This is a genomic window from Streptomyces sp. NPDC002564 (assembly GCF_042889645.1).
In the GTDB taxonomy this organism is placed as follows: Bacteria; Actinomycetota; Actinomycetes; order Streptomycetales; family Streptomycetaceae; genus Streptomyces.
The window spans coordinates 450,898-508,568 of record NZ_JBIARE010000007.1; the positions used below are offsets into that span (position 1 = coordinate 450,898).

Consider the following 57,671-nt stretch of genomic DNA (forward strand, 5'->3'; position numbering starts at 1 on the left):
GACATGGGGCAGCTTCTTCGGCGTGGTCTGCGTGGCCTGGGCGGTCTGCGTGGCCTGGGCGGTCTGAGCGGGCTGGGCGGGCTGGGCGGGCTGGGCGGGCTGCGGGACCTGGGCAGTCCCCGCGGTCTGCGGGGACTGGGCGGTGGGGGTGACCTGAATGTTCTGGGGGGTCAGGGAGGTCTGCGAGGTATGCGCGGTCTGGGTGACGAGGGGGGCTGGCTGGGTGCGGTGGCGCGACCCTGCCGCGGGTACCGCCACTCAGGTGAACGGGTCGGCCCCGCTCCAAGTCACGCCCCGGGGGCCGGAAGACAGCCGTCCGGCCCTCAGGCGCCGGGTGGCCGACGACTGGGCCTTAGGCCTGCCGCGTCCCCGGCCCACCAGTCGGCCCCTCCCGGGAACCGTGTGCTCAACGGTCGCCTCGGGTGCCGCGACGCAGGGTGCGGCGGCGGTTCGCCGGGCCCCCGCCTTGGCCTGCCCGACCGCCCCGGCCGCTCCGCCCGCCCGGGACGCGCGGACCGCCTGCGGGACGCGGGGCGCCCGACGAGCGTGGGCCGCCGCCGGACGCCTTCGTGACTCCGAAGGGACGGGGGCCGTCGGCGGATGCCCGGGGTGTACCGGCTGCCGTCGACCGGTGCGGGGGACGGCGGCGCGGGAGGGGAAGGCGCGGGAGGGGCTTCGGTCCCTCACTCGTCCCTTCTTCCCTGGGGTCGGTGTCGTGCGGCGCCCGCCGCTTTTCCTTCTCTCCTGAGGGCTTCTCTCCTAGCGACTGCTCTCCTGACGACACCGGCAGTTCAGGCGACCCCGGCAGTCCTGGCGTCCCCGGCTCTTCCGCTTCCCCTCCCCGCTCGCGTTCCCCTCCCTGCTCGCGCTCGTCGCGTGCGCGCCGGAGGCAGCGGCGGATCGCCTCGGGGTCCATGCCCTCATTGCAGGCCTGGTGGAGGAGACGGGCGAAGGCGTAGCGGGGGTCGACCGACAGGGCCATGTCCAGGGCCTCTTGGCCTTCCGCGACGGCGCCGAGCGACCAGGCGACCCAGCCCGCCAAGGACAGCGTCGCCGCCGCGTGTTCCGCGTACGCGCCGACGCAGCGGCGGCACAGGGCTCGCCACAGGCGCAGCGCGGGCAGTGCCGCTTCGCCCTCCATCCACTCCGCCGCATGGTCACGGGTGATGCGGACCTGGAGGCCCAGGATCAGAGCGGCCGCCTCGTCGTGCGCGAGCAGTTCGTCGTCCTGGATGTCCGCGTCGAGCGGGTCGGAGATCAGGGGTGCGGCAGCCAGCCGCGCCATGACCCTGCGGGCGAGGTCGATCGTCTCGGCGGCGACGCTCCCTTCTGGCGGGAACTGCCTTTCGTCCTCCTTCCCGCTGCCCCCACACCCGTCCGCAGCCTCGCGCGCGGACGCCTCCTCGTATTCCTGACTTTCGCTCAGCATCCTGGGGATGAGGGCGAGGGCCGCCGCGTCGAGCGCCCGCTCCTGATCCGTCGCCGCCGCGGTCGCCCACGGCGTGAGCCGTCCCCTGATCTCGCTCTGGGTGGCCGTCGCCCGGACGCCCATGTACGTCGCCGCGGCCGCCAGGACCGAAGTGCCCGGCCTGAGCAGGGGGCTGCCCTCGGGCGGGCAGCACCGGTCATCCGGGCAGCAGTAGGTCCAGAAGCGGCCGTCGGAGATGCATACGGCCTCCAGCACCGGGACGTCGAGGCGGCCGCATGCCGTGCGCAGCACTTGGGCCAGGGGACGCAGCCGCTCCATGACCTGTCGACCCGACTCCCCATCGGCGGGCTCCTGGCAGAGGAAGGCGATGACGCCCTCCGGGCGCGCTCCCCTCCTCTCGCACCCGCCGACCAGGCACTGGGCCAACTGGTCCGCGATGCACGGCCAGTCCTCCGCGCGCTCGGGGACGCCCAGGCGCACCCGGCCGCCGAACCTCCCTCGATCGCCGTGCAGGGCGACGAGCACGATGCTCTCCTCGGGCTTGAACCCGAGCAAGTACGGCAAGGCATCCGCCAGTTCGGCCGGAGTGCGCAGGGTGACCATCGGCTCGCCGATCGCTCCGGCTGCTTCGCTGTAGTTCGTCATGCGCCGACTCTCCCGCGGATCACGGGAGTCCGGTTGAGCCTGTGGATAACCCCGGTCAGGGCCACGCCAAGACTTATCCACAGCCCCAGCGGGCCGAGCCCTTCAGCCCGCAGAATCGACACGACGACCTCGGCGCGGCACACCCCGCGCCACCCACGCCCACGCCCACACCGAGACTCACACCAAGACTCAGCGTTAATTAGGTTAGGCTAAGCTAAGGTCAACTTGGCAGCCGAGAGACGGGGACCATGAGAGTACGGGCCGCGGTGGCCGGAGCCAGTGGCTATGCGGGTGGGGAGATCCTCCGCCTGCTGGCGGCACATCCGGAGATCGAGATCGGCGCGGTGACCGCGCACAGCAGCGCGGGGTGCAGGCTCGGCGAGGTGCAGCCGCATCTGGCGGCCGTCGCCGACCGGGTCCTGACGGAGACGACTCCGGAGCGGCTGGCCGGACACGACGTGGTGTTCCTCGCGCTGCCGCACGGCCAGTCCGCCGCGCTCGCACGGCAGTTGGAGCCCGGCACCCTGGTCGTGGACTGCGGTGCCGACTTCCGGCTGCGCGACCCGCAGGCCTGGGAACGCTTCTACGGCTCCCCGCACGCCGGGACCTGGCCGTACGGCCTGCCCGAACTTCCGGGCGCGCGGGAGGTGTTGAAGGGCACCGACCGCATCGCCGTCCCCGGCTGCTATCCGACCGCCGTGACGCTGGCGCTCTACCCCGCCTTCCTGGCCCGGCTCGTGGAGCCGGAGGCCGTCGTCGTCGCCGCGAGCGGCACCTCGGGGGCGGGCCGGGTGGCCAAGCCGCACTTGGTCGGCGCCGAAGTGATGGGGTCGATGACGCCGTACGGAGTCGGCGGCGGCCACCGGCACACGCCGGAGCTGACGCAGAACCTGTCCCAGGTCGCCGGCGAGCGCGTGAGCGTCTCGTTCACGCCGACCCTGGCCCCCATGCCCCGCGGCATCCTCGCCACGTGTTCGGCCCGCCTGCGCCCCGGCCTGACGCCCCGCGCCGCCGAGGAGGACGTCCGAGCCGCGTACGAGAGGGCCTACAACGACGAGCCGTTCGTACGCCTGCTGCCGCCGGGGACCTGGCCGTCCACGGCCGCGGTGCTCGGTTCCAACACCGCGCAGGTGCAGGTGGCGGTGGACCCCGACGCCCGCCGGGTCGTCAGTGTCGCCGCGATCGACAACCTGACCAAGGGCACCGCGGGCGGGGCCGTGCAGAGCATGAACATCGCCCTCGGGCTGCCCGAAGGGGCGGGCCTGCCCACGAACGGAGTGGCTCCGTGAGCGTGACCGCTGCCCGCAAATTCCTCGCGAGCGGGGTGTCCGTCGGGATCAGGGATGCGGTGGACCTGTCGGTACGTCAAGTGTCGGTCGGCGTGGACCTGCTTTCCGGCCAAGCCTCGGCGACGACCTGGACCGACGACCTCACCGCCGCGTCCGTCCACGAGAACAGCGCGTACAGCTCGTGAGCGGAGTCATGGACCAATGCAACGACCAACTCGTGGACGAACGACCGAATGGAGCCGGGGCGGACATGGACAGGGTCGTCGACGAGCGCACGGAGGCGGACCCGTCCGCCGGGCAGCGCCTGAGGGCACAGGATCCGCCGGGCAGCGTGGTCGTCGTCAAGTTCGGCGGCAACGCCATGGTGGACGACAGCCTGCAACGGACCTTCGCCCGGGACGTCGTCGAGCTCTGGCGTGCGGGGCTGCGCCCGGTCGTCGTGCACGGGGGCGGACCGCAGATCAGCGCGATGCTCGACCGGCTGGCCCTGGAGACCCGCTTCGAGGCGGGCCTGCGGGTGACCACGCCGGAGACCATGGAGGTCGTCCGCATGGTCCTGACCGGCCGTGTCCAGCGGGAGTTGGTCGGCCACATCAACACCCACGGCCCCTTCGCCGTGGGGATGACGGGCGAGGACGCGCACACGATGACGGCGGTGCGGCGGCCCGCCTGGGTGGACGGGAAGCCGGTGGACATCGGCCTCGTCGGCGATGTCGTGGACGTGAACCCGGACATGGTGCGCACGCTTCTGGAGCAGGGCCACATCCCGGTGGTCTCGCCCGTGGCGCGCGGTGCGAACGGCGAGGTCTACAACGTCAACGCCGACCTCGCGGCGTCTGCCCTCGCCGTGGCGCTCGACGCCCGGCGCCTGGTGGTGCTGACCGACGTGGAGGGGCTGTACGCGAACTGGCCGCACAGCACCGAGGTGATCGAGCGTCTGACGGCCGACGCGCTGGACGAACTCCTCCCGGGGCTGGCGAGCGGGATGCTGCCGAAGATGGAGGGCTGCCTGCGGGCCGTCCGGGGCGGCGTACGCAGGGCGCACGTGCTCGACGGGCGGGTGCCGCACGCGGTGCTGAACGGCGTGCTCGGCGAGACGAGTCCCGGTACGACGGTGGTCCCCGACAACGAACCCGAACCCGAGCCCATAGCCGTGGCCGTGCCCGCCTCCACCGCCACCGCCATCAGCACCGGCACCAGCACCAGCACTGCCACCGTCGCCGCAACCAACAGCACCGCCACTGCCGCTGCCACCACCCCCACCGTCCAGAACACTGGCCAGAACGACGGCCAGGGCGAGTACGCGGCCTGACTGCTCAAGGGCCGCACGGCCCACAGCCGCCTCCACGCGCGGGCGCCCGACCTCCCCGAAGCGCCCGTCCCGTCGGCCCCACCGCCACGCCACACACGGCTGCTCCCGTCCCGGATCAAGGTCCGGGACGGGAGCAGCCGACGACAGGAGGACGGGGCCCGCTCAGAGGCTCAGCGACAGGATCCGCGCGTTGCGTCGGGGGTCCAGGGAGTCCGCCCAGGCGGGCGGCGCCTGACGCGCGCTCGCGGGGACGAACCCGTACCGCAGGAAGAGGTCCCCGCCGCCGGTCGTCGCGGTGAACAGCGCGCCGAGCGACCGTGCGCGCGCCGCGACCAGGACGGCGCGCATCAGACCGCCGCCCACGCCCCGGCCCTGTTGGTGCCCGGCCACGCAGAAGTTGTAGAGCACGCCCGTGGCCGCACGACCCTGTTCGGGGTCCGCGGGGTCCGCGGGGTCCTCGGGGTCGGCCGGGTGCACGCGCAGGCCGACACAGCCCTCCAGGGGGCCGCCGGGGACGTCCGCCACGAGGAAGTCGCTGGCCTGCGCCGCGTACAGCGCGGCGGGCCGTTCCCGCAGGGCGCCCGAGCGCACGAAGGGCTCGGACAGGCAGACCAGCGCGGGCGCGTCCTCCTCGCGGGCGGCGCGCACGGACGGCAGCCGGACGGACGGTGGCCGTACGGCGGGGGGTCGAACAGCGGGGGGTCGCACGGCCGGCAGGTGTGCGGCGGGCGTCCGTACGGAGGGCACGTGCGGCAGCGGGGCAGGGCGCGGCGTAGCCGTGATCAAGGCTGGACCTTCCTCGGTTCCACGATGGAAGAACGGCTCGCCGCCGTCACACGCCGACGAGCAAGGTAAGGCTAGCCTTACCTAAGTGGCGAGTCCAGTTGAGGCGATCACGCCCCGCCGTGACCAACGTGACCGGATGGGCAGGCGAAGCGGCAAACAAAAAGGCAAGAGGGAATGCACTCCTCTTGCCACTCTCAACTTATAGCGCACCGGGGGGCTTGCGGCAAGGCCCCGGTCGTACCGCACAATCACTGGCCTGAGCCAGTACCGGCGGAAATCGGAGATTCACGAAGTGCATGAGCTTTTGTCGGTTCACCAGGACTCTCAGAACTCCCAGCAGTTCCAGGAGTCCCAGGATTCCCGAGACTCCCAGGACTCCCAGGACTCCCAGGACTCCCAGGACTCCCAGGACTCCCAGGACTCCCAGGACTCCCAGGACTCACTGTCCGTCAGCGCGTTCGCCCTTCCCGACAACCTCTCGCACAAGGCCGAACCCGCGCTGATCGGCCGCGACGAGCGGCACTTCGCGGCCGTCGCGCAGTGCCTCGACGAGACGGTCGCCGACCTCTCGGGCCGCCTCGACACGCTGCGCAGGGCACCCGGCGGCATCGGCCGTGAGGCGATGGACCGGGACGCGGAGATCCACCGCCTCAGCGGCCGGCTGCGGGCGCTGCGCCGCTTCGGCCTCGACCTGTGCCTCGGCCGCGTCGTCACCCAGGACGGTGCGGACGGCGGCGAGACCCTGTACATCGGGCGGCTCGGCCTCACCGACAGCGAGGGCCGCCGGCTGCTCGTCGACTGGCGCTCCCCCGCGGCCGAGCCGTTCTTCGCGGCCACCCACGCCAACCCGATGGGCCTGGCGAGCCGGCGCAGGTACCGCTGGGCCAGCGGCCGGATCAGCGACTACTGGGACGAGGTGTTCACCGCCGACGGCCTGGAGCACCACGCCGCGCTCGACGACCAGTCCGCCTTCATCGCCAGCCTCGGCACCAATCGGTCGGCCCGGATGCGGGACGTCCTCGGCACCATCCAGACCGACCAGGACGCCATCATCCGGGCGGGCTCCCGCGGCGCGCTCGTCGTCGACGGCGGCCCGGGCACGGGCAAGACCGTCGTCGCCCTGCACCGTTCCGCCTACCTCCTCTACTCCGACCCGCGGCTGAGCCGGCACCGGCGCGGCGGCGTCCTCTTCGTCGGCCCGCACGAGCCGTACCTCGGCTACGTCGCGGACGTCCTGCCCAGCCTGGGCGAGGACGGCGTGCAGACGTGCACCCTGCGCGATCTCGTCGCCGAGGGCGCCACGGCGCTGCCCGAGGCCGACGCCGACGTGGCAGGGCTGAAGGCGTCGGCCGACATGGTGCGGGCGATCGAGAAGGCCGTCCGGTTCTACGAGGAGCCGCCCACCGAGGGCCTGTCGGCCTCCACGGCCTGGTCCGACGTGTGGGTCGGCGCCGACGACTGGGCCGAGGCCTTCCGCGCACCGGAACCGGGCACCCCGCACAACGAGGCGCGCGAGCAGATCTGGGCGGAGCTCGCCGCGATCCTCATGGACAAGCAGGGCATGAACGACATGAACGAGGAGGAGGACGGCATATCCCCGCAGCTGTTCCTGCGGTCGCTGCGCCAGGACCGGGAGCTCACCGCCGCCCTGCACCGCGCCTGGCCGCTGATCGAGGCCGCCGACCTCGTCTCCGACCTGTGGACGGTCCCCGCGTACCTGCGGATGTGCGCGCCCTGGCTGGACCGCGACGACGTGGCGAAGCTGCAGCGCAAGGACGCCCCGCAGGCCTGGACGGTGTCCGACCTGCCGCTCCTGGACGCGGCCCGGCAGCGGCTCGGCGATCCGGAGACGGCGCGGCTGAAGCGTCGCCAGGCCGCCGCCGTCGCGGCGGAGCGCGAGCGGATGTCCCACGTCATCGAAGACATCCTCGCGGCCGCCGATTTCTCCTCGGCCGGTGACGACAGCGAGGGCGCGGTGCGGATGCTGCGCGGCAAGGACCTGCAGGACAGCCTGGTCGACGAGAGCGCGCTGCCGACCGCCGACCCGGACCGGCTCGCGGGACCGTTCGTGCACGTCGTCGTGGACGAGGCCCAGGAGCTGACCGACGCGGAGTGGCAGATGCTGCTGCTGCGCTGTCCGTCGCGGAGCTTCACCATCGTCGGCGACCGGGCGCAGGCGCGGCACGGGTTCACCGAATCGTGGGAGGAGCGGCTGGCGCGGGCCGGGATCGACCGGATCACGCCGGCCTCGCTGAGCATCAACTACCGCACGCCGCAGGAGGTCATGGCCGAGGCCGAGCCGGTCATCCGCGCCGCGATCCCCGACGCGAACGTGCCGACGTCCATCCGGAGCAGCGGCATCCCCGTCGCCCACGGGCCGGTCGCGGACCTGGACCGGGTCCTCGCCGACTGGCTCGCCGCGCACGACGAAGGGGTCGCCTGCGTCATCGGGAACGCCGCGTTCCTGGCCGCGGCCGAGGGGGTGCGTGCGGAGCCCGGCACGCGGCGCGGGGAGCGGCCGACGGACTCGGCCCGCGTACGGGTCCTGACGCCGGAGCTGTCGAAGGGGCTGGAGTTCGACCTGGTCGTCCTCATCGAACCCGGGACGTTCGGGGCGGGTGTCGAAGGCGCGGTGGACCGCTACGTCGCGATGACCCGCGCGACCCAGCGGCTGGTGGTCCTGGCCGACTAGAGCGGTCGGCCGCGCACGGTTTTGACCGGCTCACGCGACCCACACCGGCTCACGTGGCCTGCGCCGCCTCACGCGACCCACACCGCCTCACGCGACCCGCACCGCCTCCGCCTATGCGCCCCTGCCCGGCTCACGCAATCCCTCACCCGCTCACGCAAAATCCCCCACCCGCTCGCGCAAGCCCGTACCGGCTCACGCGGCCCTCCCCGTCTCCAGGCCGTCCACGTACGTCGTCACCACCTCGATCTCCGCGATGCGCGCGGGGTCGACGCGGTGGGGGTCATCGCCGAGCACGACGAGGTCGGCGCGCTTGCCCGGGGTGAGGCTGCCCACCGTGTCCTCCCAGTGGCAGGCGCGGGCGCCGGCGACCGTGTAGGCGTGCAGCGCCTCGGCGACGGTGACGGCCTCGTCCGGTCCGATCGGCCGGCCGGAGCGGGAGGCGCGCTCGACCATGAACTGGACGGCGCGCAGCGGGGATCCGTCGGTGACGGGCCGGTCGGAGCTGCCGACCAGGGGGATGCCGTGGTCGAGGAAGCCGCGGCCGCGGTAGAGCCAGGGGGCACGCTTCTCGCCCATGATCGTGGCGTAGTCGTCGCCGAAGGAGTGCAGGAAGGTGGGCTGGACGACCGCGGTGACGCCGAGGCGGGCGAAGCGCGGGAGCTGGTCGGGGCGGATCAGGCCCGCGTGCTCGATGCGGTGCCGGGCGGCGGGGCGCGGCCGCAGGCGCTGGGCGCGTTCCAGGGCGTCCAGGGCGAGATCGGCGGCGCGGTCGCCGATCGCGTGCACGGCGAGCTGCCATCCGGCGAGGTGACCGGCCACGATGGTGTCCGCGAGGGCGTCGGGGTCGTCCTGCAACTGGCCCGCGTGGTCGAGGCCTTCGTACGGTTCGCCGAGGGCCGCGGTGCGGGCCATCATGCCGCCGTCGGTGTAGATCTTCAGCGCGCCCACGGAGAGCCGGTCATCGCCGAACCCGGTGCGCAGGCCGAGGTCGAGGGCGCGCGGAATGTCGTCGCTCGCGTGCGCGGCGACCGGGTTCAGCCGGTCGGCGGAGACCATGAGCTGCACGCGCAGCGGCAGCAGGCCTTCCTCGCGGGCGCGTTGGTAGGCGCCCAGTTCGACCGGGCTGTGGCCGAAGAGCGTGCCGCCGATGCCCGCCTCGGCGCAGGCGGTGACGCCCTCCGACAGGCAGGTGCGGGCGGCGCGTCCGATCGCCTCGGCCAGCTCCTGCTGGGAGTAGGGCAGGCGCAGCGCGCGGGCGGCGCCCATGGCACCCTCGGCCAGGAAGCCGTTCTCGTGCGGGACGTGGGCGGGAAGCCGGTCCAGGACGGCGGAGTTGACGACGCAGCCGTGCCCCGAGTCGTGCAGCAGGTAGATCTTGCGTCCCCGGGCGACCCGGTCCAGCTCGGCGGCGGTCAGATGGCGGCCGAGTGCGCGCTGGTCGTAGCCCGCGAGGCTCACCCAGGCGCCGGGCGGGCTCGCGGCGACGGCTTCGGCCACGACGGCGAGCACGTCGTCGATCCGGGTGCGGCCCGCGATGCTCGGGGTGTTCTCCTGCAACCCCGTCCAGGCCAGGTGCACATGGGCGTCGATGAAGCCGGGCAGCACGGTGGCGCCCTGGAGGTCGATCACCTCGCGCGCGGGCAGCGAGGTCACCGCCTCGTCGAGCCCCACGATCCGGCCCCGCCAGATGCCCAGGTCATGGGCGACGGGGTGGTCCGGATCCATGGTGAGGAAACGCGCGTTCGTCAGTCTGGTGCAGAGCATCGGCGGTGTCCTCGCGTCGACGGTGTCCACGAACCGACGGTGTCAGGTGTCCACGTACCGGCGGTGCCAGATGTACTCCTACGTGTCCCTACGTGTCCCGTACGTGTCCCGCGGCAGGTCAGCCGTCGACGGACGCCGCGAGGGACCGGGGGCGCAGGTCGGTCCAGTTGGTCTCGATGTACTCCAGGCACGCGTCCCGGGTGTTCTCCTCGAAGGCGACGGTCCAGCCGCCGGGCACCTCGGCGAAGGACGGCCAGAGCGAGTGCTGCCCCTCGTCGTTCACCAGGACCTGGAAGCGGCCTTCGGGGTCGTCGAAGGGGTTGGTGCTCATGTGTCGGTGCCTCCTTGGGCGCGACGGGCGCTGAAGACGGGCCGGTGCGGGGTCCGTTCGGCCAGCGGGTCGGGACGGCGGATCGGGATGGAAGGGAAGGACACGATTAGGTTAGGCTCCCCTAATTAGTCGTGAGCTTAGCCTCTCCCCCTTCCCTCTCACAAGGAGACGTTCATGCGCCCGGTGACCGACCCCCGCGACCTCACCAGCCGGTCATGACGCAGCCCGCCTCCGACCGCACGGCCGACCCGGAGAACCGCACGGCCCACCCCGAGAAGCACACGGCCGACCCGAAGAACGTCTTCGCCGCCTACGGGCTGCCCTGCGAACCGGGTACCGACGCATTCTGGGCGACGGCCCGCACCCCTGTCACGGTGTCCGCCGACGACGGCGGCTGGACGACCCTGTTCCTGTGGCGCGGGTCCGAGGCCCGGATCGGCTTCGAGAGCTGGTCGGAGCAGGTCCCGCTGCGCCGCTGGCGCGACACGGACTGCTGGTACGCCGAGGTGGCCATGCCCGAGCGGCTGCGGGTGACCTACCAGATCCTGGTGGGCGAGGACGCGTACGCCGACCCGCTCAACCCGGCCGGCGCCGGCGGCGACCGCTCCGTCGCCGCGACCCCCGACGCCCCGGCCCAGCCGCACTGGCCGCTCGTCGGCGCCGACGACGTGCTGCCCCTGCCGCGCACCCGGATCCGCTGGGCGAGCGAGCGGCTCGGCGGACGGCGCACCGTGCGCGTGCACCCGGTGGCCGGCGGCGGGCCCGTGGTCCTGCTGCTCGACGGCGACGACTGGCTGTACCTGCACCCGGCGGCGACCGCGTTCGACGCGGCTGCGGCCGCGGGCGAGATGCCCCCGGCCACCCTGGTGTTCCTGCCCGCCAAGGACCGGGAGGCCGAGTTCGCCTGCCGCCCCGAGCTGTGGGAGGCCGTCCGCGACGAACTGCTGCCGCTGGTCGCCGAGAGCGGTGTCCCCGCGGACACGGACCGCCTGGTGGTGGCCGGACAGAGCCTCGGCGGGCTCAGCGCGGTGTACGCGGCACTGGAGTTCCCCGGCCTGGTCTCCCGCGTCGCCTGCCAGTCCCCGTCGTTCTGGTGGACGCCCGAGGCCATGGGCTCGGCGGACCCGTTGGGCGGCCCGGTCGGCGGCTCCCTCGGCGCGCGCCTGCGGGACCGCCCCGACCTGTCCGGCCTGCGGATCGCCTTCGACACCGGGGAGCACGAGACGCGGATGCTGCCGCACTGCGAGGCGGCGGAGTCGCTGGTGCGCGAGGCCGGGGCGACGGTACGCGTCGCGCGCTCGGCGTCGGACCACGACCGTGCGGGCTGGCGCGGGGCGCTGCTCCGGGACGTCGCGTGGGCGCTCGCCTGACGCGAACGCCCCCCGGAACACTCGAACACACCTCATCCACGCACGCGTGCGCCGAGCGGTCCGGTCGGATCGCTCGGCGCACGCGTGCGTACGGGTGGGTCCGCGGCCGCCTCAGCGCGCCACGGCCAGGCAGTAGTCCTGGTCCGTGGCCAGGAGGTTGCGGTGGCTGTCCTCGGCGGCGATGACGCCGTCGTCCAGGACCAGGACCCGGTCCGCCGCGTCGAGCAGCGCCGGGCTGCTGGTGATCACGACGGTGGTGCGGCCCCTGCGCAGCTTCGCCACGTTGCGCGCGATGAGCTGTTCGGTGACCGCGTCGACGGCCGTCGTCGGGTTGTGCAGCACGAGGACGTCGGTGTCGGCGGCCAGCGCGCGGGCCAGCGACAGGCGTTGGCGCTGCCCGCCGGAGAGGTTCGCGCCGCGGTCGCGCACGCCGTAGTCGAGTCCCTCGCGGTGCAGCGCGACGACATCGGTCAGCATCGAGGCCTCGACGGCCTCGGGGACCATCGCGCTGGTGCCCGCCGGGTCGATGTTCGTGCGCAGGGTGCCCGCGAAGATCTCGCCGTCGTACGGGTTCACCAGCATGTGCTCGCGGACCGACTCGGCCGACAGGTCGGCGAGGTCCTGCCCGCTGACCCGCACCACACCCTCGTACTCCTCGGGCGGCACGTTCACCGCGAGGATCGCGGCGAGGTCGGCGACCGCGCGCGGCTGGTAGCCGGCGATCGCCACGAACTCCCCGGCGGCCACCGTGAACTTCAGCTTGCGCAGCGACCCGTACCGCACGCAGTCGATCTCCAGGTCACCGCCGGGGGCCGGCCGGCCGGGGCCGGGGCTCGTCACCGGCGGGGCGGCGAGGACCAGTGCCATCCGCTCGGCCGACGCCCGCGCGATCATCACGTACTTGGGCATCTCCGAGAACAGCTTGAGCGGTTCCATGATGAACTGCGCGAGGCCCACGGCCATCACGAGCTCGCCGATGGTGATCTGCCCCTCGAAGGCCAGCCAGCCCGCGGTCAGGGTCACCGCGGCCGCGAGGACCGCGTTGAGGGCCTGGGCGGTGCCCGCGTAGACGCCGTTCACCTTGGCGACGGTGATCGACTGGTGCTTGGCCTCCGAGCTGACCGCGCGGTAGGAGCGGAACGCCGCGTGGTTGCCGCCGAAGCCGTGCAGCGGGCGCAGCCCGGAGATCAGGTCGGCGACCTTCGCGCCGGCCCGCGCCACCCGGGCCTGCTGCTCGCGGGTGCTGGACCCGATCCGCTTGGACATCACGCTCAGGACCGACAGGATCGCGACGGTTCCCACGATCACGAGCAGGCCGAGCCGGAGGTCGGCGAGGCCGAGGGCGACCGCGGCGACCACCACCGCGACGAGCGAGCTGACGAGCAGCGGCACCACCTCGATGATGTCGGCGGTCTGGTCGGCGTCCTCGGTGGCGATGGTCAGCACCTCGCCGGACTTGAGGTCGACGTCCCTGGCCACCGGCTGCAGGCCGCAGGCGGCGACCCGCACCCGCCAGCGGTGTGCCTCGGTCGTGTTGGCCTTCTGCAGGACGCGCATGCCGAACCGCCACGACAGCGAGACGGTCGTGATGATCACCGCGAGCGCGCCGATCGACAGGCCCAGCGAGCCGAGCGTCCGGTCGTCCTGCATCGTGTGCTCGACGATCATGCCGAGTGCGATGGGGAAGGCCGTCTCGCCGGCCTGGTACAGGCCCATGAGGGAGGTGCCCGCGGCCATGGCGCCGACGTTGCGGCGCAGGGCGGTGCGCAGGATGTCGGACCCCTTGCGGGGCCGCTGCGGGTCAGGAGTTGTCGGCATTGTCATCGAGATGGCGGGCAATCGCTTCCGGGGTTCGCAGGGTGAAGAGGTCACGGATGGTGACCACGGGACCGTACTCGCGGCGGAGCAGCCCGATCAGCCGCACCGCCAGCATCGAGTGTCCCCCGAGGGCCACGAAGTCACTCACCGCGCTCACCTCGTCGTCGTCGAGGTCCAGGGCTTCGGCGAAGAACTCGCAGACCACGGTCTCGGTCTCGGTCTCCGGGCCGCGCTCCCCCACCGTCGTCAGCGCGCCGAGCGGCTTGGCCTCCGGCAGCGCCTTGGTGTCAGCCTTCCCGTTCACGGTGAGCGGGATGCGGTCGACCTGCGCGTAGTGCGTGGGCCGCAGGAAGTCCGGCAGGCCGGTGCCCACGGCGGCGGCCACGTCCGCCAGGTCGGCGCCGTCGAGCACCAGGTAGGCGGCGAGCCGGTGGGCGCCGTCGACCTGCGGGTCGGGCTGGGCCACCGCCGCGGCGAAGCGCACCGCGGGGTGCGCGGCGAACGCGGCCTCGACCTCGCCCAGTTCGACCCGGTGGCCCCGGATCTTGACCTGCTGGTCGGTGCGGCCCAGGTACGTCAGGTTCCCGTCGGGCCTGCGCACCACCAGGTCGCCGGTGCGGTACATGCGCTCGCCGGGCCCGCCGAACGGGCAGGCGACGAAGCGGTGCGCGGTTTGGGCGCTCTGCCCGAGGTAGCCGCGCGCGATGCCGACGCCCGCCACGTACAGCTCGCCGGGGACGCCGTCCGGCAGCGGCCGCAGCCACGGGTCGAGGACGTACACGTCGGTGTTGTCGATCGCGACGCCCACCACCGGGTCCTGGCACTCGAAGGTGCCCACGCCCAGGGTGTTGATCGTGTACTCGGTCGGGCCGTACAGGTTGTAGCCGACCGTCCCCTCGGTGCGGGCGAGCCGCTGCCACAGCGTCGGCGTGACGGCCTCGCCGCCGAGCAGGACGAGCGCCGGGCGCCGCTCCGGGTTGTCGAGCAGGCCCTCGGCCACCAGCTGCTGGGCGTACGTCGGCGTCACGTTGATGACGTCGATGCCGTGCTCCAGGCAGTACTCGACGAGTCCGGGCGCGTCCCGCCGCAGTTCCTCGTCGCAGATGTGCACCTCGTGGCCGTCGGCGAGCCAGAGCAGCTCCTCCCACGACATGTCGAAGGCGAACGACACGGTGTGGGCGATCCGGAAGGTCCGGTGCCCGTGCTCGGCGAGGACCGGCTCGAAGATCCGGCGCTGGTGGTTGACCAGCATGTTGGTGAGTCCGGCGTACTCGGTCACCACGCCCTTGGGCCGGCCGGTCGAACCGGAGGTGTAGATCGTGTACGCGGGGTGGCGCAGCCGGTCCGGGTCCCCGGGCGCGAACGTGACGAACGGCTCGGCGGCCGGCAGCGGGCGGTCGAGCTCGATCAGCTCGTCGGCGCCGACGCCGACCACGTCCCCGGTCAGCCGGGGCGCCACGGCGCTCACCGTGAGGATCACGTCCGGGCGGGCGTCCGCGACGATCGCGGCGATCCGCTCGTCCGGGTGGTCGAGCTCCAGGGGTACGTACGCGGCGCCCGCGCGCAGCACGGCGAACAGCGCCACGATCGAGTCGAGGGAGCGCGGGATCGCGAGCCCGACGTTCGTCTCCGGGCCGATGCCGCGTGCGGCGAGCACGCCCGCCACCGCGCGGCTGCGGTCCCGCAGTTCGGCGAAGGTCATGGCGGCGCCGTGGGCGACGAGGGCGACCCGCTCGGGCTCGCGGTCGGCCGCCCGGTCGAACCGGTCGACGACGGTGTCCGTGCCGACGTCCGTGCGGTCGGCGGGCACGGGCGGCTCGCCGAGGCCCGGCAGCGCGCCGACCCGACCGGTCGCCCCGGCCAGGTCCGTCAGGACCCGCACGTAGGCGTCGAGGAGCCCGCGGGCGTCCCCGGAGTCGCCGTGGCGGTGCTCCAGCTTGACCGTGAGGCGCTCGCCGGGGGTGACGACCCAGGTGTACGGGTAGTGCGTGGAGTCGTCGGCCCGCACCGAGGTGATGCCGTGGCGGGCGTTCATCTCGGCGAACGCGTCCATGTCCAGGAAGTTCTGGAGCACGAAGAGGTTGTCGAACAGCGTGTCGTGGCCGCTGGCGCGCTGGATCTCGCCGAGCCCGAGGTGCTCGTGCTCCATCGCGTCGACCCGGTCGGCCTGCACGGCGGACAGGTAGGCGCCGACGGTGTCGTGCGGGCGGGCCTTCGTCCACATGGGCACGGTGTTGAGCAGCACGCCGACGATGTCGGACAGGCCCTCGCCGTCCCGTCCGGAGACGGTGACGCCGAACACCGCGTCACTGCGGCCGGTGCGGGCCCCGAGGAGCAGGCCGAAGGCGCCGGTCAGCAGGGAGTTGAGCGTGACGCCGTGGGCCTTGGCCGCCTCGCGCAGCAGGTCCGACTGCTCGGCGGTGAGGGTGTGCACGAGGGCGGGCGGCAGCTCGTCGGAGAGGACCGGACGCGGTCCTGCCAGCAGGGTCGGGCCGGGCAGCGCGGCCAGGTGCTCCGCCCAGAAGCGCTCCGAGACGGCCGGGTCCTTGGCGTCGAGCGCCCGGGCGTACTCCTCGAAGCCCGGCGTGGCCGGGGTCGGGTCGAGGGGCTCGCCCGCGACGACGGCCGCGTAGGCGTCGAAGAGGTCGCGCAGCACGATCTCGCGGGACCAGCCGTCCCACAGCAGCAGGTGGTAGCTGAGCAGCAGGCCGTCGCGGCCGCCCGGCAGGCGGACCACGGTCAGCCGGATCAGCGGCGGCTCGGCCGGGTCGAAGCCGGTGTCGCGGTCGCGGGTGCGCAGCGCCTCGACGTCCGCCTCGTCGTCGAGCTCGACGGTGTGGACGGCGACGCGGCGGCCGGCCTTGAGGACCTGGACGGGGTTGCCGTCGTCGTCGGTGGTGAAGCCCGCGCCGACGACCGGGTGCCGGGCGATGACGTGGGCCATGGCCTCGGCCAGCGCGTCGGTGTCCAGGCGCCGGTCGAAGGCGAACCAGCTCTGCGCCACGTAGTGCCCGGCCGTACCGGCCAGCTGCGCCTGGAAGAACAGGCCGCGCTGGAGCGGGGTGACCGGCGCGGTGCGCTCGGCCGTCGCGGAGGCGTCGGCGAGGTGCCGCAGCGCGCCGAGCCAGTGCTCGGTGAGCGCGTCGGGGATGCCGTCGGCGAGGGTGAAGGCCGCGTGCAGGCTGCCGGTGGCGTCGTCGACCCAGGCGTTGACCTCGACGGCGTACGGGCTGGCCTGGTCGCCGCCGGTGACGTGCACGGCCTGCGACTCGCTGCCCCGGCCCAGGTAGTTGAAGAGGACCTGGGGGCGTCCGGTGAGCAGCGGCGCGGTCTGCGGGTCGAGGTACTTCAGGCGGCCGTACGCGACGTGGCCGTGCTCGTCGGGCTGGCGCTCGGCGACCTCGCGCGCCGCGGCGACGGGGTCGGTGTGGGCGCTCAGGCGGACCGGCGCGATGGAGGTGAACCAGCCCACGGTGCGGGTGTAGTCGTGGTCCTCGCGGGCCGGGACCCGGCCGTGCCGCTCCAGCTCGACCGCGAGGTCGGACGGCGCGTCCTGGATGTGGGTCAGGGCGCTGCGCAGCGCGCCGCACAGCAACTCGGTGAGGCCGACGCCGAGCGCGGCGGGCGCGGTGCGCGTGACGCGGTCGCTGGCCTCGGGCGGGAGGACGACGGTGGTCTCGCGCAGCCCGTCGACCGTGGCCGCGCCCTCGGCCGCGGGCAGCAGCGCGGGGGCCCGGAGCGTGTCGATCCAGTGGCCGAGGTCGTCGTCCGCCGCGGCCGACGCGAGCGTGAGCGCCTCGGCGTACTCGGCGTAGGAGGTGGTCGGCGGCGCCAGGTCGGCGCCCTTCATGGCGGTGGCCAGGTCGTCGAGGAGCACCAGCCAGGAGACCGCGTCGACGGCGAGGTGGTGCACGGTGACGACCAGGGCGCGGCGGGACTCCAGCCAGGAGAACGCGACGAGGTCGCCGGTCCGGGGGTCGAGCCGTCCCGCGGCCTCGTCGGCCGCGGCGCCCGGGTCGGCGGCGTCCGTGCGGACGACGGCGGGCTCCCCGGCGGGTTCGGTGCGCAGGGACCACACGCCGTGCTCGGTGCGCAGCCGCAGCCGCAGCGCCGGGTGGGCGGCGACGACGGCGCGCGCGGCACGCTCGGCGTCGGCGAACCCGGTGCCCTCGGGCGCCTGGAGGACCCTGGCCTGCACGAACCGGTCGAGGGAGCCGCCCAGTTCGCGTTGGCGCAGGATGATCGGCGTCGGTGCCACCGGTCCGTCCGCGGGCCGCGCGGGGGCGGCCGCAGCGGGCCGCGGGGCGTTCGCCGCGAGCTGTCCGGCGAGCGCGCGGGGCGTACGGAACAGGAAGACGTCCCGGGGCGCGATCGGCAGGCCGAGGGCGCGGGCGCGGTTGATCACGGTGATGGCGACGATGCTGTCGCCGCCCGCGGCGAAGAAGTCGGTGTCGGCGTCCGCGGCGGAGCCGGGCAGCGTGTCGGCGAAGATGCCGACCAGCGCGGCCAGCGCGGAGTCGCCCGCGTCCGCCGGGGAGCCGGCCGCGGCGGCGGACGCGTCCTCCTGGGCGGCCCGTGCGGCCAGTGCCGTGCGGTCCAGCTTGCCGTTGACGGTCAGCGGCAGCGCGTCGACGGTCAGGACCCGGCCCGGCACCATGTGCACGGGCAGCTTCGCGGAGAGCAGGCCCGCGAGGTCGCCGGGCGCGCTGCCCACGACGTGCGCGACCAGGTGGTCGCCGCTGTCCGCGACGGTGACGGCGACGTCGACGACGCCGGCGAGCTCGCGGAGCGCGGACTCCACCTCGCCGAGCTCGATGCGGAAGCCCTTGAGCTGCACCTGGTCGTCGGCGCGCCCGGCGAACTCCAGCTCGCCGTCGAGGGTGCGGCGGGCCAGGTCGCCCGTGTGGTACATCCGGGAGCCGTCGTCCGCGAAGGGGTTCGCGACGAACCGGCCCGCGGTCAGGCCGGGGCGGCCCAGGTAGCCGAGCGACACCTGGTCGCCCGCCACGTAGATGGCGCCCACCCGGCCCGGCGGCACCGGCCGGAGCCGGTCGTCCAGGAGGTGGGTGACCAGGCCGGGAAGGGGGCCGCCGATCGGGCTGACGTCGTCGCCGGGTCCGAAGTCGGCGTCGGTCAGCACCCGCTGGGTGACGTGGACGGTGGTCTCGGTGATGCCGTACATGTTCACCAGCTCGGGCGAGCCGGTGCCGTGCCGCTCGACCCAGCCGCGCAGCCGCCCGAGGTCGAGCGCCTCGCCGCCGAAGATGATCCGGCGCAGCGCGGGCAGCGCCCCACCGGCGTGCCGGTCGGCCTCGATGAACTGGTAGAAGGCGGACGGCGTCTGGTTGAGCACGGTCACTCCGCGCTCGCGCACCAGGCGGTGGAAGTCGACCGGGGAGCGGGTCAGGCCGTACTCCGGCACGAGCAGCTCGGCGCCGTGGGCGAGGGCGCCCCACAGCTCCCAGACGGCGAAGTCGAAGGAGAAGGAGTGGAACTGCACCCACACGTCGTGCGGGCCGAACTCCATGGCGGGCCGGGTCTGCGCGAGCAGCGTCACCACGCCGGAGTGCGGGACGACGACACCCTTGGGACGGCCGGTCGAGCCGGACGTGTAGATCACGTAGGCGGGGTCGTGCCAGCGGGCGGCGGGCGCCGCGGTGTCCGCGGACGGTTCGGCGGGCGCCGGTTCGTCGCCCTGGACGAGCACGCGGGCCGGGACGCCGGTCCGTTCCAGGAGCGCGGTGAAGCGCTCGCGCTCGTCGCGGTCGACGAGGACGACCTGCGGGGCGGCGTCCGTGAGGATGTACTCCAGGCGTTCGTCCGGGTAGGCGAGGTCCAGGGGTACGTAGGCGCCGCCGGCGGCGACGATCGCGACGAGGGCGACGACCTGTTCCACGGAGCGCGGCACGGCGACGGCGACCCGTCGGCCGGGGCCGACGCCCGCGGCGCGCAGCACGGCGGCCAGCTCGTCCTTGGCGGCGGCCAGTTCGCCGTACGTCAGGGAGCGGCTGGTGCCGTCGAGGGCGCACTGGGTGACGGCGGTGGCGGCCGGGTCGCGGTGGGCGGCGGCGTCGAACAGGCCGGCCAGGGTGGTGCGTTCGACGGGCGCGGGGCGGGTGGCCTCGGGGGCGAGCTCGGCGACCGGGGTGTCGGGGTGCGTAAGCAGGCCGGTGAGGGTGCGGGAGAAGGTCCGCAGGATCTCCTGGGCGGTCGGCTCGCCGAGCAGTTCGCCGTCGTAGATCAGGTTGAAGCGCGGGCTGCCGTCGAGGGCGCGCTCGACGACGAGGGTCAGCGGGTAGTGCGGGGCGCCCTCGTTCACGATCTCGCCGATGACGAGTTCGGCGTCGGGGGTGCGCAGGCTGTCCACGTCGGTCGCCACGTCGAACACCACCAGGGTGTCGAAGAGGGAGCCCGCGCCGGCCTGGCGGCCGATCCTGGCCAGCGAGACGTGCTGGTGCGGCAGGACGGCGCTCTGGTGCCGGCGCACGGCGGCGAGGAGGTCGCGGGACGGGGTCGTCGCGGTCCACCGGGCGCGCACGGGGACGGTGTTGATGAACAGGCCGACCATGTCGCCGATGCCGGGCACGTCGGCGTCGCGGCCGGACACCGTGGAGCCGAACACCACGTCGGTGTTGCCCAGGATGCCGCCGAGCGTCACCGCCCAGGCGCTGTGCACGGCCACGCTCAGGGGCACGCCGGCCGTGCGCACGGCCGCGTCGAGGTCGCCGTCGGCGGCGACGGCGGTGTCGGCGAACCGGTCGGAGGGGGTGTGGCCCTCGGCGACCAGGGAGGAGCCGGGCAGCCCGGCGAGCTCCTCGCCCCACACCCGGTCGCTCTCGTCGTCGTCCCGTCCGGCCAGCCAGTGCACGTAGTCGGCGAAGCCGCCGACGGGGTGGACGGTGCCCGGCGCGTGGTACTCGGTGAGGAGCGCGCGGAGCATCGGTGGCACCGACCAGCCGTCGGCGATGATGTGGTGCACGGTCTGCACCAGGACGGTGCGCCCGGCACCGGCGCGGACCAGCGTGAACCGCATCAGCGGCCCGGTGGCCAGGTCGAATCCGGCGCGGCGGTCCCGTTCCGCGAGCTCGCGGAGCCCGGCGTCGGTGATGCCGGGGCGGTCCAGGGTGGTGAACGGCGCACGGGCGCCGCTGTCCAGGACGGAGACGACGCGGCCGTCGGCGAGCGCGGTGAAGCGCGCGGCGAGGTTCGGGTAGAGCGTGAGCAGCCGGGTGGCGGCGGCGGCGAGCCGGTCGGCGTCCACCTCGCCCTCCAGCGTGAGGAGTTGCTGCTCGACGTAGGCGCCCGCCGAGTCGTCGTCGAAGACGGAGTGGAAGTAGAGGCCTTCCTGCAGCGGGGTGAGCGGCAGGACGTCGCGCAGGGCGGGCCCGTCCAGGGCGTCGACGTCGGCCTGGGTGAGCGGGACCAGGGGGAAGTCGCTGGGCGTGTGGCCGCCCTCGTCGAGCGCGGCGAGCCCGGCCAGGGCGACCCGGAAGTAGTCGCCGAGCGTCGCGATGTCCGCGTCGGTGAACATGCCCTCGGGCCAGGAGATGGTGGTGACCAGCTCGTACTCGCCGCCGGCCGAGGCGGGTTCGGCGATCGCGTTGAACTCCAGGGCGCGCGGCAGGCGCATGTCGGGGTCGCGCTTCTCGCCGAGCTGGCCGGTGGCGCCGGAGAGGTTCCAGTCGCCGGAGGCGCCCGCGTCGAAGCGGCCCAGGTAGTTGAAGAGCACCTGCGGGGCGGGGGCGTCGAAGCGGGTGTCGGCGAGGTAGCGCAGGGCGCCGTAGGAGATGCCGTTGCTCGGCACCCGGGCGAGGTCCTCCTTGACCGCCTTGAGGGCGGCGGCGAGGTAGCCGGGGTCGGTGAGGTCGGGCGCGCCGCCGGGGTCGACGGTGACCGGGAAGAGGGTGGTGAACCAGCCGACGGTGCGGGACAGTTCGGGCTCGAAGCCGGCGGCGTCGGCGACGTAGCCGCCCTCGCGGCCGTGGCCCTCCAGTTCGATGTGGGCGAACGTCTGGTCCTGGCCGAGGTCGCGGCGCCAGCGGGCGAGGGTGACGGCGAGCGCGGTCAGCAGGACGTCGTTGACGCCCGCGTGGAACTTCGCGGGTATCTCGCCCAGGAGCGCGGCGGTGATCTCGGGGCCGACGGAGACGGTCCGCAGCCGCTCGCGGGCGACGGTGTCGGCGGCGGTCGGGGCGCGGCGGCCCAGGGGCCGGTCGGGGCCGGGCAGGGCGCGCTCGTAGCAGGCGCGGTCCGCGTCGAAGTCCGCGCGGGCCAGGAGCTGGGTCCAGCGGCGGAACGAGGTGCCCACCGGGGGCAGTTCGACCGGTTCGCCGGCGGCGCTGCGGCGCCAGGCCGTGGCCAGGTCCTCCATCAGGACGCGCCAGGACACGCCGTCGATCACGACGTGGTGGACGACGACGACCAGCTGGCGTGCGGCGCGGCGCCATACGGCGCGCAGCATGGTGCCGCCGTCGGGGTCGAGGCCTTCGGTGGCGAGCGCGACGCAGTCGTCGAGCGGCAGGTCGCTCTCCTGCCAGGCCGGGGCGGTCCGGCCCGCCTCGGGGATGTCGAAGCTCCAGCGGTCGCCGCGCACCAGCCGCGCCCGCAGCATGGCGTGCCGGTCGAGCAGCGCGGCGAGGATCTCGTCGAGGGCCGGGGCGGTCAGGTCGGCGGGGGTGTTCAGGACGACGGACTGCACGAAGCCGTCGATCGCGCCGGTGGTCTCGCCGAGCCACTGCACGACGGGAGAGCCCACGACGGCGCCGGTCGCGACGTCGGCGTGGTCCACGGCGGAGACGTCCTCGCGGCTGGCCACGGCGGCCAGGGCGCCGACGGCGCTGTGCGTGAAGATCTGCCGGGCGGTCACATAGAGGCCGGCCTCGCGCAGCGCGCTCAGCAGCGAGATCGTCAGGATGCTGTCGCCGCCGAGCTGGAAGAAGTCCTGGTCGACGCCGACCTGCTCGAGCTGGAGCACCGAGGCGACCGCGGCGCAGACCGCGCGCTCGTTCTCGGTGGCGGGCGCGACGAGGGAGCCGGTGCGGGTGTCGGGTTCGGGCAGCGCCTTGCGGTCGAGCTTGCCGTTCGCGGTGAGCGGGAACTCCTTCATCACCACGACGTGCGTCGGCACCATGTACTCGACCATGTGCGCGACGGCCCAGGCCTTGACGTCGTCGGCGCGCAGGTCGTCGGCCCCGGCGGCCGGGATGACGTAACCGACCAGGTAGGTGCCGCCCGCGGTGTTCTTCTTGGCGATCACGCAGGTGTGCCGTACGCGGGGGTGTTCGGCGAGGCCGACCTCGACGTCCTCGATCTCCAGGCGCATGCCGCGGATCTTGATCTGGTTGTCGGCGCGGCCCAGGAAGTCCAGGGAGCCGTCGGGGGCGAACCGGGCGAGGTCCCCGGTGCGGTAGAGGCGGGACCCGTCGGCGGCGAAGGGGTTCGCGACGAAGCGGGAGGCGGTCAGGCCGGGCGCGTTGACGTAGCCGCGGCCCAGGAGGAAGCCGCCGACGTACAGTTCGCCGCCGACGCCGACCGGGACCGGGCGCAGCTCGTCGTCCAGGACGTACAGCCGGGTGTTGGGGTTGGCCCGGCCGATGGACGTCGACAGGCGCTCGGCCGCGCCCCGGTAGATGACGTGCGAGACGCCGATGGTCGTCTCGGCGGGGCCGTAGCCGTGGTACATGGGGATGTCGAGGCGGGTGCGGAACCGCTCGTACAGCTCGGGGGTGAGCACCTCGCCGCCGCACCAGACGTGCCGCAGGCTGTCCAGGCGGCCGGAGTCGCCGGTCATCTCCAGGAGCACGTCCAGCATGGACGACACGAGGTACGTGAAGGTGACGCGCTGTTCGGCGATCACGCTCAGGAGGTGGTGCGGGTCGCGCTCGCCGCCGGTGCGCAGGACCACGAGACGGCCGCCGCAGACCAGCGGCAGGAAGATCTCGTTGATGGAGATGTCGAAGGAGAGCGGCGCCTTGAACAGCGAGGCGTCGTCGTGGCCGAAGCCCAGGATCTCGTCGACCTGCCACAGCAGGCGCTCGCTGATCGCCGCGTGGCGGATCATCGCGCCCTTGGGCCGGCCGGTCGAACCGGAGGTGAAGATCACGTACGCGAGGGAGTCGCCGTCGGCGGTGATCCCGGTCGGCGCGGTGGGCAGGTCGCCGAACCGCCAGTCGGCGAGGTCGACGGCGACGGCCTCCGGCTCGCCCTCGGCGTGCCCGCCCGAGGAGTTGAGCTGCAGGACGGCACGGGCGTCCTCGATGACGACGGCGCGGCGCGCGGCGGGCCACTGCGGGTCGAGCGGCACGAAGGCGCCGCCGGCCTGGAGGACGCCGAGCAGGCCGACGACCATGTCGGCGGAGCGGTCCAGGGAGATGCCGACGACCTGCTCGGCGGTGAGGCCGCGCTCGATCAGGTGGTGGGCCAGCTGGGCGGAGCGCTCGGCGGCTTCGCGGTAGGTCAGGGAGCGGTGCTCGTCGACGATCGCGATGGCGTCGGGGCGGGTGCGGGCCTGCTCGCGGAACAGCTCGACGATGGTGGGGCGGACCCGGTCGGCGTCGGTGTCGTTCCAGCGCGCCAGGGTGCGCAGCCGCTCGGCGGCGCCGCTGGCGACGATGGTGCCGAGCGGGCGGTCCGGGAAGTCGGCCAGGTCGTCCAGGGCGCGCTGCGCGTCGGCGGGTTCGACGCCGTCGGGGGCCTCGATGCCGCGGCCGTCCGCGCCCGCGTCCCGACTGCCGGGCCCGGTGCCGCCGTTGTCGACCCAGCCGAGCACGTCGGCGAAGAGCGTGCCCGCGGTGAGCTCGATGCCGTCGGGGCTGCGGCCCGTGGCCCAGTACGACAGGGCGATGGCGCACGCGTCGGCGATCGTCCGGTCGCCGTAGTCGCCGGCGCGGCGGCGCACGTCGGCCAGGCGGGTGGGGGAAAGCAGCACGAGGCGAGCGCTCGGTTCCATCATCGAAGACACAGCGTCCCTTCCAGGTAATCGCAGTAAGGCTAACCTAAATTAGGGTTGCCTAACTACCCTCTCGCCAGGCCCGCCACAGCCGCGCGTACCGGCCGCCCAGGGCGACCAACTCCTCGTGCGTGCCCTGCTCCACCACACGCCCCGCGTCCAGCACGGCGATCCGGTCCGCCGCCATCGCCTGCGTCAGCCGGTGCGCCACGAACAGCGTGGTGCGGCCCGCGCACGCGGCCAGCACGGCCCGCTCCAGTTCGGCCGCGCCCTCGCTGCCCGCCTCCGCGGTCGACTCGTCGAGGACCACCACGGGCGTACGGCTCAGCACGAGCCGGGCCAGGGCGATCTGCGCGATCTTGGTGACGTCGAGACGCTCGCCGCCCTCGCCGACCGGGGTGTCGAGCCCCTCGGGCAGGGCGTCGACCCAGCCCTGGGCGCCCACCGTGCGCAGCGCGTCGAGCAGTTCGGCGTCGGTCGCCGCGGGCGCGGCGAGCCGCAGGTCCTCGGCGAGCGGGCCGGAGAAGACGTGGGTCTCCTGCGTCAGGATGCTCACCAGGGCGCGGGCCGCGGCCTCGTCCAGCTCGGCGAGGTCCTGCGCGCCGACGCGCACCGAGCCCGCCTGCGGGTGCCCGATGCCCGCGATCAGCGCGGCCAGCGTGGACTTGCCCGCGCCGGTGGCACCCACCAGGGCCAGCGACCCGCCGGCCGGAATCGTCAGGTCGACGTCCCTGAGGACCGGTTCGTCGGTGTCGGGATAGCTGAACGTGAGGCCCCGCACCGTCACCGCGTGCTCCCCGGCACCGGCCGCCTCGACCGACGCGTCGCCGACCAGCCGCTCCTGCGCGGACTCCCCGAGGACACCGACGAGACGGGTCAGGCTCGCACCCGACTTCTGGGCCTCGTCGAAGGTGAACATGATGGCGCCCAGCGGCGTGAACAGCCGGTGGAACATCAGCGGGGCCGCGGAGACCTCGCCGAGGGTGGCCGCGTCGGCCTCCAGCAGGGCGTAGCCCACGACGAGGATGAGCACGAGACCGATGAACTCGGCGCGGTTCTCCCGGCCGACGAACCGGCCGAAGAACCGGAACACCTCGATGCCGAGGTCGCGCACCCGCCACGACTCGTCGTTGACCTTCGTGCGGACCGAGTCCTCCAGGCGGTACGCCCGGACGGTGTCGATCCCGTTCAGACCGCTGATCAGCGCCTGCGCACGGTCGGCCTGGGCCACCCGCTGCTTGCGGTAGAGCGGGGCGGAACGCGGCAGGTACCAGCGCAGGGCCAGCGCGTACGCGGGCAGCGCCGCGGCGCCCGCGAGGCCGAGCCGCCAGTCGAGGCCGAACATGCCGAAGGTGGCGATGAGGACGAGCACACCCGCCGAGAACACGGTGGGGATGGCCGTGCGGATGCCCTTGGAGAGCACCGCCACGTCGTCGCCGACCCGGGAGAGCACGTCTCCCCTGCCGACCTGCTCTATCCGCGCGCTCGGCATCCCGAGCACCGCACGGACGGCGCCTTCCCGCAGCGTCGCGAGCAGGTCCGCGCCGAGCCGGCCGATCAGGTAGGTCGACAGGGCGGTGGCCGCCGCGCCGAGCAGCGCGGCGGCCCCCATCAGGATGCCGACGGTGACGAGGACCGAGCGCGAGTCGCCCCCGACCACCCCGTCCACGACCCGGCCGAGCAGCAGCACGGGGAGCACCTGGAGTGCCGCCCCCGCCACCGTGCTCACCACCGTGGCGGTCGTCAGCCACGGCACGTCGCGGCAGTGCGCCGAGACCCACCGGGTGGCCTCGCGTCCGGTCGCCGTACGCAGGGTCGCCGGGGCGACGGGTGTGTCGGCGGTGGATGTCTCAGTGGTGCTCACGCGTAGACCAAGTCGGGCCGGGGACGGGACGGGTGGAACGGCATCTTCATGCGACCGGCTTCTCTACTCGACCGACTTGACGAGCTCGTCGATCGCGTACGGCAGGGAGAGCGCGGTGCCCTGGGACATCGCGGCACCCACGGCGGGACCCTCGCTGTCCAGCAGGTAGGACACCTTGCCCTTCTTCACGGCGTCCAGGTTGCTGAAGAGCTTGAACTTCTTCAACGCCTCGGTGTCCGCCTTGTCGTTGATGACGACGATGCGGTCGACGTCGACCAGGTCCGTGCGCTCCGGGGAGAGCTCGGTGGAGAACTTGCCGCCCGCGATCTTGTCGATCTTGGTCTGGTACTTGAAGCCCATGCCGGTCAGGAGCCGGCCGCGCACGTCGGTGGACGTGAACGGGTTGATGGAGTCCTTGTACCAGGACAGCGCGACGGCGGTCTGGTCGCCGAACTTCGGGTGCTCCTTCTTGGCCTTCGCCAGCTTGGCCTGCACGCCGTCGACGAGCTTCGTGCCCTCGTCCTCCTTGCCCAGCGCCTTGGCGATGTGCTTGACGTTGTCCTGCCAGGGAGCGCTGAACAGCTCCTTCTCGCCCTTGGTGCGACCCACGGTCGGGGCGATCTGGGAGAGCTTGTCGTAGGCCGCCTTGTCGATCTCGGAGTACACCGCGATGATCAGGTCTGGCCGCAGCGAGGCGATCTTCTCGTAGTTCGGGCCGGAGTCGCCGTTCTTCATGACGACCTCGGGACGGGCGTCGCCCCACTTGTCCTTCACCCAGGGCCACTGGGTGTTGATGTCGGGGGACTTGCCCTCCGGGTTCGGGTACTGGTCGACCATGCCGACCGGCTTGGTGCCGAACGCGAGGACGGTCTGGTCGTCGGTGTAGCCGACGGTGACGACCCGCTTGGGCGCCTTGGCGACCTTCGTCGATCCGAACGCGTGCTCCACGGTGACCGGGAACGCGCCACCGGCCGCGGCCGGGGCCTCGTCGCCCGCCTTGTCCTCCTTGTCGGAGCCGCAGCCCGCGAGAAGGCCGACGCCGAGGGTGGTGGCGGTCAGTACGGCCGCCAGCCGCCGCCAGGGCTTGGTGAGCGTCGTTCGATGGAGGAGCATCCGGATTCCCTTGCTATAGCGCTGTCCGCTGTGTGCCTGTCTAAGGGCAGCCAAACCTTAACCTGCGGAGATGAGGTTAGCCTAGCCTTACCTGGGCATCCGGAGCCACCCCGCCCTCGGCCCTCCCCCTCGCGGGGTCAGTCGAGTTGGACGTGGGTGCGTCCGATCGGCACGATCAGCGGGCGGTCGCCCACCGGGTCGTCGACGACCTTGGCGCGCAGTCCGAACGCCTCGTACAGCAGCTCCGCGGTGATCACGTCACGCGGGTGCCCCTGCGCCAGGATCGAACCTTCCTTCATCACGATGAGGTTGTCGCTGTACCGGGTGGCCAGGTTGAGGTCGTGCAGCACCATGACCACGGTGTTGCCGGACTCGTGCAGGTCGTCCACCAGGTCGAGCACGTCGAGGGCGTGCGCCAGGTCCAGGTAGGTGGTCGGCTCGTCCAGGAGCAGCAGGTCGGTGCCCTGAGCCAGCGTCATGGAGATCCAGACGCGCTGGCGCTGCCCGCCGGAGAGCGAGTCGACCGGGCGGTCGGCGAGGTCGGAGACCCCGGTCATGGCCAGGGCGCGCGCCACGACGTCGGCGTCGTCGGAGGACCACTGGCGCAGCCAGCTCTGGTGCGGGTGGCGCCCCCGGGCGACCAGGTCGGAGACGGTGAGCCCCTCGGGCGCGACCGGCGCCTGCGGCAGCAGGCCGAGCTTCTTGGCGACGTCCCGGGTCCTGAGCTTGTCGATGTCCTCGCCGTCCAGGACGACCGTGCCCCTGGTCGGCTTGAGCAGCCGCGTCAGGGTGCGCAACAGGGTGGACTTCCCGCAGCCGTTGGGGCCGATGATCGTCGTGATGACCCCGGGCGGGATCGCCACGTCGAGGCCGTCGATGACGGTCCGGCTGCCGTAGCCGACGGAGACGTCCCTGGCCGCCAGCCGGGCGTCGCCCTCGACACCCGACTCGATCTCGGTGATGTACTGAGTGACCACAAGCCCCCCTGTTATTAGGTTTGCCTCACCTTTGTACCAGCTATCGGGGGTGAACCGGCCATCGGATCCCCCTCGGCTACTTGAGGTTGGCCCGCACCAACAGGTAGACGAGGAACGGTCCACCGATCGCGGCGGTGACCACGCCGACCGGCAGACCGGACGGCAGCGCGGTGCGCGCGATCAGGTCGGCGCCGATCAGGAGCAGCGCGCCGAACAGGCCGGACGCCACGAGCGGCGGCGTGGGGCGGCGCGTGAGGCGCATCGCCACCTGCGGCGCGACCAGCGCCACGAACGGGACCGGGCCCGCCGCGCTCACCGCCACGGCGGCCAGCAGCACCGCGCACAGCAGCAGGACCGCGCGCACCCTGCCGTACCGCACGCCGAGCCCCGCGGCGACGTCGTCGCCCAGGTGCAGCGGCTTGAACTGGAACGCGACGGCGGTCACCACGACCAGCAGGGCGAGCGAGCACCACAGCGCCACCCACACCTCGTTCCACGACCGGTTGTCCAGCGAGCCGACCAACCACGCCTGCGCGCGGGCGACATCGCGGATGTCGGCCGAGGTCAGCAGCCAGGTGGTGATCGCCTCCGTCACGGCGCTCACCGAGATGCCGATGAGGATGAGCCGGAAGCCGTCGACACCGCGCCGCCAGGCCAGGAAGTACACCAGCAGGCCGGTGCCGAGCCCGCCCGCGAGCGCCGCCGCGGACAGCCCGACGGAGTCGGCGATCGCCGTGGCGGCACCGCCCGACATCGTCACCACGAACACCGCGACCGCGCTCGCGCCGCCGGTGATGCCCAGGATGTCCGGACTGGCCAGCGGATTGCGGGCGATGGACTGCGTCAGCGCGCCGGACACCCCGAGCGCGATCCCCACGACGAGTCCGGCCAGGGCCCGCGGCATCCGCAGATCCATGATCACGAACTCGTCGACCTGTTCGCCCCTGCCGACGATCGTGGCGAGCACCCGGGACATCCCGATGGGGAAGTCGCCGATGCTGATGGAGAGGCAGAACACCAGGAAGGTCGCCGCCGCGAGCAGCAGCGTGACGAGGACCAGCCAGGGCCGCCAGACGAACGACATCGCGCCGAGCCGTACGCCCGGCGCCACCGAGGGCTTCACGTCTGTCCCGTTCATGCGTTCTTGAACTTTCCTCGCCACACCAGGACCGCGAAGAACGGGGCCCCGAGCAGCGCCACGACGACTCCCGCGTCCAGCTCGCCGGGCCGCACCACGAGGCGCCCCACGATGTCGCAGACCAGCAGGACGACCGCGCCGAGCAGACCCGCGTACGGGACCAGCCAGCGGTAGTCGGGGCCGGTGAGGTAGCGGGCCACGTGGGCCACCATGAGCCCGAGGAAGGCGATCGGGCCGCAGGCCGCCGTGGCCGCGCCCGCGAGCAGGGTGATCGCGACGATGCCGACGGTCCGGCTCAGCGCGATGTTCACGCCGAGCCCCCGCGCCACGTCGTCGCCGAGGTTGAGGAGGTTGAGGGCCGGTAGCGTGGTCAGGGCCAGGACCAGACCGACCGCCATGAAGGCGGAGAGCGGCCAGATGACGTCGAAGCCGACACCGGCCACGGAGCCCGAGTTCCAGAACCGGAAGGCGTTCAGCGACTTCTGGTCCGAGAGCGCGACCGCGGTGCTCATCGCGGTGAGGAAGACCGTGATGCCCTGCCCGGCGAGCGCGAGCGTCAGCGGATTGCCCGCGCCGCGCCCCAGGCTGGAGAGGCCGAAGACGACCACACCGGCGACCGCGGCACCGAGAAAGGCGAACCAGACGTACTGGAAGGGGTTGGAGAGCCCGAGGACGGCGACCACCGACACCACGGCGAACGAGGCGCCGGCGTTCACGCCGAGCAGGCCCGTGTCCGCGATCGGGTTGCGCGTGTATCCCTGGATCAGCGCGCCGCCGACGCCCAGGGCGACGCCCGCCACCATCGCGAGGACCGTCCGGGGCAGCCGCACGGTCTGCACGATGAGCCGGATCTCGGTGAGCCGCTGGTCGGACTCCGGCCCGGCGAACAGGCCGTGCCACACCTCGGCGGGGCTCAGGGCCCGCGCGCCGACGGCCAGCGAGAGCGCCCCCGTGATCACCAGGATCACGGCCAGCACACCCAGACCCACCACCCGTCGGTGACGGGCTCCTGTCGCGCCCCTCGGTATCGGGCGCTCGACTGCAGTCGTGCTCATGTCGACGTACGTTATCCCTTTGATCGGCCCGGGCAGGACGGCAGGTGGACGGCCCACGCCCCGGGGAGTACGGGGCGTGAGCCGGGCCGGAGCGGACCGTGCGGGTCCCCCTAGCGGGCGGCGCTGCCCGTCTCGCCGGCCACCGGGCGGGCCGTGTCGGCGGCGGTACCGGCGGCGCGCTCGCGCACGGAGTCGAGGATCTCGCCGACCCGGATCGCGATGTTGGACAGCAGCGACGACGTGATGCCGTGCGTGTGCTCCGTACCGCCCTGGAGGTAGATGCCGCACCGCAAGTCCGCGTCGGTGGCGACGCGGTAGTCGCGCTCGACGCGGACGCGGCCCGTGTCGTCGCGCAGGCAGCGGTCGGCGACCTCGCCGAGGAGACCGACCGGGTCGGCGGGGCTGTAGCCGGTGGCGAACACCACGACGTCGGCGTCCACGGCGCTCTCCTCGCCGGTGACGAGCGACTTCACGGTGGCGCGGACGCCCTCGTCCGTCTCCTTGGCGCCGGTGAGCCGGGACACGTTGAGGAAGCGCAGCCGCTCGGTGCCGAGCACCTTCTCCCGGTACATCTGCCGGTACAGGTCGTCGATCAGATCGATGTCCACCACGGAGTAGTTGGTGTTGCCGTGGTAGTCCATCAGCCGGCGCTTGACGTCCTCGGGCGCGTCGAAGTACTCGTCGACCGCGTCCGGGTCGAATATCCGGTTGGCGAAGCTGCTGTCGTCGGCGGGGCTGTAGCCGTAGCGCGAGAAGACGGCGCAGACCTCGGCCTCGGGGAAGCGGCGGTGCAGGTAGGCGACGTTCTCGGCGGCGCTCTGCCCGGCGCCCACGACGACGAAGCGCGAGGGCGAGGTGCCCTCCAGGGAGTCGACCTTGGTGAGCAGGTCGGAGTTGTGCCAGATGCGCTCGCCGCGCTCGATGCCCTCCGGCACGAGGGGGCGCAGTCCGGTGCCGATGACCAGGTTGCGGGCCCGGTGGACCGCGAGGCCCTCCGCCGAGCGGACGGTGACGTCCAGGTACTCCACGACGCCGTCGACGACGAACGGCGTGACGCCGACGACCTCGTGGCCGTAGGAGACCATGTCGTCGACCTTGGCGGCGGCCCACTCCAGGTAGTCGTGGAACTCCACGCGCAGGGGGAAGAGATTCTTGTGGTTGATGAAGTCGGTCAGCCGGCCCTTGCTCTTGAGGTAGCACAGGAAGCTGAACTCGCTGGTGGGATTGCGCTGTGTGACCAGGTCCTTGAGGAAGGACACCTGCATGGTCGCGTCGTCGATCAGCATGCCGCGGTGCCAGCCGAAGGACGGCTGCTGCTCGAAGAAGTGAGCGGTGACCGTCTCCTCCCTGCCGACGCTTGCGTTGTGCTCGCTGAGCGCGATCGCCATGGCCACATTGGACGGGCCGAAGCCGATGCCAATGAGGTCGTGGACCAGTGGTGCGTCGCCAGGAAGAACCTGTGACATGTCACTCCCATCGTGCGGGGAAGCCGCCTGTCAGGCGTGGGGGAAGGTACAAAAGGTGGGCACATCGACAGAGCGACCCACTCGAACTTAGGTGAGCCTAAGCTAATCCATCGCCACTGTCGACCGGGCAAATCGGACGGCGGACCCCCTTAGCACGAACCGCCCGCCCCTATCAACTGCCCCGCCGAACGGACTCGTTGCAGACTAAGGCAAGCCTTGCTTTACTTGCCGTCGGTCATTCCCTGCTCTGAGGAGGAACCCCATGCGGGTCGTCATGTTCGGTTACCAGACCTGGGGGCACCGCACCCTGCAAGCCCTCCTGGACTCCGAGCACGACGTGGTGATGGTCGTGACGCACCCCAAGAGCGAGCACGCGTACGAGAAGATCTGGAGCGACTCCGTCGCCGACCTCGCCGAGGAGCACGGCGTCCCGGTCGTCATCCGCAACCGCCCCGACGACGACGAGCTGTTCGAGCGCCTCAAGGCGGCCGACGCGGACATCATCGTGGCCAACAACTGGCGTACGTGGATTCCGCCGCGCATCTTCGGCCTGCCGCGCCACGGCACGCTGAACGTCCACGACTCGCTGCTGCCGAAGTACGCGGGCTTCTCCCCGATCATCTGGGCGATGATCAACGGCGAGCCCGAAGTGGGCGTCACCGCGCACATGATGGACGACGAGCTGGACGCCGGCGACATCGTGCGCCAGGAGGCCGTCGCGGTCGGCCCGACGGACACCGCCACCGACCTCTTCCACAAGACGGTCGACCTCATCGCCCCGGTCACCATCGGCGCGCTCGACCTGATCGCCGCGGGCCGGACCGAGTTCACCAAGCAGGACCGCTCGCAGGCGACCTTCTTCCACAAGCGCTCGGTCGAGGACATCCGCGTCGACTGGACCTGGCCGGCCGAGGACCTGGCACGGCTGGTCCGCGCCCAGTCCGCGCCGTACCCCAGCGCGTTCGCCTTCCACAAGGGCAAGCGCCTGGAGATCGTCTCCGCGGTCGTCTCCGAGGGCCGCTACGGCGGCACGCCCGGCCGCATCTTCTACCGCGAGGGCGAGGGCGTCGTGATCGTCGCCGGTGCGGACGCCCGCACCGGCCGCAACCACGGCCTGGCCATCACGCGCGTGCGCACCGAGGACGGCCGGGAGCTGCCCGCCACGGAGTACTTCACCTCCATGGGCGGCTACCTGACGAGCCGTCCCTGACCCGACGTCGGGGCGTCCGTCCGCGCCGTCGTCGGCGCGGACCGGCGCCCGGGTCGGCCCCGGACCGGGACGGCCGGACCGGCGCCCGGACCGGGACGGCCGGACCCGCGACCGCTCAGCCCGCCGCGGCGAGCACCAGCGGCAGCACCTGCTCCGCGCCCGCCCGGCGCAGCAGCCGGGCCGCCACGGCCAGGGTCCAGCCCGAGTCCGTGGAGTCGTCCACGAGCAGGAGGGGGCCGGGCTTCTCGGCCAGCGCGGCGGCCAGCTCCGGCGGAACGGCGAAGGCGTCCGACAACGCCCGCAGCCGCTGCGCGGAGTTGCTGCGGCGGGCCGCGTGGGCGCCGTCGGGCCCGGTGTACGTCAAGGTGCCCAGGAAGGGCAGCCGCCCGACCGTCGCGATGCCCTGCGCGAGCGAGCCGACCAGCTGCGGGCGCGCCAGCGAGGGAACGGCGACGACGCCCACCGGCCGGGCCAGGGCGTCCGGCCCGTCCGTCGCCCAGCCGCCCGCGGAGCGCGCCCAGTCGGCGAGCACGGCCACCGCGGCCTTCAGGACGTCGTCGGGGACCGGGGCGTCCGGCGCGTTCTCGGCGAGGAGCGGGCGCAGGCGGTTGCCCCAGCCGATGTCCGAGAGCCGCCCGAGCGCCCGCCCGGTGGAGCACTGCTCCTTGGCGGGGATCCGGCCCTTGAGGTCGACGCCCAGCGCGGGCATGCCCGTCGGCCACATCCGGCGCGGCTCGACCTCGACCCCGGGGCGGTCCAGCTCCTTCGCCGCCCCGGTGAGCGCCTCCGCCGAGACGGACGCGTCGGTCCAGGGGCCCGCGCAGTTGTCGCAACGGCCGCACGGGGCGGCCCCTTCGTCGTCCAGCTGCCGGCGCAGGAACTCCATCCGGCACTGGGTCGTGCCCACATAGTCCCGCATGGCCTGCTGCTCGGCCTGGCGCTGCTTGGCCACCCACGCGTACCGCTCGGCGTCGTAGATCCACGGCTCGCCGGTGGAGATCCAGCCGCCCTTGACCCGCTTCACCGCGCCGTCCACGTCGAGCACCTTGAGCATGGTCTCCAGGCGGGTGCGGCGCAGCTCGACCACGGCTTCCAGCGCCGGTACGGACAGCGGCCGTCCGGCGTCGGCGAGGGCGGTGAGGGTCTGGCGGACCTGCTCCTCGGGCGGGAAGGCGGTGTCGGCGAAGTAGCGCCAGATGGCCTCGTCCTCCTTGCCCGGCAGCAGCAGCACGTCCGCGTGCTCGACGCCGCGGCCCGCACGGCCCACCTGCTGGTAGTACGCGATCGGCGAGGACGGCGAGCCGAGGTGGACCACGAAGCCCAGGTCCGGCTTGTCGAAGCCCATGCCGAGCGCCGAGGTGGCGACCAGCGCCTTGACGCGGTTCTCCTGGAGGTCGATCTCGGCCTGCAGCCGGTCGGCGTTCTCCGTGCGCCCGGTGTAGGAGGCGACGGTGAAGCCGCGCTGGCGCAGGAAGGCCGTGGCCTCCTCGGCGGCGGCGACCGTCAGGGCGTAGATGATGCCGGAGCCCTGCAGCTCGTCCAGGTGCTCGGCGAGCCAGGCCAGCCGGTGCGCGGCGTCCGGCAGTTGGACCACGCCCAGGCGCAGGCTCTCCCGCTCCAGCGGGCCGCGCAGCACCAGGGCCTCACCGGCGCCGGTGCCCAGCTGCTCGGCCACGTCCGCGGTCACGCGCGCGTTGGCCGTCGCGGTGGTGGCCAGGACGGGCACCCCGGCCTGCAGCTCGGCGAGCATCGCCCGCAGCCGGCGGTAGTCCGGCCGGAAGTCGTGGCCCCAGTCGGAGATGCAGTGCGCCTCGTCCACCACCAGGAGGCCGGTGGTGGCCGCGAGCCGGGGCAGCACCTGGTCGCGGAAGTCCACCGAGTTGAGCCGCTCGGGGCTGACCAGGAGGACGTCGGTCTCGCCGCGCTCGACCTCCTCGTAGATCGTCTCCCACTCCTCGGGGTTGGCGGAGTTGATCGTGCGGGCCTGGATGCCGGCGCGCGCCGCGGACTCGACCTGGTTGCGCATGAGGGCCAGGAGCGGCGAGATGATCACGGTGGGGCCCGCGCCGCGCCGCCGCAGCAGGGCGGTCGCCACGAAGTACACCGCGGACTTGCCCCAGCCGGTGCGCTGGACCACCAGGGCCCGCCGCCGCTCCTCGACCAGGGCCGCCACGGCCTGCCACTGGTCCTCCCGCAGCCGCGCCGACCCCCCGGGGTCGCCGACGAGCTCGGCGAGGATGGCGTCGGCTTCGGTACGCAGCTCCTGGTTGGTCATGACCCCATGCAACCCGATGCCACTGACAATCGCCCAATTCGCCACGGGACCGTGCCGCGCCGTGCGGGCGTCACGGCCGCCGATCTGGGCAGGGATATATGCAGCGCATCGTCCGATTCCGGCCCTCGGCGCCGATTGCTCGTTGCCGCGGGCGACGGCGACGGGAAGAATTGGGATCGCTCCCCGTGCGGCTCCCCGAGGTCCGGTAGGGCTGTGCCGCGGTGCGCTCCCCCAGTCCGTCCCCGCCCTCCCGTAGGGGGCGCGTAGCCGAAGGGAGGACCGTGACCTTCGGATTCGCTTCGTCCGGTGCGGCAGGGATGTCGGGACACCTGACATCGGCCGCGTTGTCCGCCGACTCCGCCCACCGACTGGCCCGGATGCTCGAACCCGCGGAGTGGTCCGCCGCCGGAATTCCGCTGCTGCGCAACCCCCGGGAGGTCGTGGGCGCCCTGCACGCCCTGCACCGGCCGGGCCCCGCGACGGCCGTCCTCGCGGTGCTGGATCCGGACGAACGGCTGCGGGCGAGCGCCTCGTTCAGCCGCCGTGCGACGGCGACGGACGGCTGGGTGTTCCGCAACGCGCTGCTGGCGCAGCTGCGCCGGGTGATCCCGCACGATCTGCGCCGCCGCACCCCGGTGCGCACCGCCGTCCTGCTCTACTGCCGGGACGGGGACGCCCGTTGGACCCAGGAGGACGGGGCCTGGATGTGGGGGCTGCGGGACGCGTGCACGCTGCACGGGCTGCGCTGCGGCGCGTACATCACGCTGACGCAGGACGGCTGGCAGGTGCTCGGCGAGGGGCGCGCCGGGCGGCGGCCGAGCGTCGGTTCGCGGCCCGAGACCTTCTCCGAGACGGATCCGCCCGCGCCGCGCACCGGAGGCGCCGCCTCCGAGGTACTGCGCCGCGCGGCGGCACGCTGACCGCGCCCGCCCGCCGGCACCGGGTCGGCGCGGTGCCGGTCCTTCCCGTGCCCATGGCTCCCGGGGAGCCGCACGCACGGCACGGACCGGCACCCGCGGGGCCCGGCCGAACCCGCACCGGGCAAGCCCGGACCGTCACACCGTGCTTCTGCCCGCCCGGCGCCGCAGGGCGCCGACGGACAGGACGACGTCCGCACGGCACGACCGCGCGGCCGGCATCGGGAGCCGACCGCGGGACGCCGGTGTCAGACGCCCGCGCCCAGCATCGAGTTGATGCGCTGCGGGTCGCCGCAGACGATCAGCAGGGTGCTCGCGCGGCCGAGCGCCGTCGGCAGCGCGGCGACCGCGGTCTCCTCGCTGCCGCCGTTGACGGCGACGACGACCACCGGCCGGGACGCGGCACGGGTGAGCGCGGCGGCGTCGGCGTAGAAGACGTCGTCACCCGCCTCGTGCTGGGCCCAGTAGGCGGTCTCGCCGAAGGACAGCTCGTGCGTGGCCCACGGGTGGGCGTCGCCGGTGGTGATCACCAGGACGTCCCCGGGCGCGCGCCCGGAGTCCAGCAGCAGGTCGACGGCTTCCTCGGCCGCGTCCAGCGCGCCCTCGGCCGAGGCCGGGATGAGCTGGATCTGCGGAACCGCGGCCGTGGCGGCCGTGGCGGCCGTGGCATCGGAGGGGCCGGTGGCAGCCGGGGCGGACGGCCCGGGCTTGACGGCCGTGTCGCGGGGCGTGCGCTGCGCGGGCGGCGTCGGCCGGGCGGGACCCGGACGGCCTGGACGCGGCGGAGCCGCGGGACGCGGACCGGGTACGGGGCGGGGGGTCGGCGCGGTGCGGGGACCCTGGGCACTCTCGTGAATCTGAGGCTCCTCGGGAATGAGAGGCATGAAGTGTTGTCTATCAAACGCCGATGCGACTCGCGTCGGCGGGTGGCACATGAGTGCGACCGGAAGTGCCGGGAAAGCGTCAGAACTCAAAGCCGAGCTGACCCTCGATTTCCGGAACTTTTCCGTCCGCCCAGCTGCGGGCCTTCTTGAGGTGCCGCCACTGGGGCAACGCATCAAGATACGCCCACGAAAGCCGGTGGTACGGGGTGGGCCCCCGCTCCTCCAGCGCGGCCTTGTGCACCGGCGACGGATAGCCGGCGTTGGCCGCAAAACCGAAGTCTGCATGTTCGATGCCCAGTTCGGCCATCATTTTGTCGCGCCGGACCTTGGCGATCACCGAAGCCGCGGCCACGGCGATGCAGGACTGGTCCCCCTTGATCACGGTGCGAACCTGCCAGGGAGTGCCGAGATAGTCGTGCTTCCCGTCGAGGATGACCGCGTCCGGGCGGACCGGCAGCCCCTCCAGGGCGCGCACCGCGGCGAGCCGCAGCGCGGCCGTCATCCCCAGCGCGTCGATCTCCTCGTGCGAGGCGTGACCGAGGGCGTGTGCCGTGACCCAGCTCTCCAGCTCCTCGGCGAGCGCGGTGCGCCGCTTGGGGCTGATCAGCTTGGAGTCGGTGAGCCCTTCGGGCGGCCGGCGCAGTCCCGTGACCGCCGCGCAGACGGTGACCGGGCCTGCCCACGCGCCGCGCCCGACCTCGTCGACACCGGCGACGATCTTCGCTCCGGTGGTGGCGCGCACAGAGCGCTCGACGGTGTGGGTGGGTGCTTCGTACGGCATGGCGCCAGACAGCGTACGCCGCCGGGGACGGCCCGCGACACCCAGGCCCGCCGCACCGCTCGGGAGCCGCTCCGCGGGGCGTTCCGAGGCAGGCGGAGATCCTGTCCGGAAACCGCCCCTCAGGCACGCAGCAGCGGGACCATCACCTGGTCGATCAGTGCCTCGAATTCCTCGTCCCGCCATTCGCTTCCGCACACCTTCGAGCGGTACATGAACATGGCCGGAATGACGTCGCAGACATACTCGTCCATTCCTCCGGAACGGACCTCTCCGCGCTCGATTCCACGACGTACGACCTCTTTGATCAGTTTAACGCTCGGCTCGACGACACCCTCGAAGATCACTTCATGGAAGCGCTCGGCCGTTGCCGTGTCGCATTCGTGAAGCACCGCACGCAGCGCGAATCCCGGGCGCGAGAACATCGTCACCCGCATTTCCCGGCAGAGCTGCAACAGGTCGTCCCGGACGCTGCCGAGGTCCGGGGCGCTGTCGAGCCGGGGCAGGCCGGCCCGCAGCGCGTGCACGACCAGGTCCTCCTTGGACGACCAGCGGCGGTACACGGCCGCCTTGCCGGTCTGCGCCCCGGCCGCCACGCCTTCCATGGTCAGCCCGCTCCAGCCGACCGTACTGAGCTGCTCCAGGGCGGCATCGAGGATCGCCCGCTCCAGGACGGGACCCCGGCGCCGCGGGGAGGCCGGCGGGGATGCCGGCGGGGGTGCCGTCCGGGCCGGAACGGCCGTCCAGCGCGAAGTAGCCATCAGTTTCTCTCCATGGAGCGAGCAAGAAGGGCGGAGAACAGACAAAGGGTCAGTGAACGCTTGCGTTCACTCAAGAGGAGTCACTACCGTCGTAGTGGACAGTGAACGGGTCCGTTCACTAAGGAACTTGCGGGGGATCATGACAAGTACCTCTCAGCTGACGAAGAATCAAAAGCCCGGGGCCGCCCGCCGAGAGGGACACCCCGGCATGGCTCTGACCGTTATCGCTGCCTGCCAACTCATGGTGGTCCTGGACGCGACGATTGTGAACATCGCGCTCCCGCACATCCAGGGCGCCCTCAAGTTCTCGACGACCGACCTGACGTGGGTCGTCAGCGCGTACACCCTCACCTTCGGCGGACTGCTGCTGCTCGGCGGCCGCGCCGGAGACATCCTGGGACGCCGTCGCGTCTTCATGGCCGGCATCCTCCTGTTCACCGCGGCCTCGCTGCTGGGCGGATTCGCCCAGGAGCCCTGGCAGTTGCTGGCCGCGCGCGCCCTGCAGGGCGTCGGCGGCGCCATCGCGTCGCCCACCTCGCTGGCCCTCATCACGACGACCTTCCCCGAAGGACCCGAGCGGAACCGCGCGTTCGGCGTCTTCGCCGCCGTCTCCGCAGGTGGTGGCGCGATCGGGCTGCTGGCGGGCGGCATGCTCACCGAGTGGCTCGACTGGCGCTGGGTCCTGTTCGTGAACGTGCCCATCGGTGTCCTCATCGCCGTCCTCACCCCTCTCTACATCAACGAGTCCGAACGCCACCCCGGCCGCTTCGACATCCTGGGGGCACTGACCTCGACCCTCGGCATGGCCTCGCTCGTGTACGGCTTCATCCGGGCCTCCGAGGAGGGCTGGCGCGACAGCCTCACCGTGGGTTCGTTCGTTGCCGCCGTCGTCCTGCTGCTCGCCTTCGTGTTCGTCGAGAAGCGGGCGAAGGAACCGATCACGCCCCTGCGGATGTTCGCCGACCGCAACCGCTCGGGCACCTACGTGATCATGCTGAGCCTGGCCGCGGCGATGTTCGGCATGTTCTTCTTCATCGTCCTCTTCGTGCAGAACATCCTGAACTACACGCCGATCGAGGCGGGCCTCGCCTTCCTGCCGGTCACGTTCGTGATCGCCATCGGCGCGGCCCTCTCCCAGAAGTTCCTTCCCGTACTCGGCCCCAAGCCGTTCATGGTGACCGGTTCGATCATCGTCGCGCTCGGCCTCGGCTGGCAGACCCTGATCGGCCCCGACAGCTCGTACGTCGGCGGCGTGCTCGGCCCGATGCTCCTCTTCGGCTTCGGCATGGGCCTGAACTTCGTGACCCTGACCCTGACCGCCGTCTCCGGAGTGGCCCTCCACGAGGCGGGCGCGGCCTCCGGCCTCCTCAACGCCACGCAGCAGGTGGGCGGTTCGCTCGGCCTCTCCATCCTCACCACGGTCTTCGGCACGGCGAGCCGCAACGAAGCCAAGGACCAGATGGCCGACTTCATGGCCAACGCCACGCCGGAACAGAAGGCCACCTTCGCCAAGACCCACGAGCTCCCCGCCCCCTGGGGCCACGAGGTGCTCTCCGAGGGCATCTCGACCGCCTTCATCCCGGCCGCGGCCATGGCGGTGCTCGCCCTGATCACCGCCGCGGTCGTGATCCGGGTCCGCAAGAGCGACCTCGACGCGCTGGCCGGCACGGCGAGCGCGGCGGGCCCCGCGGGCGGCTGACCGCACGGGCCACCACCCCGGCCACCGCCCTTGCCGGGCCGACCCTGCCACCACGGTCGGCCCGGCTTCCGCGTCTTCACGGCACGCACCCGCGCGGACCACGTCGCGGACCACGTCCCTGAGCTGTTTCATCAGTCCGTCGAGCCGTCAAGCCGTCAATACGAAGTGTCCGAGGTGTCCCTGCGCGCGCCGCAGAGGGTGGCGTCCACCCGGAGGGGCCGGTCCTCGATGATCCGCCGCGCCCGGGACTCGCCGAGGCTGGTCGCGAACCACGGGGCGTCCCCGCCGTCGAGGTCGTCGGCGATCTCCCTGAGCGCGCAGGAGCGCACCGGCTCGGGCAGCCGGTCGAGGGCGGGCACCGCGTCGGCCGACAGCTGCCGCGTGTAGTCCAGGTCGAACTTCCCGGTCTCCTCGTAGCGCCGCACATTGCGCTCGGCGATCAACGCGTCGGGGGTCAGCAGCCCGAACGCCAGCACCCCCGCCGCCGCACTGGCGGCGACGGCCCTCGGCAGCCACCGGGCGCCCCAGACGCCCGCGGCCATGATCAGAACGATGATCACGCCGAGCCAGAGCTCCCCGGCGACCACCGAGATCCGCATCCTGGTCAGGCCGTACGCCTCCACGTACATGTCCATCCGGCGCACCGCCGACGCCACCACGACCAGCGTCATCACGCACAGCGTGCCGAGCACCGCGCGCACCAGCGTGCGGTCCTGCGCGCCGCCCCGGGGCGCCCAGCGCAGGGCGAACACGATGACGACCAGCGTCAGCAGCGTCGCCAGGAGCAGCTGCCAGAACCCCTGCCGCGCGTAGGCGCTGTACGTGAGTCCCGTCTTGTCCAGGACGGTGTCGTACCCGCCGAAGAGCACGGCGAGTTGGACCGCGTTGAACGCCGCGAAGAGCACGTTCAGCACGATCAGGGGCAGCGCCCACTCGACCCGGCCGCGGGCGCGCCCCGGCTTCACCACGAGCCGGTCCCAGCGCACCGGCGAGGCCGCGGCACGGGCCACTGCGAGCGCCCCGACCATGCCCGCGATCAGCAGCAGAACCCGCCAGGGGCTCCCGGTGAGGGAGGCGTCGGGTATCAGCTCGCCGAGCAGGTCCGCGAAGGCGGCATCGGCACCGGCGAACAGCGCACCGAAGACGAGCAGCAACGCCGCCGCTATCCCGACGGCCCGCAGCACGGGCCCGGCGCCGCGCGCCCCGCTCGTCCGCTCGCGCACGCCGCGCCAGCCCCAGCGGAGGCCGGAGAAGATCCCGTCGTAGAGACCGAGGGGGCTCAGGAGGATGCCGATCCAGGTCCGGCTGCCGTGCAGCGCGAGCGAGCCGAGCGCGACCGCGGCGACGATCGCGAGGAACGACGTCCACCCCGCGTCGCTCAAGGCCGGCACGGCCAGCAGCGCCAGCCCGCCGGCGGCCCACGCCCACGACCACGGCCGGGGCCTGCGCCCGGCCGTCTCGGCCGCGAAGTGGGCGGCGAGCGCGGCAGGCACGGCGACGATCAGCAGATTCAGCGCCAGCCCCTCGCCGAGGAGCAGCATGCTCAGGACCCCGGTGGCGAGCACCGCCCAGAGCGTCGCCGCCCGCACCGGCGCCGGCGGCTCGGCCCGCAGATCGGCAAGCAACGGGGCACCCGCCCCGGAGCCCGAATACGCCCAGCCACCGGAAGCCCCTGCCTCCGCGTCGGGCTTGATCTTCGCTTCCGCGTCGGGCTTGGGCCCCGGCTCCGTGTCGGGCTTGGACGGCGATTCCGAGTCAGGCTTCGCCCCCGGCTCCGAGCCGAGCTTGGACTCCGATTCCGCGTCGGGCTCGGACCCCGGCTCCGCGTCGGGCTTGGACCCCGATTCCGAGCCGAGCTCGGACTCCGGCCCCGAGCCGAGCTTGGACCCCGCTTCCGAGTCAGGCTTCGCCCCCGGTCCCGGGCCGGGCTTGGGCCCCGGCTCCGCGTCGGGCTTCGGCCCCGGCCCCACGTCAGGCTTGGATCCCGGCTCGGGATCGGACTCGGACGATGCACGCAATCCAGGTGCCTCGGATGCGTCTCGTTCGGCCGGTGTGTCAGACACGGGACCCCCTCCCGACCGGTGCACACGCGGCCCGCGGCACCCGAGGGTGATCGCAGGACCGACAGGACCGGCATCTCGTTCCACGCGCACAAGCCAAGATCAACTGGCGGCCGGGCCAGCGTATCCGGGCGCCCCGCATCTCTCCCTCGACGCGGTCAGGCCTGTGGCACGACCGTGACAGTGAGCCTTCCGAGCCCCCGCCGAGCCGAACGCCCTTGCCTCGGGATCGGGCTCGGGCTCGACCTTGGGCTCGGCCTCGGACTCGGCGCCGGCCCTGCCCGCCGTGGCCTCAGACCTCGGCGACGGAGAGCCAGCCGGGCAGCGCCTCCGTGCGCTCGACCCACTCCGCGGGCGGCGCTCCGCCTTCGCCGGACGCCACGACGCCGCCCACGATGGCGCACGTCGTGTCCATGTCCCCGCCTGCCTGCGCGGTGTCCCAGACGGCCCGCTCGTACGACCCGAGGCCCCGAGCGGCCGACCACAGCGCGAACGGCACCGTGTCGTGGGCCGTCGTACGACGACCGCAGCCCAGAACCGCCGCCACCGTCCCCGTGTCGCCGTAGTCGAGCATGTCCCGCGCCCGGCGCAGCCCCGCTCCCACGGCGCTCCGAGGCACCAGCGCGATGACACCGTCGAGGAGCTCCCTCGGCGTGGGGGCCACGGGGGCTGCCGTCAGCGCCGCCGCGGCGGCGACCGCCATCGCGCCGACGACCGCCTCCCGGTGCTGATGCGTGGGATACGCGGAGATCTCCGCCTGGTGCGTCGCCTGCTCCGGGTCGTCCGCGTAGTAGGCCCCGAGCGGGGCGATCCGCATCGCGGCGCCGTTGCCCCAGGAGCCCTGGCCCTTGAAGAGCGCGGACGCCAGCTCCCGCCAGTCCCCGCCCTCCCCGACCTGCCGCAGGAGCCGGTTCACGGCGGGTCCGTAGCCACGGTCGACGTCATGGTGCTCGGCGAAGGACCGCGCGAGCGCGTCCTGGTCGATCCTGCGGTGCTCGCCGAGGACGGCCACCACGGAACAGGCCATCTCCGTGTCGTCGGTCCACTGCCACGGGGCGTCGGGCAGCTGTCGGCGCTTGAGCAGGGGGTAGCGCGCGGGCACGAAGAACTGTGAGCCCAGCGCATCCCCCACCGCCAGTCCGCGCAGGCTGGCCAGAGCGCGCTCGAGGCGCCGGTCGGGAGAAGAGTCAGCGATCATCGCTCTGCCACTCTATCCGGTGACGCCGTACGGCTCGGGCTCGCGCCAGCGTTCGAACGGCCGGTCCAGTGTGTATTTGCCGTCCTCGCCGAGGACCAGCATCCTCATCTCTCCGTTCCCCGGGTTGGACAGCGACTCGAACTCGGCCACCGACCAGTGGAACCAGCGCATGCAGAACAGCCGCATGGTGAGCCCGTGCGTGACCAGCAGGACGTTCGGCGGGTGGTCCGGGGCCTCGAAGCTCCGGTAGAGGCTCTCCAGGAAGGACCCCACCCGGTCGTAGACGTCCGCTCCCGACTCTCCTTGGGCGAAGCGGTAGAAGAAGTGTCCGTAGGCGTCGCGGTAGGCCTTCTGCAGGCGTACGTCGTCCCGGTCCTGCCAGTTGCCCCAGTCCTGCTCCCGCAGCCGCGGCTCCTCCCGGACCCGCACCAGCTCGGGGTCGAGCCGGAACGCCTGGAGCGTCTCGTGGGTGCGTCGGTAGGGCGAGACGTAGACGCTCACCCGCTCTCTGCCGAGCAGTTCCCGCAGGTGCTTGCCGGTGTCCCCGGCCTGGGACCACCCGGTCTCGGTGAGTGCGAGCGCGTGGTCGGGCTCGCGCTCGTACACGGTGTCGTCGGCGTTGCCCGCCGACTCGCCGTGCCGGACCAGGATGATGCGCCGCGGGCGTGCCATACGGAAACCCTAGATCGGGTGCCGGGTGCGACGCTCAGTCGGGTAGGTGTCCGGACTCCATCCGGCGTATTCGTCCCGTGAAGCGCCGACGCAGCAACCGGTCGTGCGAGACCACCACGAGCGCTCCCGCCCACTGGTCGAGTGCCGTCTCCAGTTCCTCGACGAGACCGAGCGCCAGGTGGTTGGCGGGCTCGTCGAGCAGCAGGAGGTCGGCGGGTCTGGCGAGCAGCCGAGCCAGGGCCAGGCGCCGGTGCTGGCCCGCGGACAGGGACCCCACCGGGACATGCAGGTCACGGGGCCGGAACAGCCCGTAGGAGAGGAGCAGTTCGCGCTGTTCGTCCTCGGTGAGCCCGAGCCCTTTGCCGAACACGGCGAGGACGGGGTCGGCGGGTCGCCGCACCGGTATTTCCTGGGCGAGGTAGCCGATCCGGCCTCTGCGGACGACGGTGCCCTCGTCGGGCGGGAGCACGCCGGCCATGATGCGCAGCAGCGTGGACTTCCCCGCGCCGTTGCCCCCGTGGATCAGCAGTCGCTCGCCGGCCGAGACGGTGAGCGCGTCCACGGCGAGCCGCTCCCCCACCCGCACGTCCCGCAGGGTCACCAGGGCCCCCTCGACGGCGCCCAGGGCGGGGCGCGCCGTGAACCTCAGCGGCTCGGGAGGCTTCGGGACCGGGTGCTCCCGCATCCTGCGGAGCCGTTCCTGCGCGTTCCGCACGCGTCCGGCGACGGAGGCCTGGACCCGTCCGCCGGCGCGGTCGTAGGCCATTTTGTTGTTGTCCTTCATGTCCCGGCCACCGGCGACGGCGTGGGCCGTGGTCGCCATGAAGTCCTGGAGGCGGCTCTCCTCCTCGCACCACTGCGCGTACTGCTGCTCCCAGCGGATCCTGGCCGCCGCCCGTTCCGCCACGAGCCCTTGATAGCCCGCGCCGTACCGCACCACCGACCGTCGGTCGGCGTCCACTTCGAGGATCGCGGTGGTCACCCGCTCCAGGAACGTCCGGTCGTGCGAGACCGCGACGACGGTCCCGCGGTGTGCCGCCAAGGCGGTCTCGAGCCAGTCCAGCGCCTCCTCGTCGAGGTGGTTGGTCGGCTCGTCCAGGAACATGACCTCGGGAGCCGCCGCGATGAGGCAGGCGAGGCCGAGCCGGGCCTGTTCACCGCCCGACAGGCTGCCCAGGGCCCTGTCCCGGCCGATGTGAGCGAGCCCGAGTCCGTGCATGGCCTTGTCCACACGGGCGTCCGCCTCATAGCCACCCCGCAGTTCGAAGGCGGTCAGGAGGTCGCCGTACTCACCCAGCTCGCGCTCGGTGGCGGAGCCGAGCCCCTCTTCGAGATCACGCAACCGCCCTTCCATCGAGCGGAGTTCACCGAGGGCGACGTCTATCGCGTTGCCGACGCTGTCGTCCGCGGGCAGCTGAGGAGTCTGCGCGAGCAGTCCGGCCCCCCGCTCGGCGACGGTCACGACCTCACCCTCGTCGGGTCGCTCGTCACCGGCCATCAGGTGCAGGAGCGTGGACTTCCCCGCGCCGTTCTCCCCCACGATGCCGATGCGTTCGCCCGGCCGGATCGTCAGGGACACCGCGTCCAGCAGCAGCCGTTCCCCACGTGCCTTGGTCACGTCGTGCAAAGAAATCTGAGTAGGCAAAAGGACCTCGCTCCCCCGTCGGTACACCCCATCGACCTAACGCAACCGCAGTCGCATTACGACGAGTGTGGCAGACTGATCCAGCTAACGCAACACGAGTTGCAGTTATTTTCCGGGCGGCCCGCGGAGCAAGCCCGGGGCGGGCGGCGGCGAAGAGCGGCGAAGAGGAGAGAACAGATGGCTGACAAGGCTGTTCCAGCTGTTCCCAGCGATGCGCGGAACGGCGGGAGCGACGCCGGACGTGGCTCTGCACACGGCGCTGCACACGGCGCCGGACGCGGCGCCGGGCCGGGTGCGCCGCCCTCGGCGGACGGATCCGCGGGGCCGGGCGAAGATGCGGCGGCATCGCCTTCGGCCGCTCCAGGAACCCGCCGCCCCGGCGGCCGCACGGCCCGTACCCGCGCAGCCGTCCGCGACGCCGTGCTGAGCGGCCTGGCCGACCACGGATACCCCGGGCTCACCGTCGAATACGTGGCCGACCACTCGGGCGTGCACAAGACCACGCTGTACCGCCGCTGGGGCGGCCTCGAAGGCATGGTCGCCGACGCGCTGGCCATGGCGGGCGAGGACACGTGGACCCCGCCGGACACCGGAAGCCTGGAGGGCGACCTGCGCGAACTGGCCCGGGAGGTGGTCGACTCCTTCTCCGACGACACGGCGTCCGCGGCACCCACCGCCTTCGTCGCCGCCGCCTTCCAGTCGGCGCGGGCCGCCGACGCCCTGCACGCCTTCTACGCCGAGCGGTTCCGCCGGTGCGAGGCGGTCGTCGCACGGGCCGTGGCCCGGGGCGAGGCGGCTCCGGACACCGACGCGGCGGCCCTCGTCCGCGCCGTGTCCGCCCCGCTGCTGCTCCGCGTGTTCATCACTCGCGAGCCGATCGGCACGGAGCTGGCCGACCAGTCGGCGGCAGCGGCCCTCGCCGCCACCCGCGAGGGAGCCTTCACGCAGCGCTGACGGGACCACCGCTCACGAAGGGCCGTCGCAGCTCACGAACGAAAGGCGGTCGCACCCGCCCGCGAGAAGAGCGGACGTGGGAAATGGGAAACCTGAGAGGACCGGCCCCGGATCACACCGTCCACGACGGCTCCAACTGCACGATGTCCCCGGCGAGCGCCGAGACGTCCGCCTCCGTCTGCGCCCGCAGCGACAGGCGTTCCACCCGCTCGGCCCGGTACTTGCCGTGCTCGGCCGCGGACTGCCACATGGAGAGCACGAGGAACTCGTGCCCGGGCGCCTCGCCGAACAGCCCGCGCACCATGCCCGGCGAGCCGGCCATCGCGGGGTTCCACACCTTCTCCTGCATCAGCGCGAAGTGCTCCACGCGCGGCTCACGGACCCGGCAGTGCGCCACGCGCAGCACGTCCGCGTCCGTGAAGCGCGGCTCGAAGCCGGTCTTCACGTCGAAGCGGTGGTCGAAGAGCTTGGCCTGGAGGTCCTTGAAGGTGCCCGCCTGGGCAGCCGCGAGGCGGTCGTGGGAGCGGGCCATGAAGGAGTCGTAGAAGGCCCGGCTCTCCCAGAAGGCGAATACGTGAGCGACACCGGCACGACCCCGGCTCCACCCCCCGCCCTGCCCCCGGAATCCCGGCTCGCCCAACAACCCCGCCCACTTTCGCTGCCCGCGTTCGAACCCCCGGCGGTCGACCACGGTGCAGCGATTCCACTTGACCAGCACCGCGCCATCGTACGGCGCGCGGCGCGGCCCGGGTCACGCTCCGGCGCAGTGCATCCGGATCAGCACCGCGGAATCGACGGAGCACCGCGCGATACCGAACCGACGACCGAGAGAAGCGCTCGATTCGCCCACAGGAACGGTCCGTTCACTCTCCCGACCGGAACCGCCTTCCGGCGTCGATGCGCCGGCCGGACCCGTGACAGGCCCGGTTGCCCGGCCCTTTGACCAGGAAAGGTACGCCGTTGTCAGTCGTACGCCGTAGCGTGGACGTTGGACGCGCCTGGTGAATCCGCAGCGGCCAGGTCACGAGGAGGGGGAAGTCCAATGAGCAGTGTCAGCAAGGGAATCAAGAAGGTCGAAGTCGGGCTCAAGTGGGATCCGAGCCCGGCCGGGACGGCGCCCAACGACCTCGACATCATCGCCGCGACATACGCGGCGGACGCCCCGTACGGCAGCCCCGTGTATCTCGTCCACTTCGACAGCCGCTCCCCCGACGGGACGATCACGTTGAACCGGGACAGCAGGACGGGACAGGGTTTCGGCTTCGACGAGGTCATGGTCCTGGAGCTGGACCGGCTCGCGGCCACGTTCGGCCGGGTCGTGGTGGGCGTGGCCATACAGCAGCACACGGACGAGAAGGTGTTCGGCGACATCCCGAACACCGCGGTCCGGATCCGCGAAGGCCATACGGACCTCGCGCAGACCGACCTGGCGTCCGTCTCCGGGAGCACCGCTTCGACGGTCGCCGAGTTCACCCGGGACGCGTCCGGCGCATGGTCGTTCCGCCAGGTCGTCCGGGGCTTCGACGCCGATCCGACGTCGTTCGCCGCCCTCATGGGCAGCGAGCACTGACGACCGACGCACCCCGACTTCTCGTACGAGCCCTCGCGGCTTTCCGTACGGCCCCACTCCCGTTGAAGCACTCCCCGACGTGCGTGCCCGCACGCGCCGAGGGCGGTGGTGCCGGGACATCGGCACCACCGCCCTCGGCGGTCACTTCACTCCGGCGGCGGACCCGGATTCAGGCCCGCCGCCGGGACGAACCCGTGATCAGCTGCAGCCGCTGGTCGAGCCGCAGCCCTCGCAGATGTAGCAGGAGCCGGCCCGCTGCATCTTCGTGCCGCAGGAGAAGCACAGCGGGGCGTCGGCCTGGATGCCCAGCTGCATCTCGACGAGCTCGGCACTGGTGTGCGCCTGCTGCGGGGCGGGCTTGACCGTCTCGGCCTCGGCCTTCGGCGTGGCGACGGCCTTCAGGGATTCGGTCTGCCGCGGGGCGGACTGGGCCAGACCCTCGACGTCGACCTCGTCCTCCGTGGGCTCGTACGAACCCGTCTCCAGGTGGCGCTGGCGCTCCTCCGCGGAGTGGATGCCGAGCGCGGAGCGCGTCTCGAAGGGCAGGAAGTCGAGCGCCAGGCGGCGGAAGATGTAGTCGACGATCGACTGCGCCATCCGCACATCCGGGTCGTCCGTCATGCCGGCCGGCTCGAAGCGCATGTTCGTGAACTTGGAGACGTACGTCTCCAGGGGCACGCCGTACTGCAGACCGACCGAGACGGCGATGGAGAAGGCGTCCATCATGCCCGCGAGGGTCGAGCCCTGCTTGGACATCTTCAGGAAGACCTCGCCCAGACCGTCGTCCGGGTAGGAGTTGGCGGTCATGTAGCCCTCGGCGCCGCCCACCGTGAAGGAGGTGGTGATGCCGGGACGGCCCTTGGGGAGGCGCTTGCGGACCGGGCGGTACTCGACCACCTTCTCGACCGCGGCACGGATCGTGTCCTCGGTCTTCTCGGTGATCTCGGCCTTCGCCTCCTCCTTCTTCTTGGCGGAGAGCGGCTGGCCGACCTTGCAGTTGTCGCGGTAGATGGCGAGCGCCTTGACGCCCATCTTCCAGGCCTCGAAGTAGACCTCTTCGACGTCCTCGACGGTGGCGGTCTCCGGGAGGTTGACCGTCTTGGAGAGGGCGCCGGAGATCCACGGCTGGATCGCGGCCATCATGCGCACGTGGCCCATCGCGGAGATGGAGCGCTCGCCCATCGCACAGTCGAAGACCTCGTAGTGCTCGGGCTTCAGGCCCGGGGCGTCGATCACATTGCCGTTCTCGGCGATGTGGGCGACGATCGCCTCGATCTGCTCCTCCTGGTAACCCAGGCGACGCAGGGCCTGCGGCACGGTGCCGTTGACGATCTGCATCGAGCCGCCGCCGACGAGCTTCTTGAACTTCACCAGGGCGAGGTCGGGCTCCAGGCCCGTGGTGTCGCAGGACATCGCCAGACCGATGGTGCCGGTCGGGGCGATGACGGACGCCTGCGAGTTACGGAAACCGTTCTTCTCGCCGAGCCGGACGACGTCCTGCCAGGCCTCCGTGGCGGCGGCCCAGATCGGCGTGTCCAGGTCGTCGACGCGGACGGCCGAGGCGTTGGCGTCGGCGTGCTGCTTCATGACGCGCTTGTGCGGCGTGGCGTTGCGGGCGTAGCCGTCGTAGGCACCGACGACCGCGGCGAGCTCGGCGGAACGCTTGTACGAGGTGCCCGTCATCAGCGACGTGATGGCCCCGGCGAGGGCACGGCCGCCGTCGGAGTCGTACGCGTGACCGGTGGCCATCAGCAGGGCGCCGAGGTTGGCGTAGCCGATGCCCAGCTGGCGGAAGGCGCGGGTGTTCTCGCCGATCTTCTGGGTCGGGAAGTCCGCGAAGCAGATCGAGATGTCCATCGCGGTGATGACGAGCTCGACGACCTTCGAGAAGCGCTCGGCCTCGAAGGACTGGTTGCCCAGGCCGTCGTCCTTCAGGAACTTCATCAGGTTCAGCGAGGCGAGGTTGCAGGACGTGTTGTCCAGGTGCATGTACTCGCTGCACGGGTTCGAGCCGTTGATCCGGCCGGACTCCGGGCAGGTGTGCCAGGCGTTGATGGTGTCGTCGTACTGGATGCCGGGGTCGGCACACGCCCACGCGGCCTCGGCCATCTTGCGGAAGAGCGACTTGGCGTCGACCTCCTCGATGACGTCACCGGTCATGCGGGCCCGCAGGCCGAACTTGGAGCCGGACTCCACGGCCTTCATGAACTCGTCGTTCACACGGACCGAGTTGTTCGCGTTCTGGTACTGGACGGACGTGATGTCGTCGCCGCCCAGGTCCATGTCGAAGCCCGCGTCGCGCAGGGCGCGGATCTTCTCCTCCTCGGTCACCTTGGTCTCGATGAAGCCCTCGATGTCGGGGTGGTCGACGTCGAGGATGACCATCTTGGCCGCGCGGCGCGTGGCGCCACCGGACTTGATCGTTCCCGCGGAGGCGTCGGCACCGCGCATGAAGGAGACGGGACCCGAGGCGTTGCCGCCGGAGGACAGCAGTTCCTTGGAGGAGCGGATGCGGGAGAGGTTCAGGCCGGCGCCGGAGCCGCCCTTGAAGATCATGCCCTCTTCCTTGTACCAGTCGAGGATCGACTCCATGGAGTCGTCGACGGCCAGGATGAAGCAGGCGGACACCTGCTGCGGCTGGGGCGTGCCGACGTTGAACCAGACCGGCGAGTTGAAGCTGAAGATCTGGTGCAGGAGGGCGTACGCCAGCTCGTGCTCGAAGATCTCGGCGTCGGCGGGCGAGGCGAAGTAGTTGTAGTCCTCACCGGCCTTGCGGTAGGTCTTCACGATGCGGTCGATCAGCTGCTTGAGGCCGGTCTCGCGCTGCGGGGTACCGACGGCCCCGCGGAAGTACTTGCTGGTGACGATGTTGACCGCGTTCACCGACCAGAAGTCGGGGAACTCGACGCCACGCTGCTCGAAGTTGACCGAGCCGTCGCGCCAGTTGGTCATGACGACGTCACGGCGCTCCCAGGCCACCTCGTCGTACGGATGCACGCCGGGGGTCGTGTGGATGCGCTCGATACGCAGACCCTTGCTGGCCTTGGACCCCTTGGCGCGGGAACCTCGTGCCGGGCCGCTCGTCGTCTCGGTCATGCCGCCTCCCTGTATCAGGCTAAAACGCCCTGAAGTGCCACGTTCTTCCCGTGGCACGGATGTGTGTCTGATGTTGCGGGCATCACAAAGGACACCCTCAACAGGTCTGGTTCGCCGCCGGCCGGTCGGTCAGCCGGTCAGTCGGCGGCGGTGGCGGGCACCGGGACTTCGACAGTCCCTCCGGGCCCGCGGTCGTTCACGACGCGCTCTCCGCCCGCGTCGCACGGCTCCGCGTCGAGCCGCTGTTCCCTCAGCTCCCCGATGGCCGCCTCGAAGTCCTCGAGCGAGTCGAAGGCCCGGTACACGGACGCGAAGCGCAGGTAGGCGACGAGGTCGAGCTCCTGCAGCGGACCGAGTATGGCAAGGCCCACGTCATGCGTGGTCAGTTCGGCGCTTCCGGTGGCCCGCACCGCCTCTTCGACCCGCTGGCCGAGCAGAGCGAGGGCGTCCTCGGTCACCGGCCGCCCCTGGCACGCCTTGCGGACGCCGTTGATGACCTTCGTACGACTGAAGGGCTCGGTCACGCCGCTGCGCTTGACCACCATCAGTGAGCACGTCTCCACGGTCGTGAAACGACGGGAGCAGTCGGGGCACTGACGGCGACGGCGGATCGACGTGCCGTCGTCGGTGGTGCGGCTGTCGACGACACGGCTGTCGGGGTGCCTGCAGAAGGGGCAGTGCATGAAACTCCCAACCCTCCTTCACGGCACGACTCATAGGCCTCAACGGACCCTGGAGGCCCTCGAAGCAGCCCCAAGCATAGGCGATCCCAGCGGCCCCGAAAGACCAGGGACCACAACTTCTGGGCCGCTGATGCAATCCAACCACTAGATCTGGGGTTTGGCCGCTTTTTGGGCCCCGTGCGTGTCGCGGCGCCCCGCACGACGCCGGGCGCCCGCCGCACCCCCTCGCGCCGCTCGGGACAGGGGGCCGGTGCCGGGCCGGCGGGGCGCCGAGTGGCAATATGGGGACCCCACTGAGGGGGCCATCGCCCCGGCGGTGAAGCGTACCGTAATGAACCGAAATGCCGTTCGGCCCGAGCGTCAGCCATACACCCAAACACATGATCACGGCAGGCAATCTGCGGTTTTTCACTCGAACGTGTGTTTGGCGCAACCTTTCGAAAGCAACTACCGTTGGCTAGCTAGGGAGAGAACATCTCGAGAGGGGCCGACCGACGTGACCACCACCGCAGACAGCGCCACCATCACTGCCCAGGACCGCTCCCAGAGCCGACTCGAGCCGGTGCATGCCATGAATGACGCAGCCACGAACCAGGAGGGGCCCAAGCCCACCCGCTCCCTGCCGGGCCGACCTCCAGGCATCCGGGCGGACAGCTCGGGACTCACCGACCGGCAGCGCCGGGTGATCGAGGTCATCAGGGACTCCGTGCAGCGGCGCGGCTACCCGCCGTCGATGCGGGAGATCGGTCAGGCGGTGGGCCTCTCCAGCACCTCCTCCGTCGCCCACCAGCTGATGGCTCTGGAGCGCAAGGGCTTCCTGCGCCGCGACCCGCACCGCCCGCGGGCGTACGAGGTGCGGGGCTCGGACCAGCCCAGCAGCCAGCCCACCGACACCACCGGCAAGCCCGCCGCCTCGTACGTGCCGCTCGTCGGCCGTATCGCGGCCGGTGGCCCGATCCTCGCCGAGGAGTCGGTGGAGGACGTCTTCCCGCTCCCCCGGCAGCTCGTGGGCGACGGCGAGCTCTTCGTCCTCAAGGTCGTCGGTGACTCGATGATCGAGGCCGCGATCTGCGACGGGGACTGGGTCACGGTGCGCCGCCAGCCCGTCGCGGAGAACGGCGACATCGTCGCCGCCATGCTGGACGGCGAGGCGACGGTGAAGCGCTTCAAGCGCGAGGACGGCCACGTCTGGCTCCTCCCGCACAACTCCGCGTACCAGCCGATCCCCGGCGACGAGGCGACGATCCTCGGCAAGGTCGTGGCGGTGCTGCGGCGGGTGTGAACCTCCGCCCCTGACCGGGCCCCGGAACCAACTGCGCCGGTTCCGGGGCCCTGCTGTGTTCGGGGTGCGACCGCGCCAGGTCCCGGCCCGCGTCGGACCGGTACCACCGCCGACGTCGGGGCCTCGGGGAGCCCCGACGGACGAGCCCCCCGACGGGCGAACCCCGAGGGACGTCCTCAGCCGTCCTGGGCCTCCTCGGCGTCCTCCGCCTTCGCCGCCTGCGCCGCGGCGTCGATCGCGGCGAGCGAGCGGCGCGCCTGGTTACGGTCCGTCGTGTACCAGAAGTCGGGCAGCGAGGCCCGCAGGTAGTTGCCGTACCGCGCGGTGGCCAGCCGGGGGTCCAGGACGGCGACCACGCCGCGGTCCCCGGACGCCCGTACGAGACGCCCCGCGCCCTGCGCCATCAGCAGGGCCGCGTGGGTCGCCGCGACGGCCATGAAGCCGTTCCCGCCCGCCTCGTCGACCGCCTTCTGGCGGGCGCTCATCAGCGGATCGTCGGGACGCGGGAACGGGATCTTGTCCATGACCACCAGCTGACAGCTGGGACCCGGCACATCCACGCCCTGCCACAGCGAGAGCGTCCCGAACAGGCAGGTCTTCGGGTCCGCCGCAAAGCCCTTGATCAGCTCTCCGAGGGTCTCCTCGCCCTGCAGCAGGATCGGCATGTCCAGGCGCTCCCGCAGCTCCTCCGCCGCGCCCTGGGCGGCGCGCATCGAGGAGAACAGACCGAGCGTGCGCCCGCCGGCCGCCTCGATCAGCTCCGCGAGCTCGTCGAGCATGTCGCTCCGGGTGCCCTCGCGTCCCGGCCGGGCCAGGTGCTTGGCGACGTACAGGATGCCCTGCTTGCCGTAGTCGAAGGGCGAGCCGACGTCGAGGCCCTTCCAGACGGGGACGTCCTCGGCCTCGGTGCCCTCCGGAGCCAGGCCGAGGGAGGCCCCCACACCGTTGAAATCACCGCCGAGCTTGAGCGTGGCGGAGGTGAGGACCACCGACCGGTCGGTGAACAGCTTCTCCCTGAGGAGCCCGGACACCGACATGGGGGCCACGCGCACGGAGGCGCCGAAGCGGTCGTGGCGCTCGTACCAGATGACGTCGTACTCGGAGCCGTTCGTGATGCGCTCCGCCACGCCGTGGATGGACTCCACGGAGGCGAGCGCCTGCTTGCGCACCGCGTCCTCGTCCTGGACGGACTTGTCCCGGGTCGAACCGAGCGCCGTGATGACCGTGCGGGCCGCGTCGCGCAGGGCCATCAGCGCGTACCCGAGGTCCTCGGGGACCTCTTCCAGGCGGCCCGGCAGAGCCAGCTCCATCACCCGCTCGAAGCCCTCCGAGGCGGTCTGGAGCTGGTCCGCCGCCTTTTCGTTGACGAGCTTCGCCGCGCGGCGCACGGCGCGGGTCACCTGTCCCGGGGTGAGCTCGCCCGTGGCCACGCCGGTGACCCGGGAGACCAGCTCGTGGGCCTCGTCCACGATCAGCACCTCGTGCTGGGGCAGGACGGGGGCGCCTTCGATGGCGTCGATGGCCAGGAGCGCGTGGTTCGTGACGACGACGTCGGAGAGCTTGGCGCGCTCGCGGGCCGCCTCGGCGAAGCACTCCGCTCCGTAGGCGCACTTCGACGCGCCGAGGCACTCCCTGGAGGAGACCGACACCTGCGACCAGGCGCGGTCGGAGACGCCCGGGGTGAGGTCGTCGCGGTCGCCGGACTCGGTCTCGTCCGCCCAGTCCCGCATCCGCAGGAGGTCCTGGCCCAGCTTGCTCGTGGGGGCGGCCGCCTCGAACTGGTCGAAGAGCCCCTCCTCCTCGTCCTGCGGAACGCCTTCGTGGAGGCGGTGCAGGCACAAGTAGTTCGACCGGCCCTTGAGCATCGCGAACTGGGGGCGGCGGCGCAGCAGCGGATGCAGTGCGTCCACCGTGCGCGGCAGGTCCCGCTCCACGAGCTGGCGCTGCAGCGCGAGGGTGGCCGTCGCGATCACCACGCGCTCGCCGTGGGCCAGGGCCGGCACCAGGTAGCCGAGGGACTTGCCCGTGCCGGTACCGGCCTGGACCAGCAGGTGGGAGCCGTCGTCGATGACCTCGGCGACGGCCTCGGCCATGGACACCTGGCCAGGGCGTTCCGTGCCGCCGACGGCGGTGACGGCGGCGTGCAGGAGCTCGGGGAGGGAGGGCTTCGTCATAGCGCGACCACCCTACGGTGCCCCACTGACATTCCCGCGATCACAGCTGATGGAGGGGGTTGGCCACGGTCCCGTGCACGGCGGCGTGGGGGCGCTGGGACCGGTCGCGGTACCCGTCGAGGTGCAAGCGGTTCCGGTTGAGGCAGAGCCGCTCGATACGGGGGGTGAGCAGGTCGAACATCTCGTACCGCTCCTTGAGCTCCGGAGCGCGCGCCTGGTGCCGGAGGATCTCCGCCCGTACGAGGGGCCAGAAATCGGCCTCCGGGACACCGAGTTGTTCCTCGCACAGGGGTGCCAGGTAGCGGAAGACGCCTACGAAGAGGCCCGAGTGGATGAACTGGGTGAGGAATCCCGGCGGCTCGGTGAGCAGGACCTCACGCACGTCGTCCGGCATGGAGTCCTGCTCGGGCAGCGGTACGGAGCTCACGTTGACGTCGTCCACGAAGTCCTTCACCGCCAGCCGGACCGGCACGTCCTGATCGTCGAAGACGACGATCGTGTTCTCCCCGTGCGGGGAGAACACCGTGCCGTAGCGGTAGAGGAAGTGCAGCAGGGGCGGCAGCAGGGCGGCGAAGAGACGACGCAGCCACGTCTGCGGGGTCAGCCCCGAGCGTTCCACGAGCTCCACGACGAAGGCGCGCCCCGCGGGGTCGGTGTGCGTGAGCGAGGCGAGGGTGCGGGCGCGTTCACCGGGGGCGAGGTAGCGGCCGATCGGCTCGCGCCAGATGGCGCCCAGCAGTTCCCTGTACTGGTACGGGACTTCGGGCAGCGCGTCGTACACGGGGTGTTCGACGGTCACGGACGCGACCTCGCCGAGCAGGATCACGCCGCATTCGTCGCGCAGGAAGGGGTCGGCGTCGCGCAGCGCGTGCATCCACGCCGTGACCGCGGGCGCGGCGAGGGTGCGCTCGGTCGGCAGGCCGCGCCACACGAGGGTGTTGAGGACCGAAAGCGGGAGCTTCACGGTGTGCCGGTCGGGGCGTGACACGTTGAGGAACGTGCGGATGGACTGCTGGGGAAGACGCAGATCGGCGTCGGCGCAGAGCGGAACGATGGCGTCCGAGGCGATGGACGGGGCGAAGAGCGGCAGCACCACCTCGTCCCACTGCCAGGGGTGCACGGGCAGGTAGAGGTACGCACCGGGATCGAGCCCGCGGGCGCGCAGCAAGGCGGCGAACGCTTCTCTGGTGTCCTCGGCGAGCTCACGGGCGTACAGCTGGTGCGCGGAGTCCAGCCCCGCCACGCCTCGGTAGGCCGCGAGGCCGGTATGGACGGCGATCCACGGGAGCGTGGTGGGGCGGCGGGCCTCGGGCGCCCACCGGTCGGTGTCCACGGCGGAGAAGCCGATCCGTCCTTTGTTGAGGACGAGCCAGGGGTGCCCGGTCTGATGCCCTTCCAGCTCCGCGTAGCCGAGGTCGGCGAGCTGGGCCGCGCCGAGTGCCGTCTGGCCGAGGCGCGCGTCGGCGCTGAGGGTGACGGTGAGCTCGCGGATGAGGTGGCCGAGCGTGGCGCCGTCCAGCCCCAGGGTCCTGCGGGCGAGGACGAGGAAGCGCAGGGGGTCGCCGAACGGCACCGCCTGCGCGTCGCCCTCGGCGAGCGTCACGCCTGCCGGGTCCACGTACCAACTGCCGTAGGCGCCCCGCCGGGCACGGAAGGTGAGGCAGGCGCTCGGGACCTTCTGGCCGGGGGCGGCGGGGGCGCGGTGCGGCTCGGGAGCCGCAGGGGGGCTGTCCGGCGCGGGGGAGGTGGGGGCACCGTCCGGCTCGGGAGCCGCAAGGGGACCGCCCGGCCCGGAGGAGGTGGGGGCGCCGTCCGG

At 72.3% G+C, this 57,671-nt stretch carries 34 protein-coding genes and 2 pseudogenes (1 of these 36 running past the window's edge); 11 read left to right on the top strand and 25 right to left on the bottom strand.

What is annotated here, in order from left to right:
* Positions 1 to 406 precede the first annotated feature (406 nt).
* Positions 407 to 2,074, bottom strand: coding sequence for a DUF4192 domain-containing protein (locus tag ACFYXE_RS26120; RefSeq protein ID WP_389316141.1), 1,668 nt, complete (start codon positions 2,072 to 2,074; stop codon positions 407 to 409).
* Positions 2,075 to 2,322: 248 nt separating this feature from the next.
* On the opposite strand from ACFYXE_RS26120, the gene argC reads away from it, so the two are divergent.
* The 3 genes and pseudogenes from argC to argB all read left to right on the top strand — a co-directional run.
* Positions 2,323 to 3,363, top strand: coding sequence for an N-acetyl-gamma-glutamyl-phosphate reductase (gene argC, locus ACFYXE_RS26125; RefSeq protein ID WP_389316143.1), 1,041 nt, complete (start codon positions 2,323 to 2,325; stop codon positions 3,361 to 3,363).
* Positions 3,360 to 3,548: a hypothetical protein gene (locus tag ACFYXE_RS26130; RefSeq protein ID WP_389316145.1), complete on the top strand. Its 189-nt coding sequence runs from the start codon at positions 3,360 to 3,362 to the stop codon at positions 3,546 to 3,548. The genes argC and ACFYXE_RS26130 overlap by 4 nt, the downstream gene beginning before the upstream one ends.
* A gap of 65 nt (positions 3,549 to 3,613) precedes the next feature.
* Positions 3,614 to 4,501, top strand: a pseudogene (argB, locus tag ACFYXE_RS26135) (acetylglutamate kinase); the annotation flags it as partial.
* 336 nt (positions 4,502 to 4,837) lie between these two features.
* Here argB and ACFYXE_RS26140 read toward each other — a convergent pair.
* Complete coding sequence (locus ACFYXE_RS26140) at positions 4,838 to 5,461, bottom strand: GNAT family N-acetyltransferase (protein ID WP_389316147.1); 624 nt, start codon at positions 5,459 to 5,461, stop codon at positions 4,838 to 4,840.
* A gap of 442 nt (positions 5,462 to 5,903) precedes the next feature.
* Here ACFYXE_RS26140 and helR point away from each other — a divergent pair, with 442 nt between their 5' ends.
* The gene (helR, locus tag ACFYXE_RS26145) at positions 5,904 to 8,153 is read left to right on the top strand and encodes an RNA polymerase recycling motor ATPase HelR (RefSeq protein ID WP_389316289.1); all 2,250 of its coding nucleotides are present in this window, start codon (positions 5,904 to 5,906) and stop codon (positions 8,151 to 8,153) included.
* Between the two features lie 192 nt (positions 8,154 to 8,345).
* On the opposite strand, the gene ACFYXE_RS26150 is transcribed toward helR, so the two are convergent.
* Together ACFYXE_RS26150 and ACFYXE_RS26155 are read right to left on the bottom strand one after the other, a co-directional pair.
* Positions 8,346 to 9,917, bottom strand: a complete 1,572-nt coding sequence (locus tag ACFYXE_RS26150) for an amidohydrolase (RefSeq protein WP_389316291.1) — start codon at positions 9,915 to 9,917, stop codon at positions 8,346 to 8,348.
* A gap of 118 nt (positions 9,918 to 10,035) precedes the next feature.
* Positions 10,036 to 10,248, bottom strand: coding sequence for an MbtH family protein (locus ACFYXE_RS26155; RefSeq protein ID WP_361164267.1), 213 nt, complete (start codon positions 10,246 to 10,248; stop codon positions 10,036 to 10,038).
* A 215-nt stretch (positions 10,249 to 10,463) separates the two neighbouring features.
* Here ACFYXE_RS26155 and ACFYXE_RS26160 point away from each other — a divergent pair, with 215 nt between their 5' ends.
* Positions 10,464 to 11,618 carry an alpha/beta hydrolase-fold protein gene (locus ACFYXE_RS26160; protein ID WP_389316149.1) on the top strand — a complete coding sequence of 385 codons (1,155 nt, stop codon included), beginning with the start codon at positions 10,464 to 10,466 and terminating at the stop codon, positions 11,616 to 11,618.
* A 111-nt stretch (positions 11,619 to 11,729) separates the two neighbouring features.
* Here the strand turns inward: ACFYXE_RS26160 and ACFYXE_RS26165 are convergent, their stop codons facing one another.
* The 8 genes from ACFYXE_RS26165 to ACFYXE_RS26200 all read right to left on the bottom strand — a co-directional run bounded on the left by ACFYXE_RS26165 (position 11,730) and on the right by ACFYXE_RS26200 (position 31,997).
* Positions 11,730 to 13,436 carry an ABC transporter transmembrane domain-containing protein gene (locus ACFYXE_RS26165; protein ID WP_389316151.1) on the bottom strand — a complete coding sequence of 569 codons (1,707 nt, stop codon included), beginning with the start codon at positions 13,434 to 13,436 and terminating at the stop codon, positions 11,730 to 11,732.
* Positions 13,420 to 24,387 carry an amino acid adenylation domain-containing protein gene (locus tag ACFYXE_RS26170; protein WP_389316153.1) on the bottom strand — a complete coding sequence of 3,656 codons (10,968 nt, stop codon included), beginning with the start codon at positions 24,385 to 24,387 and terminating at the stop codon, positions 13,420 to 13,422. The genes ACFYXE_RS26165 and ACFYXE_RS26170 overlap by 17 nt, the downstream gene beginning before the upstream one ends.
* Before the next feature lie 58 nt (positions 24,388 to 24,445).
* Positions 24,446 to 26,248 carry an ABC transporter ATP-binding protein gene (locus ACFYXE_RS26175; protein WP_389316155.1) on the bottom strand — a complete coding sequence of 601 codons (1,803 nt, stop codon included), beginning with the start codon at positions 26,246 to 26,248 and terminating at the stop codon, positions 24,446 to 24,448.
* Between the two features lie 63 nt (positions 26,249 to 26,311).
* Positions 26,312 to 27,361 (bottom strand): iron-siderophore ABC transporter substrate-binding protein, encoded by a 1,050-nt coding sequence (locus ACFYXE_RS26180; RefSeq protein WP_389316157.1) that lies wholly within the window; start codon positions 27,359 to 27,361, stop codon positions 26,312 to 26,314.
* Between the two features lie 137 nt (positions 27,362 to 27,498).
* Positions 27,499 to 28,338 (bottom strand): ABC transporter ATP-binding protein, encoded by an 840-nt coding sequence (locus tag ACFYXE_RS26185; RefSeq protein ID WP_389316159.1) that lies wholly within the window; start codon positions 28,336 to 28,338, stop codon positions 27,499 to 27,501.
* 76 nt (positions 28,339 to 28,414) lie between these two features.
* Entirely contained in the window at positions 28,415 to 29,476 is a 1,062-nt protein-coding gene (locus ACFYXE_RS26190) for a FecCD family ABC transporter permease (RefSeq protein WP_389316161.1), read from the bottom strand.
* Positions 29,473 to 30,531 (bottom strand): FecCD family ABC transporter permease, encoded by a 1,059-nt coding sequence (locus tag ACFYXE_RS26195; protein WP_389316163.1) that lies wholly within the window; start codon positions 30,529 to 30,531, stop codon positions 29,473 to 29,475. Before ACFYXE_RS26195 ends, ACFYXE_RS26190 begins: the two co-directional genes overlap by 4 nt.
* Positions 30,532 to 30,641: 110 nt before the next feature.
* Complete coding sequence (locus ACFYXE_RS26200) at positions 30,642 to 31,997, bottom strand: lysine N(6)-hydroxylase/L-ornithine N(5)-oxygenase family protein (RefSeq protein WP_389316165.1); 1,356 nt, start codon at positions 31,995 to 31,997, stop codon at positions 30,642 to 30,644.
* A gap of 262 nt (positions 31,998 to 32,259) precedes the next feature.
* Between ACFYXE_RS26200 and ACFYXE_RS26205 the strand changes: the two genes are divergently transcribed.
* Positions 32,260 to 33,207, top strand: a complete 948-nt coding sequence (locus tag ACFYXE_RS26205) for a methionyl-tRNA formyltransferase (RefSeq protein ID WP_361178906.1) — start codon at positions 32,260 to 32,262, stop codon at positions 33,205 to 33,207.
* A 115-nt stretch (positions 33,208 to 33,322) separates the two neighbouring features.
* Here the strand turns inward: ACFYXE_RS26205 and ACFYXE_RS26210 are convergent, their stop codons facing one another.
* Positions 33,323 to 35,482: a RecQ family ATP-dependent DNA helicase gene (locus ACFYXE_RS26210; RefSeq protein WP_389316168.1), complete on the bottom strand. Its 2,160-nt coding sequence runs from the start codon at positions 35,480 to 35,482 to the stop codon at positions 33,323 to 33,325.
* A 281-nt stretch (positions 35,483 to 35,763) separates the two neighbouring features.
* Between ACFYXE_RS26210 and ACFYXE_RS26215 the strand changes: the two genes are divergently transcribed.
* A complete protein-coding gene (locus tag ACFYXE_RS26215) occupies positions 35,764 to 36,402 on the top strand; it encodes a hypothetical protein (protein WP_389316170.1) in 639 nt (212 codons plus the stop codon).
* A 245-nt stretch (positions 36,403 to 36,647) separates the two neighbouring features.
* Here the strand turns inward: ACFYXE_RS26215 and ACFYXE_RS26220 are convergent, their stop codons facing one another.
* The 3 genes from ACFYXE_RS26220 to ACFYXE_RS26230 form a co-directional block, all read right to left on the bottom strand.
* Entirely contained in the window at positions 36,648 to 37,283 is a 636-nt protein-coding gene (locus tag ACFYXE_RS26220; RefSeq protein WP_389316172.1) for a hypothetical protein, read from the bottom strand.
* 79 nt (positions 37,284 to 37,362) lie between these two features.
* Positions 37,363 to 38,064: a ribonuclease HII gene (locus ACFYXE_RS26225; RefSeq protein ID WP_389316174.1), complete on the bottom strand. Its 702-nt coding sequence runs from the start codon at positions 38,062 to 38,064 to the stop codon at positions 37,363 to 37,365.
* Positions 38,065 to 38,183: 119 nt separating this feature from the next.
* A complete protein-coding gene (locus ACFYXE_RS26230; RefSeq protein ID WP_389316176.1) occupies positions 38,184 to 38,822 on the bottom strand; it encodes a TetR/AcrR family transcriptional regulator in 639 nt (212 codons plus the stop codon).
* Positions 38,823 to 38,961: 139 nt separating this feature from the next.
* Here ACFYXE_RS26230 and ACFYXE_RS26235 point away from each other — a divergent pair, with 139 nt between their 5' ends.
* Positions 38,962 to 40,521: an MFS transporter gene (locus tag ACFYXE_RS26235; RefSeq protein WP_389316178.1), complete on the top strand. Its 1,560-nt coding sequence runs from the start codon at positions 38,962 to 38,964 to the stop codon at positions 40,519 to 40,521.
* A gap of 155 nt (positions 40,522 to 40,676) precedes the next feature.
* Here the strand turns inward: ACFYXE_RS26235 and ACFYXE_RS26240 are convergent, their stop codons facing one another.
* The 4 genes from ACFYXE_RS26240 to ACFYXE_RS26255 all read right to left on the bottom strand — a co-directional run bounded on the left by ACFYXE_RS26240 (position 40,677) and on the right by ACFYXE_RS26255 (position 46,096).
* Positions 40,677 to 42,491 carry a DUF4153 domain-containing protein gene (locus tag ACFYXE_RS26240; RefSeq protein WP_389316180.1) on the bottom strand — a complete coding sequence of 605 codons (1,815 nt, stop codon included), beginning with the start codon at positions 42,489 to 42,491 and terminating at the stop codon, positions 40,677 to 40,679.
* 382 nt (positions 42,492 to 42,873) lie between these two features.
* Positions 42,874 to 43,779, bottom strand: coding sequence for an ADP-ribosylglycohydrolase family protein (locus ACFYXE_RS26245; protein ID WP_389316182.1), 906 nt, complete (start codon positions 43,777 to 43,779; stop codon positions 42,874 to 42,876).
* A gap of 12 nt (positions 43,780 to 43,791) precedes the next feature.
* Positions 43,792 to 44,451: a phosphoglycerate mutase family protein gene (locus ACFYXE_RS26250; RefSeq protein ID WP_361178926.1), complete on the bottom strand. Its 660-nt coding sequence runs from the start codon at positions 44,449 to 44,451 to the stop codon at positions 43,792 to 43,794.
* A 34-nt stretch (positions 44,452 to 44,485) separates the two neighbouring features.
* Complete coding sequence (locus ACFYXE_RS26255; protein WP_389316185.1) at positions 44,486 to 46,096, bottom strand: ABC-F family ATP-binding cassette domain-containing protein; 1,611 nt, start codon at positions 46,094 to 46,096, stop codon at positions 44,486 to 44,488.
* A 348-nt stretch (positions 46,097 to 46,444) separates the two neighbouring features.
* On the opposite strand from ACFYXE_RS26255, the pseudogene ACFYXE_RS26260 reads away from it, so the two are divergent.
* A pseudogene (locus ACFYXE_RS26260) lies at positions 46,445 to 47,050 on the top strand (TetR/AcrR family transcriptional regulator C-terminal ligand-binding domain-containing protein); the annotation flags it as partial.
* Between the two features lie 112 nt (positions 47,051 to 47,162).
* On the opposite strand, the gene ACFYXE_RS26265 reads toward ACFYXE_RS26260, so the two are convergent.
* Positions 47,163 to 47,768 carry a YdbC family protein gene (locus tag ACFYXE_RS26265; protein WP_389316187.1) on the bottom strand — a complete coding sequence of 202 codons (606 nt, stop codon included), beginning with the start codon at positions 47,766 to 47,768 and terminating at the stop codon, positions 47,163 to 47,165.
* A gap of 270 nt (positions 47,769 to 48,038) precedes the next feature.
* Here ACFYXE_RS26265 and ACFYXE_RS26270 point away from each other — a divergent pair, with 270 nt between their 5' ends.
* Positions 48,039 to 48,620, top strand: a complete 582-nt coding sequence (locus tag ACFYXE_RS26270; RefSeq protein ID WP_389316189.1) for a TerD family protein — start codon at positions 48,039 to 48,041, stop codon at positions 48,618 to 48,620.
* Positions 48,621 to 48,818: 198 nt separating this feature from the next.
* On the opposite strand, the gene ACFYXE_RS26275 is transcribed toward ACFYXE_RS26270, so the two are convergent.
* Together ACFYXE_RS26275 and nrdR are read right to left on the bottom strand one after the other, a co-directional pair.
* Positions 48,819 to 51,716 carry a vitamin B12-dependent ribonucleotide reductase gene (locus ACFYXE_RS26275; protein WP_361165923.1) on the bottom strand — a complete coding sequence of 966 codons (2,898 nt, stop codon included), beginning with the start codon at positions 51,714 to 51,716 and terminating at the stop codon, positions 48,819 to 48,821.
* Positions 51,717 to 51,853: 137 nt separating this feature from the next.
* A complete protein-coding gene (gene nrdR, locus ACFYXE_RS26280) occupies positions 51,854 to 52,399 on the bottom strand; it encodes a transcriptional regulator NrdR (RefSeq protein ID WP_062773713.1) in 546 nt (181 codons plus the stop codon).
* 496 nt (positions 52,400 to 52,895) lie between these two features.
* On the opposite strand from nrdR, the gene lexA reads away from it, so the two are divergent.
* Entirely contained in the window at positions 52,896 to 53,681 is a 786-nt protein-coding gene (lexA, locus tag ACFYXE_RS26285; protein WP_030778599.1) for a transcriptional repressor LexA, read from the top strand.
* 176 nt (positions 53,682 to 53,857) lie between these two features.
* Here lexA and ACFYXE_RS26290 read toward each other — a convergent pair whose 3' ends face one another.
* Entirely contained in the window at positions 53,858 to 55,855 is a 1,998-nt protein-coding gene (locus tag ACFYXE_RS26290; protein ID WP_389316193.1) for an ATP-dependent DNA helicase, read from the bottom strand.
* Positions 55,856 to 55,895: 40 nt separating this feature from the next.
* A protein-coding gene (locus ACFYXE_RS26295) for an IucA/IucC family protein (RefSeq protein ID WP_389316195.1) crosses the window boundary here: on the bottom strand, positions 55,896 to 57,671 show its 3' portion. 381 nt of this gene lie beyond the right edge of the window; the window shows 1,776 of its 2,157 coding nt (coding positions 382-2,157); its start codon lies off the right edge, out of view; its stop codon occupies positions 55,896 to 55,898.

What these genes read in the sequence shown, in the direction of transcription:
- ACFYXE_RS26210 (WP_389316168.1), bottom strand. Translation starts at nt 35,482, where the DNA reads ATGACCAACCAGGAGCTGCGTACCGAAGCCGACGCCATCCTCGCCGAG.
- ACFYXE_RS26230 (WP_389316176.1), bottom strand. Translation starts at nt 38,822, where the DNA reads ATGGCTACTTCGCGCTGGACGGCCGTTCCGGCCCGGACGGCACCCCCG.
- ACFYXE_RS26205 (WP_361178906.1), top strand. Translation starts at nt 32,260, where the DNA reads ATGCGGGTCGTCATGTTCGGTTACCAGACCTGGGGGCACCGCACCCTG.
- ACFYXE_RS26150 (WP_389316291.1), bottom strand. Translation starts at nt 9,917, where the DNA reads ATGCTCTGCACCAGACTGACGAACGCGCGTTTCCTCACCATGGATCCG.
- ACFYXE_RS26250 (WP_361178926.1), bottom strand. Translation starts at nt 44,451, where the DNA reads ATGGCACGCCCGCGGCGCATCATCCTGGTCCGGCACGGCGAGTCGGCG.
- ACFYXE_RS26200 (WP_389316165.1), bottom strand. Translation starts at nt 31,997, where the DNA reads ATGTCACAGGTTCTTCCTGGCGACGCACCACTGGTCCACGACCTCATT.
- ACFYXE_RS26220 (WP_389316172.1), bottom strand. Translation starts at nt 37,283, where the DNA reads ATGCCTCTCATTCCCGAGGAGCCTCAGATTCACGAGAGTGCCCAGGGT.
- argC (WP_389316143.1), top strand. Translation starts at nt 2,323, where the DNA reads ATGAGAGTACGGGCCGCGGTGGCCGGAGCCAGTGGCTATGCGGGTGGG.
- ACFYXE_RS26155 (WP_361164267.1), bottom strand. Translation starts at nt 10,248, where the DNA reads ATGAGCACCAACCCCTTCGACGACCCCGAAGGCCGCTTCCAGGTCCTG.
- ACFYXE_RS26190 (WP_389316161.1), bottom strand. Translation starts at nt 29,476, where the DNA reads ATGAACGGGACAGACGTGAAGCCCTCGGTGGCGCCGGGCGTACGGCTC.
- ACFYXE_RS26180 (WP_389316157.1), bottom strand. Translation starts at nt 27,361, where the DNA reads ATGCTCCTCCATCGAACGACGCTCACCAAGCCCTGGCGGCGGCTGGCG.
- ACFYXE_RS26160 (WP_389316149.1), top strand. Translation starts at nt 10,464, where the DNA reads ATGACGCAGCCCGCCTCCGACCGCACGGCCGACCCGGAGAACCGCACG.
- ACFYXE_RS26290 (WP_389316193.1), bottom strand. Translation starts at nt 55,855, where the DNA reads ATGACGAAGCCCTCCCTCCCCGAGCTCCTGCACGCCGCCGTCACCGCC.
- ACFYXE_RS26195 (WP_389316163.1), bottom strand. Translation starts at nt 30,531, where the DNA reads ATGAGCACGACTGCAGTCGAGCGCCCGATACCGAGGGGCGCGACAGGA.
- ACFYXE_RS26275 (WP_361165923.1), bottom strand. Translation starts at nt 51,716, where the DNA reads ATGACCGAGACGACGAGCGGCCCGGCACGAGGTTCCCGCGCCAAGGGG.
- ACFYXE_RS26120 (WP_389316141.1), bottom strand. Translation starts at nt 2,074, where the DNA reads ATGACGAACTACAGCGAAGCAGCCGGAGCGATCGGCGAGCCGATGGTC.
- ACFYXE_RS26170 (WP_389316153.1), bottom strand. Translation starts at nt 24,387, where the DNA reads ATGATGGAACCGAGCGCTCGCCTCGTGCTGCTTTCCCCCACCCGCCTG.
- ACFYXE_RS26235 (WP_389316178.1), top strand. Translation starts at nt 38,962, where the DNA reads ATGACAAGTACCTCTCAGCTGACGAAGAATCAAAAGCCCGGGGCCGCC.
- ACFYXE_RS26165 (WP_389316151.1), bottom strand. Translation starts at nt 13,436, where the DNA reads ATGCCGACAACTCCTGACCCGCAGCGGCCCCGCAAGGGGTCCGACATC.
- ACFYXE_RS26225 (WP_389316174.1), bottom strand. Translation starts at nt 38,064, where the DNA reads ATGCCGTACGAAGCACCCACCCACACCGTCGAGCGCTCTGTGCGCGCC.
- nrdR (WP_062773713.1), bottom strand. Translation starts at nt 52,399, where the DNA reads ATGCACTGCCCCTTCTGCAGGCACCCCGACAGCCGTGTCGTCGACAGC.
- ACFYXE_RS26245 (WP_389316182.1), bottom strand. Translation starts at nt 43,779, where the DNA reads ATGATCGCTGACTCTTCTCCCGACCGGCGCCTCGAGCGCGCTCTGGCC.